The sequence below is a fragment of the Klebsiella sp. CSG-1 genome (assembly GCF_056521145.1).
Map to the genome: position 1 here is coordinate 115344 of NZ_JBWNLD010000007.1, position 56812 is coordinate 172155.

The 56812-nt window shown below is 55.5% G+C and carries 56 protein-coding genes, 4 tRNA genes and 1 pseudogene (2 of these 61 only partly in view); 18 read left to right on the plus strand and 43 right to left on the minus strand.

All coding sequences use genetic code 11. The features are described from left to right. The 6 genes from AC007G_RS17840 to AC007G_RS17865 all read right to left on the minus strand — a co-directional run. Positions 1-1012: the 5' portion of a carbon-phosphorus lyase complex subunit gene (locus AC007G_RS17840; RefSeq protein ID WP_131056520.1), read on the minus strand. The gene continues 53 nt to the left of window position 1, outside the view; the window shows 1012 of its 1065 coding nt (coding positions 1-1012); the start codon lies at positions 1010-1012; the stop codon falls past the left edge of the window. After that, on the minus strand, positions 1012-1596 hold the full coding sequence (phnH, locus tag AC007G_RS17845; protein ID WP_004856589.1) for a phosphonate C-P lyase system protein PhnH: 585 nt from the start codon (positions 1594-1596) through the stop codon (positions 1012-1014). Before phnH ends, AC007G_RS17840 begins: the two co-directional genes overlap by 1 nt. Beyond that, positions 1593-2045 carry a phosphonate C-P lyase system protein PhnG gene (phnG, locus tag AC007G_RS17850; protein WP_032689889.1) on the minus strand — a complete coding sequence of 151 codons (453 nt, stop codon included), beginning with the start codon at positions 2043-2045 and terminating at the stop codon, positions 1593-1595. Before phnG ends, phnH begins: the two co-directional genes overlap by 4 nt. Then, a complete protein-coding gene (gene phnF / locus AC007G_RS17855; RefSeq protein WP_032689888.1) occupies positions 2046-2771 on the minus strand; it encodes a phosphonate metabolism transcriptional regulator PhnF in 726 nt (241 codons plus the stop codon). It lies immediately after the preceding gene. 161 nt (positions 2772-2932) lie between these two features. Further along, positions 2933-3367 (minus strand): VOC family metalloprotein YjdN, encoded by a 435-nt coding sequence (gene yjdN, locus AC007G_RS17860; RefSeq protein WP_032697124.1) that lies wholly within the window; start codon positions 3365-3367, stop codon positions 2933-2935. A 195-nt stretch (positions 3368-3562) separates the two neighbouring features. Continuing rightward, positions 3563-3898, minus strand: a complete 336-nt coding sequence (locus AC007G_RS17865) for a zinc ribbon domain-containing protein YjdM (RefSeq protein ID WP_004097870.1) — start codon at positions 3896-3898, stop codon at positions 3563-3565. A 539-nt stretch (positions 3899-4437) separates the two neighbouring features. Here AC007G_RS17865 and proP point away from each other — a divergent pair. Further along, on the plus strand, positions 4438-5940 hold the full coding sequence (gene proP, locus AC007G_RS17870) for a glycine betaine/L-proline transporter ProP (protein WP_032689886.1): 1503 nt from the start codon (positions 4438-4440) through the stop codon (positions 5938-5940). 60 nt (positions 5941-6000) lie between these two features. On the opposite strand, the gene melR is transcribed toward proP, so the two are convergent. Continuing rightward, positions 6001-6939 (minus strand): transcriptional regulator MelR, encoded by a 939-nt coding sequence (gene melR, locus AC007G_RS17875; protein ID WP_032689885.1) that lies wholly within the window; start codon positions 6937-6939, stop codon positions 6001-6003. Between the two features lie 241 nt (positions 6940-7180). On the opposite strand from melR, the gene melA reads away from it, so the two are divergent. Next, positions 7181-8527 (plus strand): alpha-glucosidase/alpha-galactosidase, encoded by a 1347-nt coding sequence (gene melA / locus AC007G_RS17880; protein ID WP_032689884.1) that lies wholly within the window; start codon positions 7181-7183, stop codon positions 8525-8527. A gap of 150 nt (positions 8528-8677) precedes the next feature. Here melA and cbpM read toward each other — a convergent pair whose 3' ends face one another. The 3 genes from cbpM to AC007G_RS17895 form a co-directional block, all read right to left on the minus strand. Beyond that, positions 8678-8983: a chaperone modulator CbpM gene (cbpM, locus tag AC007G_RS17885; RefSeq protein WP_032689883.1), complete on the minus strand. Its 306-nt coding sequence runs from the start codon at positions 8981-8983 to the stop codon at positions 8678-8680. Beyond that, positions 8983-9900, minus strand: coding sequence for a curved DNA-binding protein (gene cbpA, locus AC007G_RS17890; RefSeq protein WP_032689882.1), 918 nt, complete (start codon positions 9898-9900; stop codon positions 8983-8985). The genes cbpM and cbpA overlap by 1 nt, the downstream gene beginning before the upstream one ends. A gap of 136 nt (positions 9901-10036) precedes the next feature. After that, entirely contained in the window at positions 10037-10720 is a 684-nt protein-coding gene (locus tag AC007G_RS17895) for a TerC family protein (RefSeq protein WP_032697125.1), read from the minus strand. A gap of 234 nt (positions 10721-10954) precedes the next feature. On the opposite strand from AC007G_RS17895, the gene AC007G_RS17900 reads away from it, so the two are divergent. After that, a complete protein-coding gene (locus AC007G_RS17900; RefSeq protein ID WP_142630567.1) occupies positions 10955-11746 on the plus strand; it encodes a DsbA family protein in 792 nt (263 codons plus the stop codon). A 239-nt stretch (positions 11747-11985) separates the two neighbouring features. Here the strand turns inward: AC007G_RS17900 and AC007G_RS17905 are convergent, their stop codons facing one another. The 9 genes from AC007G_RS17905 to AC007G_RS17945 all read right to left on the minus strand — a co-directional run bounded on the left by AC007G_RS17905 (position 11986) and on the right by AC007G_RS17945 (position 21094). Next, on the minus strand, positions 11986-12702 hold the full coding sequence (locus AC007G_RS17905; protein ID WP_064793410.1) for an EAL domain-containing protein: 717 nt from the start codon (positions 12700-12702) through the stop codon (positions 11986-11988). Then, positions 12686-14323: a PglL family O-oligosaccharyltransferase gene (locus tag AC007G_RS17910; RefSeq protein WP_312845620.1), complete on the minus strand. Its 1638-nt coding sequence runs from the start codon at positions 14321-14323 to the stop codon at positions 12686-12688. Before AC007G_RS17910 ends, AC007G_RS17905 begins: the two co-directional genes overlap by 17 nt. 43 nt (positions 14324-14366) lie before the next feature. Then, complete coding sequence (locus AC007G_RS17915; protein ID WP_142630563.1) at positions 14367-14909, minus strand: fimbrial protein; 543 nt, start codon at positions 14907-14909, stop codon at positions 14367-14369. A gap of 8 nt (positions 14910-14917) precedes the next feature. Beyond that, complete coding sequence (locus AC007G_RS17920; protein WP_032698351.1) at positions 14918-15982, minus strand: fimbrial protein; 1065 nt, start codon at positions 15980-15982, stop codon at positions 14918-14920. After that, a complete protein-coding gene (locus AC007G_RS17925) occupies positions 15979-16584 on the minus strand; it encodes a fimbrial protein (protein ID WP_032689875.1) in 606 nt (201 codons plus the stop codon). Before AC007G_RS17925 ends, AC007G_RS17920 begins: the two co-directional genes overlap by 4 nt. A 25-nt stretch (positions 16585-16609) precedes the next feature. Continuing rightward, positions 16610-17386 carry a fimbrial biogenesis chaperone gene (locus AC007G_RS17930; RefSeq protein WP_376768079.1) on the minus strand — a complete coding sequence of 259 codons (777 nt, stop codon included), beginning with the start codon at positions 17384-17386 and terminating at the stop codon, positions 16610-16612. Positions 17387-17406: 20 nt separating this feature from the next. Further along, entirely contained in the window at positions 17407-19887 is a 2481-nt protein-coding gene (locus tag AC007G_RS17935; RefSeq protein WP_142630559.1) for a fimbria/pilus outer membrane usher protein, read from the minus strand. A 40-nt stretch (positions 19888-19927) separates the two neighbouring features. After that, positions 19928-20476 carry a fimbrial protein gene (locus AC007G_RS17940; RefSeq protein WP_072000050.1) on the minus strand — a complete coding sequence of 183 codons (549 nt, stop codon included), beginning with the start codon at positions 20474-20476 and terminating at the stop codon, positions 19928-19930. A gap of 69 nt (positions 20477-20545) precedes the next feature. Beyond that, complete coding sequence (locus AC007G_RS17945) at positions 20546-21094, minus strand: fimbrial protein (RefSeq protein ID WP_032689872.1); 549 nt, start codon at positions 21092-21094, stop codon at positions 20546-20548. Positions 21095-21735: 641 nt separating this feature from the next. Between AC007G_RS17945 and AC007G_RS17950 the strand changes: the two genes are divergently transcribed. Continuing rightward, a complete protein-coding gene (locus AC007G_RS17950) occupies positions 21736-22542 on the plus strand; it encodes a winged helix-turn-helix domain-containing protein (protein WP_032697218.1) in 807 nt (268 codons plus the stop codon). After that, positions 22532-23050 carry a FidL-like protein gene (locus AC007G_RS17955; protein ID WP_032697131.1) on the plus strand — a complete coding sequence of 173 codons (519 nt, stop codon included), beginning with the start codon at positions 22532-22534 and terminating at the stop codon, positions 23048-23050. The genes AC007G_RS17950 and AC007G_RS17955 overlap by 11 nt, the downstream gene beginning before the upstream one ends. A gap of 499 nt (positions 23051-23549) precedes the next feature. Here the strand turns inward: AC007G_RS17955 and AC007G_RS17960 are convergent, their stop codons facing one another. The 12 genes and pseudogenes from AC007G_RS17960 to aspA all read right to left on the minus strand — a co-directional run bounded on the left by AC007G_RS17960 (position 23550) and on the right by aspA (position 35522). After that, positions 23550-24227, minus strand: coding sequence for an NAD-dependent epimerase/dehydratase family protein (locus AC007G_RS17960; protein ID WP_142630557.1), 678 nt, complete (start codon positions 24225-24227; stop codon positions 23550-23552). Between the two features lie 58 nt (positions 24228-24285). Next, positions 24286-25206 carry an SDR family NAD(P)-dependent oxidoreductase gene (locus AC007G_RS17965; protein ID WP_064384634.1) on the minus strand — a complete coding sequence of 307 codons (921 nt, stop codon included), beginning with the start codon at positions 25204-25206 and terminating at the stop codon, positions 24286-24288. A gap of 105 nt (positions 25207-25311) precedes the next feature. After that, positions 25312-25881 carry a TetR/AcrR family transcriptional regulator gene (locus AC007G_RS17970; RefSeq protein WP_046853227.1) on the minus strand — a complete coding sequence of 190 codons (570 nt, stop codon included), beginning with the start codon at positions 25879-25881 and terminating at the stop codon, positions 25312-25314. Between the two features lie 101 nt (positions 25882-25982). Beyond that, on the minus strand, positions 25983-26834 hold the full coding sequence (locus AC007G_RS17975) for an SDR family NAD(P)-dependent oxidoreductase (RefSeq protein WP_032697136.1): 852 nt from the start codon (positions 26832-26834) through the stop codon (positions 25983-25985). 243 nt (positions 26835-27077) lie between these two features. Continuing rightward, positions 27078-27200: pseudogene (locus AC007G_RS17980) on the minus strand (Arm DNA-binding domain-containing protein); the annotation flags it as partial. Positions 27201-27398: 198 nt separating this feature from the next. Beyond that, positions 27399-27474 (minus strand) — tRNA-Phe (locus AC007G_RS17985). A 115-nt stretch (positions 27475-27589) separates the two neighbouring features. After that, positions 27590-29677: a DUF1176 domain-containing protein gene (locus AC007G_RS17990; protein ID WP_049267380.1), complete on the minus strand. Its 2088-nt coding sequence runs from the start codon at positions 29675-29677 to the stop codon at positions 27590-27592. 183 nt (positions 29678-29860) lie between these two features. After that, complete coding sequence (locus tag AC007G_RS17995; protein ID WP_015585335.1) at positions 29861-30436, minus strand: transcriptional regulator; 576 nt, start codon at positions 30434-30436, stop codon at positions 29861-29863. Positions 30437-30471: 35 nt separating this feature from the next. Further along, a complete protein-coding gene (locus AC007G_RS18000) occupies positions 30472-32274 on the minus strand; it encodes a protein-disulfide reductase DsbD (RefSeq protein ID WP_142630555.1) in 1803 nt (600 codons plus the stop codon). After that, on the minus strand, positions 32250-32573 hold the full coding sequence (gene cutA, locus AC007G_RS18005) for a divalent cation tolerance protein CutA (RefSeq protein WP_004856939.1): 324 nt from the start codon (positions 32571-32573) through the stop codon (positions 32250-32252). Before cutA ends, AC007G_RS18000 begins: the two co-directional genes overlap by 25 nt. Before the next feature lie 93 nt (positions 32574-32666). Beyond that, a complete protein-coding gene (locus tag AC007G_RS18010; RefSeq protein ID WP_004856943.1) occupies positions 32667-33968 on the minus strand; it encodes an anaerobic C4-dicarboxylate transporter in 1302 nt (433 codons plus the stop codon). A 117-nt stretch (positions 33969-34085) separates the two neighbouring features. Continuing rightward, positions 34086-35522 (minus strand): aspartate ammonia-lyase, encoded by a 1437-nt coding sequence (gene aspA, locus AC007G_RS18015; RefSeq protein ID WP_032689857.1) that lies wholly within the window; start codon positions 35520-35522, stop codon positions 34086-34088. Positions 35523-35860: 338 nt separating this feature from the next. On the opposite strand from aspA, the gene AC007G_RS18020 reads away from it, so the two are divergent. Continuing rightward, positions 35861-36331, plus strand: a complete 471-nt coding sequence (locus tag AC007G_RS18020; protein ID WP_032689856.1) for an FxsA family protein — start codon at positions 35861-35863, stop codon at positions 36329-36331. A 96-nt stretch (positions 36332-36427) separates the two neighbouring features. On the opposite strand, the gene yjeH is transcribed toward AC007G_RS18020, so the two are convergent. Continuing rightward, positions 36428-37684 (minus strand): L-methionine/branched-chain amino acid transporter, encoded by a 1257-nt coding sequence (gene yjeH, locus AC007G_RS18025; protein ID WP_032697139.1) that lies wholly within the window; start codon positions 37682-37684, stop codon positions 36428-36430. A 230-nt stretch (positions 37685-37914) separates the two neighbouring features. Between yjeH and AC007G_RS18030 the strand changes: the two genes are divergently transcribed. From AC007G_RS18030 to AC007G_RS18040, 3 genes are all read left to right on the plus strand, one after another. Beyond that, a complete protein-coding gene (locus AC007G_RS18030; RefSeq protein WP_003855929.1) occupies positions 37915-38208 on the plus strand; it encodes a co-chaperone GroES in 294 nt (97 codons plus the stop codon). Between the two features lie 39 nt (positions 38209-38247). Then, the gene (gene groL / locus AC007G_RS18035) at positions 38248-39894 is read left to right on the plus strand and encodes a chaperonin GroEL (protein WP_004856960.1); all 1647 of its coding nucleotides are present in this window, start codon (positions 38248-38250) and stop codon (positions 39892-39894) included. 133 nt (positions 39895-40027) lie between these two features. Then, the gene (locus AC007G_RS18040; RefSeq protein WP_004856962.1) at positions 40028-40381 is read left to right on the plus strand and encodes a DUF4156 domain-containing protein; all 354 of its coding nucleotides are present in this window, start codon (positions 40028-40030) and stop codon (positions 40379-40381) included. Between the two features lie 107 nt (positions 40382-40488). Here AC007G_RS18040 and epmB read toward each other — a convergent pair whose 3' ends face one another. Further along, a complete protein-coding gene (gene epmB, locus AC007G_RS18045; protein ID WP_004856965.1) occupies positions 40489-41520 on the minus strand; it encodes an EF-P beta-lysylation protein EpmB in 1032 nt (343 codons plus the stop codon). A gap of 40 nt (positions 41521-41560) precedes the next feature. Between epmB and efp the strand changes: the two genes are divergently transcribed. The 4 genes from efp (at position 41561) to sugE (ending at position 43140) form a co-directional block, all read left to right on the plus strand. Further along, on the plus strand, positions 41561-42127 hold the full coding sequence (gene efp, locus AC007G_RS18050) for an elongation factor P (protein WP_004856970.1): 567 nt from the start codon (positions 41561-41563) through the stop codon (positions 42125-42127). 103 nt (positions 42128-42230) lie between these two features. Further along, positions 42231-42362 (plus strand): entericidin A/B family lipoprotein, encoded by a 132-nt coding sequence (locus AC007G_RS18055; protein WP_032689855.1) that lies wholly within the window; start codon positions 42231-42233, stop codon positions 42360-42362. Positions 42363-42535: 173 nt separating this feature from the next. Further along, entirely contained in the window at positions 42536-42682 is a 147-nt protein-coding gene (gene ecnB, locus AC007G_RS18060; RefSeq protein ID WP_004097935.1) for a lipoprotein toxin entericidin B, read from the plus strand. A gap of 140 nt (positions 42683-42822) precedes the next feature. Then, complete coding sequence (gene sugE, locus AC007G_RS18065) at positions 42823-43140, plus strand: quaternary ammonium compound efflux SMR transporter SugE (protein ID WP_032689854.1); 318 nt, start codon at positions 42823-42825, stop codon at positions 43138-43140. Here sugE and AC007G_RS18070 read toward each other — a convergent pair whose 3' ends face one another. The 5 genes from AC007G_RS18070 to frdA form a co-directional block, all read right to left on the minus strand. Then, positions 43141-43671, minus strand: coding sequence for a lipocalin family protein (locus AC007G_RS18070; RefSeq protein WP_032689853.1), 531 nt, complete (start codon positions 43669-43671; stop codon positions 43141-43143). A 112-nt stretch (positions 43672-43783) separates the two neighbouring features. Next, positions 43784-44143, minus strand: coding sequence for a fumarate reductase subunit FrdD (gene frdD, locus AC007G_RS18075; protein WP_032689851.1), 360 nt, complete (start codon positions 44141-44143; stop codon positions 43784-43786). Between the two features lie 10 nt (positions 44144-44153). Continuing rightward, a complete protein-coding gene (gene frdC, locus AC007G_RS18080) occupies positions 44154-44549 on the minus strand; it encodes a fumarate reductase subunit FrdC (RefSeq protein ID WP_032689850.1) in 396 nt (131 codons plus the stop codon). Between the two features lie 10 nt (positions 44550-44559). Further along, a complete protein-coding gene (gene frdB / locus AC007G_RS18085; protein WP_032689849.1) occupies positions 44560-45294 on the minus strand; it encodes a fumarate reductase iron-sulfur protein in 735 nt (244 codons plus the stop codon). Beyond that, a complete protein-coding gene (frdA, locus tag AC007G_RS18090; protein ID WP_032689848.1) occupies positions 45287-47077 on the minus strand; it encodes a fumarate reductase (quinol) flavoprotein subunit in 1791 nt (596 codons plus the stop codon). Before frdA ends, frdB begins: the two co-directional genes overlap by 8 nt. 276 nt (positions 47078-47353) lie before the next feature. Between frdA and epmA the strand changes: the two genes are divergently transcribed. Beyond that, positions 47354-48331: an elongation factor P--(R)-beta-lysine ligase gene (gene epmA, locus AC007G_RS18095; protein WP_032689847.1), complete on the plus strand. Its 978-nt coding sequence runs from the start codon at positions 47354-47356 to the stop codon at positions 48329-48331. Between the two features lie 84 nt (positions 48332-48415). Here epmA and mscM read toward each other — a convergent pair whose 3' ends face one another. The 3 genes from mscM to rsgA form a co-directional block, all read right to left on the minus strand. Then, positions 48416-51742 (minus strand): miniconductance mechanosensitive channel MscM, encoded by a 3327-nt coding sequence (gene mscM, locus AC007G_RS18100; protein ID WP_032689845.1) that lies wholly within the window; start codon positions 51740-51742, stop codon positions 48416-48418. Between the two features lie 24 nt (positions 51743-51766). Continuing rightward, on the minus strand, positions 51767-52693 hold the full coding sequence (asd, locus tag AC007G_RS18105; RefSeq protein ID WP_032689844.1) for an archaetidylserine decarboxylase: 927 nt from the start codon (positions 52691-52693) through the stop codon (positions 51767-51769). 94 nt (positions 52694-52787) lie between these two features. Next, positions 52788-53849, minus strand: coding sequence for a small ribosomal subunit biogenesis GTPase RsgA (gene rsgA / locus AC007G_RS18110; RefSeq protein ID WP_032697143.1), 1062 nt, complete (start codon positions 53847-53849; stop codon positions 52788-52790). A gap of 160 nt (positions 53850-54009) precedes the next feature. Here rsgA and orn point away from each other — a divergent pair, with 160 nt between their 5' ends. Continuing rightward, entirely contained in the window at positions 54010-54555 is a 546-nt protein-coding gene (gene orn, locus AC007G_RS18115; RefSeq protein WP_004857009.1) for an oligoribonuclease, read from the plus strand. Between the two features lie 38 nt (positions 54556-54593). Here orn and AC007G_RS18120 read toward each other — a convergent pair whose 3' ends face one another. Beyond that, a complete protein-coding gene (locus AC007G_RS18120; RefSeq protein ID WP_047663816.1) occupies positions 54594-55328 on the minus strand; it encodes an arginine ABC transporter substrate-binding protein in 735 nt (244 codons plus the stop codon). Positions 55329-55614: 286 nt separating this feature from the next. Between AC007G_RS18120 and AC007G_RS18125 the strand changes: the two genes are divergently transcribed. The 3 genes from AC007G_RS18125 to AC007G_RS18135 all read left to right on the plus strand — a co-directional run bounded on the left by AC007G_RS18125 (position 55615) and on the right by AC007G_RS18135 (position 55889). Further along, a tRNA-Gly gene (locus tag AC007G_RS18125) sits at positions 55615-55690 on the plus strand. Positions 55691-55713: 23 nt separating this feature from the next. After that, a tRNA-Gly gene (locus AC007G_RS18130) sits at positions 55714-55789 on the plus strand. 24 nt (positions 55790-55813) lie between these two features. Next, a tRNA-Gly gene (locus tag AC007G_RS18135) sits at positions 55814-55889 on the plus strand. Positions 55890-56160: 271 nt separating this feature from the next. On the opposite strand, the gene queG is transcribed toward AC007G_RS18135, so the two are convergent. Next, positions 56161-56812, minus strand: partial view of a tRNA epoxyqueuosine(34) reductase QueG gene (queG, locus tag AC007G_RS18140; RefSeq protein WP_142630551.1) — the 3' portion only. The gene runs 488 nt beyond the window's last position; 652 of the gene's 1140 nt are visible here — the last part of the coding sequence; its start codon lies beyond the right edge, outside the window — the gene reads right to left on this strand; the stop codon is at positions 56161-56163.

The following is a 56812-nucleotide window of genomic DNA, read 5'->3' on the forward strand; positions in this document are numbered from 1 at the left end:
GGAAATCGACATAGTGGGGCAGCTTGAGATGCGAGACGAAACCGGCCGCCTCGACGTTATCGGCGTGGGCGAGGACAAACTCTTCATCCTGCGCTGGCCCGGCTATCTCCTCGCCGTAGTCCGGCGCCTGTAGCGCCCGGTCGACCAGCGCCATCGCCATCGCTTTGCGCTCGCTCAGGCCGAATACCAGGCCATAGCCGCGCGTAAAGTGCGGCGGTTCGCTTTCCGGCGCCACGAAACCGTTGACCATCTCGCATTCCGTCATCAGCAGTTCGCCGATATTGACCGTAAAACCCAGCTCTTCGGGGACGATCTCAATGGCGACGTAGCCGCTGCGAATCTCACCGGCAAAAGGGTGGTTGCGGCCGTAGCCGCGCTGCGTGGAGTAGGCCAGCGCCAGCAGATAGCCTTCATCGCCGCGCACCAGCTGTTGCAGGCGTGACGAGCGAGAACAGGGATAGACCGGCGGATTGCGGGTGATGTCGTCGGGCCGGGCGTGGGACTCCTGTTCCGCTTTCGCCAGCCCCTGCTGCACCAGCAGGTTAAAAACGTGCGGTGTGGCTTCCGGCGGCCGTTCGGCGGTATTCAGCGGCGGCGTTTCGCCGTTGGCCAGCAGGGTGAAATCCAGCAGGCGGTGGGTGTAATCGTAGGTCGGGCCGAGCATCTGGCCGCCGGGAATATCCTTATAGACCGCCGAAATACGGCGTTCCAGGCGCATGCTGGCGGTATCGACAGGTTCGCTCACCGCCAGCCGCTGCAGGGTGGTGCGATACGCGCGCAGTAAAAAAATGGCTTCGACGTTGTCACCGCTGGCCTGTTTGAGCGCCAGCGCCGCCAGTTCACGATCGGCGATGCCGCCTTCGGTCATCACCCGATCGACCGCCAGGTGTAGCTGTTGGGTAATCTGTTCAATGCTCAGTTCGGGAAGCCGTCCATCGCCTCGTCGTTTATGTTCCTGTAAGGCGTGAGCGGCTTCGATCGCTCGCTCTCCGCCTTTGACGGCAACGTACATCAGCAAACCTCCACGTGGGTGGTGCGCGGGATAGCCAGCAGGCGCTCGCCGCAGGTGAGGATCAGGTCAATGCCCAGCGGGAACGGGTGCGGGCGTTCGGTCAGCTCATCAATGATGCAGTCCGGCAGCTGCGGGGCAATCATGCGCTCCTCAGCGATACCGGCCCCGGTCAGGCGCAGCATGCGTCCGCCGCTGAGGCTGGCGAGTTGGACAATCAGCGTGACGCCGGTTTCCGGCGCAGCGACGGTACCAGCGGACAGGACGTTAAGCTGTTCGCTGCTGATACGTTCATCGGTGACGGCGAAGACTGCCTGCTGCGGCAGTTCCACCAGCGGTGCGCCGGTATGAAAACGTAAGTTCTGGCCGACGAGGTCGTTATGCAGCGCCGATGAGAGCCAGACCGGCGTTTCGTGGTCCGCCAGTGTCAGCAGCAGGCTGGTGGAGGCGATATTCAACGGCTGCCAGCCGTGCTGGAGCTGCTGCAGGGCGACAATGACGCCCGGCTCGCTCATGGCTTTGAGCAGGCGACGAAAACTGTGCTGGGCATCCTGCACCGGTAGGGTAAAAGCGGTTTGTAAGGTCATGCGTTATCTCCGCGAACCAGAGTAAAGAAGTCCACCCGGCTGGCGTTGACTTCGGCGCGTCGGGCTTCAATGCGTGCGCTTCGTTGTGCTTCCAGCGGGGTAATCAGGGTTTCCATTAAGGTGTGAAAATGGTGGGGCGATTGCATCAGCGCGTCGATGGTGGCGCAGCGTTCGGCATGTGGTCGATCGCGACCGAGGATCCAGCTGTAGCCGATGGTGCCGTCGGCAAGGCGAATGGCGGCGCGGGTGAGGGTGGCGTCGCCGGCGAAGAAGCGATCGCCGATCCCGCCCATCCGTGCCTGCAGCTGCACCAGGCCGGTTTCCGGCGCGCGAATCAGTTCATAGTCCGGCGCCAGCTGCAGGGTCTGCATCCGTGCCAGCAGCTCCTCGGGTTCACTGTGGGCCAGCACGGACATCCAGCGCTGGCGGGTTGCGGTATCAAAGTGCATTCAGTGCTCCATGGTGAATTCAATCATGTCCGCCCGGGTCAGGCTGACGGAGTACTCCGTAGCCTGCGTTTCGCCCGCGCGGTGGTTCAGGGTTCTCACGCACAGCAGCGGCGCCATGTTGGGGATCCCGAGAATATTGCTCTCTTTAGCCTGGGCGCGACGGGCGCTGATTTTGGTGCGCGCGCGGGTCAGTTCGACATCCAGCCGTTGGCGCAGGAAATCGTGCAGTGAACCCTGGGTGAAAGTTTGCAGCGCTGGCCAGAAGCGCAGGTCGGTGAAGTAGTGGTCGATCAGGCACAGCGCGACGCCGTTGACGCGGCGCAGGGTCCGGAGATGAATGACGTTGTCGCCTTCATCAATGCCAAAGGCTTCGGCGACGTGGCTGCTGGCCGGGCGCAGTACCGACAGCAGCTTTTCGCTGGTCGGGTGGCTGCCCTGATCGAGCAGATTCTGGCTGAAGCGCGCCTGGGCATTGAGCGGATAGTCGATTGGGCGCATCAGCACCAGCACGCCAACCCCCTGACGACGCTGGACCCAGCCGCGTTCAACCAGCTGATCGATCGCCCGGCGCAGGGTATGGCGGTTGACTTCAAAACGCGTGGCCAGCTGTTGTTCAGCCGGAAGGTAGTCGCCGCAGCGGTAGTGATGGCGTAGCTCCTGCTCAAGTCTGGCGGCAATTTCCTGATACCGGGTCGGATAACTGGTCGGATGTCTGGATAAGTACATGTCAGTCAAGCCTCACTAAGCAGAAGAAGGGATTTCCCTCTGAGAGTGGCCCGATCCTGACGCGTTTTTGTTACATTCCGGTTAACACACAATGACCGGCGGATGAAGAGTTGGTGCCAGCTGAGTGACAGGGCGGGAGAACCCGCCCGGAGGGGGAAGTTTTACGCTTGTTTGACGACGTTCACCATCCACGGCACGCCAAAGCGGTCGATGGTTTTACCAAAGCCGTGGGCCCAGAAGGTTTCCTGCCAGTCCATCTCGACGCTCCCGCCGTCGGCGAGGCTATCGAACCAGCGCTTGCCCTCGGCCAGGTCCTGAGTATCGAGTACCAGGGTAAAGCCGGCGTAGCGATCGGTCTCGCCGCCCGGGCTGTCGCCGAGCATGAGCTCGCTACCCGCGACGCGCAGGCTGGCATGAGCGATACAGTCGGCGGATAAATGCTGGCCGGAAGGGCAGCCATCCTGGGCATCCTGGGCATTCTGCGGCATTTCGCCGTAGGTGATTTGGTGGACAAGTTCGGCGCCCAGCGTTTGCCGATAGAACGCTATCGCCGCTGCGCAGTTGCCGCTAAAGGTGATGTAAGGACTTAAGGGCATAACCATTACCTCAGGTAACGAAGACCCATTAAGTGTAGAAGGTGATGAGCCATCCAGACCAGGCGGTAGAGCCGGGTCTGGATGCTGCGACATGCGGGAAATAATCAGGCGACGCAGCGGAAATATATCCGTTCATTTATCCCGGCGGCCGTTTCAGGAGCGGGAAAATAAATCTCCGGTGCCGGGGAAATAGAATTAGTTCTTTTTGACGAACTCGGATTTCAACTTCATCGGACCAAAACCATCAATTTTACAGTCGATGTTATGATCGCCTTCCACCAGTCGGATATTCTTCACTTTGGTGCCGATTTTCAGCATTGAAGAGCTGCCTTTAACTTTGAGATCTTTTACTACGGTGACGCTGTCGCCGTCGGCGAGTAAATTACCGTTGGCATCTTTGACTACCAGCGCGTCGTTATCATCCGCAGGCTCGGCATTGTTCCATTCGTGGGCGCATTCCGGGCAGATAAACATGCCGCCGTCTTCATAAGTGTATTCAGAATGGCATTTTGGGCAGTGTGGCAGTTGCATGACGTTCCTCGCGATTACTGGGTAAAACAGGACGTTGGTCCATTAAATGGCGGCTGATAGCCGAAAGTGTAAGTGATTATAGCGCAATCCCGCACTTTTGTCGGGCCTTTTTTATGAGTTATCGCCGGGAAGAAAATGAATATATCACGTGAAGAGTGACGGGGTTATTTGCATAAAAACCGCCAGATATTTCCGGAAATGTATTGCTAAGCTCCAATATTCATTGAACTTATTGGTTTTAGCCGACTCTGTTTAAGGGTAGGTAAATTTTTGTGAAGTTGATCCCAAATTTAAACGCTGTTAGGGTAAAAAGGCGAGAACGCAAATTCACTACACTTATTAGCGGCACCGCATATTCATTATGGCCAGAGCAGGCGTCAACAGGTTCGGTTGTACGGACTGTCAGCAGACAGTGCAGGCAAACCTGCTACGCTTGAAATGTGGAGCACAGCAATTCGCCGCTCCCAACGCATGACGCGAATGACCTTGTCATTCGGCGGAGATTCGTGCGCTCAAGGCGAGAGCAAAAGAGGATAATTATGCTTAAAAGGAAAAAAGTAAAACCCATCACGCTTCGGGATGTGACCATCATTGATGACAGCAAACTGAAGAAAGCGATTACCGCAGCATCGCTGGGTAATGCGATGGAGTGGTTCGATTTTGGTGTGTATGGTTTTGTGGCGTATGCCTTAGGTAAAGTCTTCTTCCCCGATGCCGATCCCAGCGTGCAGATGATTGCCGCGTTAGGGACCTTCTCCGTTCCGTTCTTAATCCGTCCGCTAGGCGGCCTGTTCTTCGGCATGCTGGGCGATAAATATGGTCGACAAAAGATACTGGCCATCACCATTGTCATCATGTCGATCAGTACCTTCTGTATCGGTCTGATTCCGTCTTACGCCTCGATTGGTATCTGGGCGCCGATTCTGCTGCTGCTGTGTAAAATGGCGCAGGGCTTCTCGGTGGGCGGCGAGTATACCGGTGCATCCATCTTTGTTGCTGAATACTCTCCCGACCGCAAGCGCGGCTTTATGGGGAGCTGGCTGGACTTTGGTTCGATAGCCGGCTTTGTCCTGGGCGCCGGCGTGGTGGTGCTGATTTCTAGCGTGGTGGGTGAAGAGAACTTCCTCAGCTGGGGATGGCGTTTACCGTTCTTCCTGGCCCTGCCGTTAGGGCTGATTGGTCTCTATCTTCGTCATGCGCTGGAAGAGACTCCGGCGTTCCAGCAGCACGTTGATACCCTTGAGCAGGGCGATCGTGAAGGGTTACAGGAAGGGCCAAAAGTCTCCTTTAAAGAGATTGCGACCAAACACTGGCGCAGCCTGCTGACCTGTATCGGTCTGGTGATTTCCACCAACGTGACCTACTACATGTTGCTCACCTACATGCCGAGCTACCTGTCGCATAACCTGCACTACTCGGAAGATCACGGGGTGCTGATTATTATTGCGATCATGGTCGGTATGCTGTTCGTCCAGCCGATTATCGGTATGCTCAGTGACCGCTTCGGCCGTCGTCCGTTTATTCTGATCGGTAGCGTGGCGCTGTTTACCCTGTCGATTCCGGCCTTTATCATGATTAACAGCAACGTTATTGGCCTGATTTTCGCGGGTCTGCTGCTGCTGGCGGTGGTGCTCAACTGCTTCATCGGGGTGATGGCGTCCTCGCTGCCGGCGATGTTCCCGACCCATATTCGGTTTAGCGCCCTGGCCAGCGCCTTTAATATTTCGGTGCTGATTGCCGGTCTGACGCCGACTCTGGCGGCCTGGCTGGTGGAAACCTCGCAGAACCTGATGATGCCGGCTTACTATCTGATGGTCATTGCGGTTATCGGGCTGATGACCGGTCTGACGATGAAAGAGACGGCAAACCGCCCGCTGAAAGGGGCGACGCCTGCGGCTTCGGATATCCAGGAAGCGAAAGAAATTCTCGGCGAGCACTACGATAACATCGAACACAAAATCGAAGATCTCGATCAGGAGATTGCGGATTTGCAGGAAAAACGCTCCCGACTGGTGCAGCAGCACCCGCGTATTAACGAATAATCGGTTCTTGCGTTAAATCATGCCGCCGCGGGCTTCCCCGGCGGCATTTTTTATGCCCGTTTATGGCTGCGCGGGCGGCAGGCCCTGCCGGCGCTGCTGGCTGAGCTTACGATACTGCTGCGGCGGCATACCAACGTACTTGCTAAAGGTACTGTAGAAGCGGCTGCTGGAGCGAAAACCGGCGGTCAGGGCGATGTCGAGGATCGTCTTATCGGTGTCGCTGAGCAGGGCGCGCACGTGGTTGATGCGCATCGCGGTAATGTACTGCTTCATGGTTTGCTGCATCACCCGCTGGAAAATGCCCATTGCATAGTTGGGGTTCAGTTTGACATGCTCGGCAACGGCATCGACGGTCAGCGCCTGATCGTAGTGAGCGGCGATAAATTCCAGCATCTGGCTGACGTAAAACTGCGCATGCCGCGAGACGCTGTGTTTATGGGTGCGTGAGGTTTTATTGACCAGGATCGGCTGCCAGCCGGAAAGGCTAAAGCGCTTAAGCATCAGCGCGATTTCATCGATCGCCAGCTGGCGAATCTGTTCGTTGTCGTTGTTGAGCTCCTGCTGCCAGCGCTGGACTTCAAAGACGCTGAGCTGCTGGGCGGAGAGCGATTTAATCACCATGCCGTGGGTGACGTTATTGATCAGTTCGCGATCCAGCGGCCAGGATAAAAACAGATGCATCGGCAGATTAAAGATAGCCATTTGTCGGCAATTGCCGGGGCGAGTCAGCTGGTGCGGCGTACAGGCCCAGAACAGGGTGATATAGCCCTGTTTGATGAGCACCGCTTCATTGTTAATCAGATACTCCACATCGCCGTCGAACGGCACGTTGACCTCCACCTGGCCATGCCAGTGGCTGGTGGCCATCGCGTGGGGCGGGCGCAGCTCAATATCCATCCGCTGATATTCGGAATAGAGCGCCAGCGGGCTGCGGGTCTGTTTCTCGTCGCTGCTGCTCATATGCGGGTCGTGGCGCGAGGGCGGGCGGTTTTGTTCCATGACGGCGTGGGTTCCTGAATCATCACACTTGCTGGTTTTTTGCACCGGTATGCCGGTATCTTAGCGGATTAAACGGCCCGTTTTCTCTACTTTTTCGCCGATTTGTTCCCATAAACTTAGATTTCGTGTTGTCCCGCCGCCAATCTGAGTTTCCGGGAATGCTCTGTCGGGAAGAGGGCAGCGGGAAGCCGCGCGGACGTGCCACTCTGCAGGGGTTCAATGACCTGATGGAGAGAGCACTATGTCTGCCCCAAAAATTACGTTTATCGGCGCTGGCTCAACGGTTTTCGTCAAAAATATTCTCGGTGACGTTTTTCAGCGTCCGGCGTTGAAATCGGCGCACGTTGCGCTGATGGATATCGATGCGACCCGGCTGGAAGAGTCGCACATTGTGGTGCGTAAGCTGATGGATTCCGTCGGCGCCGACGGTGAAATTAGCTGCCATCGCGAGCAGAGAACTGCGCTGAAGGATGCGGATTTTGTGGTGGTGGCTTTTCAGATTGGCGGCTATCAGCCCTGTACCGTCACCGATTTTGAAGTCTGTAAGCTGCATGGCCTGGAACAAACCATTGCCGATACGCTCGGCCCGGGCGGGATTATGCGCGCATTACGCACCATTCCACACCTGTGGCGCATTTGCGAGGACATGACGGAAGTGTGCCCGCAGGCGACCATGCTGAACTACGTTAATCCGATGGCGATGAATACCTGGGCAATGTATGCGCGCTATCCGCATATTAAACAGGTGGGGTTGTGCCATTCGGTGCAGGGAACGGCGGAAGAACTGGCGCACGATCTCGATCTCGACCCGGCGGATTTGCGCTATCGCTGCGCGGGCATCAACCATATGGCGTTCTATCTGTCGCTGGAGAAAAAACGGGCCGACGGCAGCTACGTCAGCATTTATCCGGATATGCTGCAGGCCTTTGCCGACGGGCGGGCGCCGAAGCATCGGGAGAACTCGCGCTGCCAGAATATTGTTCGCTATGAGATGTTCAAAAAGCTGGGCTACTTCGTGACGGAGTCGTCAGAGCACTTCGCGGAATATACGCCGTGGTTTATCAAGCCGGGGCGTGAAGATCTGATTGAACGCTATCAGGTGCCGCTGGACGAATATCCAAAACGCTGCGTGGAGCAGGTGGCCAACTGGCACAAAGAGCTGGAGCAGTATAAAACCCGCGAGCGGATTGAGATTAAACCCTCCCGCGAGTATGCCAGCACCATCATCAACGCCCTCTGGACCGGTGAGCCGAGCGTCGTGTACGGTAACGTGCGCAACGAGGGGCTGATCGACAACCTGCCGCAAGGGTGCTGCGTGGAAGTGGCCTGTCTGGTGGATGCGAACGGCATTCAGCCCACCAAAGTCGGGAGGCTGCCTGCGCACCTGGCGGCGCTGATGCAGACCAATATTAACGTCCAGACTCTGCTGACCGAGGCCATTCTTACCGAGAACCGGGACTACATCTATTACGCCACGATGATGGATCCGCATACCTCTGCCGCGCTGGGCATCGAAGAGATTTATGCGCTGGTGGACGATTTGATTGCCAGCCACGGCGACTGGCTGCCGGAGTGGGTACATCGTTAGTCGGTTCTGTATGAGGCAGGGCGCCGCATTTCTGCCGGGCGGCGGCCAGCGCCTTGCCCGGCCTACCGGTTTTAGGCCATCAAAAGATGCCTGGTCTTTTGTTGACCCGCGCAGGCGGGCCATGGCAGAAGAGCCTGCTGTGCTACCGGCTTAACTATGCGCCAGAAAACGGGCCAGCTGCTGCTGCAGCAGCCGGTTTTCGCGGGTCAGCCGCGCATTCTCATCGAGCAGCGTTAACGCCACCGCGATACCCGGCCAGTCCAGCTCCAGCTCCCGACGCAGGCGCATCGCGCGGTGGACAATCATCACCGCGCTATCGTCGAACAACCAGACCTCCGTCAGCGGCTGGCGTGGTTCAATCACGCCCAGGCCGACGATCTCCCGCAGATCCTCTTCGGAAACGCCGGTATGCAGACAAAACTCCGTCATCGTAAAGGTCACTGCCATTTTAGCCATTATGCTTTCCCCCATGCTTGACGCGGCTCGAAGCCGGCCTCTGCATCGGCCAGCTGTTGCCAGAGCGCGCTGGCTTTCTCATTCGGTTTGGGCGGCATGACGATTTTAATCACGGCATATAAATCGCCGGTGGCCGTTTTGCTGGCCAGCCCTTTCCCTTTAATACGTAAACGCTGTCCCGCCTGGCTACCCGGCGGGATGGTCAGCAGGATGCTCTCTTTGAGCGTCGGGATGGTCACTTTGGCGCCAAGCGCCGCCTCCCACGGTGCGAGCGGCAGAACGATTTCCAGGTTATGGCCCACAATATCAAACAGCGGATGCGGCGCGATGTGGATAACCAGCCACAGATCGCCATTCGGTCCGCCGTTTTCTCCCGGCGTTCCCTGACCTTTCAGGCGAATACGCTGCCCGTCGCTGACCCCGGCGGGAATTTTCACATTCAGGGTTTTCGGCGTTTCGCTTTCAACCATTCCGAAGACGTTATAGACCGGCAGTTTGTAGCTGATGGTGCGCGTCTGCTCGGCCAGTGTCTCTTCAAGGAACACCGCGACTTCAATTTCTAAATCATGGCCGCGGGCGGCATGCTGGCGGCGGGACTGGTGCGCCTGCTGGCCAAACATCGACGAGAAGATGTCGTCAAAATCCTGCTGGCTGTAGCTTTGTTCGCGGGAGTGCTGCTGGCGGCCAAATTGCGGGTCGTTGCGGTGCTGCCAGAGCTGGTCATATTCGGCGCGGCGCTGTTCATCTTTCAGGACTTCCCAGGCTTCGGCGAGATCTTTAAATTGCGCTTCGGCATCGCTTTCTTTACTGACATCGGGGTGATATTTACGAGCCAGGCGGCGGTAGGCGGTCTTAATTGTTTTTAGATCGTCTGTTGGCTTAACCCCTAGAATGGCATAATAATCCTTTAATTCCATGGCGTTATCTCATTTGACTTGCTGCGGTGGTCACGACTTTCAGTCATAAGCTTAGGGCAAATGAGTGCCGGTGGGGAAGGAATCTGGCGGAAACTTGACGCCGTCGGGATTGACGGCGTCTGTCAGCGGCGGGCGCTTAGCTGGCCGGACGCGCCCGGCCGTTGCGACGAAGCCCTTCCAGCAGCACCAGCGCCGCGCCGAGGGCGCCGGCGATAAGCGGTAGCGCATCGGGTGCCTGCGGAAACAGGCGTACGATGGTGGGGTCGGTAACCCACATCGAGCCGGCTATCCAGCCGATAAGGGCGCCTCCCAGCAGGATAACAACCGGGAAGCGGTTAAGGATGGCCAGTACCAGCTTACTGCCTGCCACGATGATCGGAATGCTGATCAATACGCCCAACGCGACCAGCAGCAGGTGGCCTTTCCCGGCGGCGGCGACCGCCAGCACGTTATCCATCGACATAATAACATCGGCCACCGTGATGGTGACCGCGGTCCGCCACAGGCTGCCTGAGCTGCCGATCTCTTCATCTTCATCCTGATGGGCAACCAGCTTGATACCGATCCACAGCAGCAGGAGCGCCCCGACAATTTTCAGCCACGGCAGAGAGAGCAGGTAGACGGCAATGGCCAACAGCAGAACGCGGGCCAGAATGGCGCCGAAGGTGCCAATAATAATCGCTTTGGTACGCTGTTCGGGCGGCAGCTTGCGGCACGCCATGGCGATCACCACCGCATTGTCGCCGCCCAGCAGCAGATCGATTGCGATGATTTGTAGCAAAATAACAACAACATCCCACTGATTGAATAGCTCGTTCATGCCTGACTCATATCATGTTAAAAAAAGTATCCTCAAGGGAAAAACCGCAGCAAGCGTACCTCTGTTCTGGCGCATTGACCACTGCCCGGCAAAAGAGCGCTGGGGTTGCCCATGCGCGATATTGAAAAAAAAAGTTACGAATCAATGCATCGTGCCGGGATGATTCACCGGAAAAGGATGGTACTTTGTTTTGTCAGACCCACCTGCCGTTTACTCATCGCAAGGATTATCCTCATGGCTGGTACGAAAAAAATATTGATTGGCGCGTTGCTGGGCACCACGCTTCTTCCGGCTTTGGCCATTGCCGCGGAGGCGCCGGCAGCAACTTTTACCCCGGAGCAGGAAGCCCGCATTGGCAAAATTGCCGCGGATTACTTAGTCGCGCATCCGGAGGTGCTGCTGCAGGCGAGCCAGAAGCTTCAGCAGATTCAGCAGGAACAGCAGGCGAGCGCGGCAACTCAGGCCGTGATTAAAAACCAGGCTGCGCTGACCCAGGATAAAAATACCCCGACCTACGGACCGGCCAATGGCAAGGTGACCGTGATCGAATTCTTTGATTATCAGTGTATTTACTGTAGCCGTCTGGCGCCGGTGATGGAGCAGGTGATTAAAGAAAATCCGCAGACCCGGTTTGCGTTTAAAGAGTGGCCCATTTTCGGCAGTCGCTGGGAGACCTCGTTGACGGCGGCGAAGACTGGCCTGCAAATTTACCAGCAGAAGGGCGCGGAAGCTTACCTGACCTACCATAACGGGATTTACGCCACCGGGCATAACGAAGGGAAGCTGACGGCCGCGGATGTGCAGCAGCAGGCGAAGAAAGTGAATTTCGACGCGAAGAAAGCGACGGATGTTGCGGCTGCCCTCGAGAGCACCAACCAGCTGGCGCAGGAGATTGGCTTAAGCGGAACGCCGGGCGTAATCGTGATGCCGACCACCGGCGCGACCGAAGCCACGATTACCGTCTTCCCGGGTCTGGCTGATAAAGACTCGCTGGATGCGGCGATTAAGAAGGCTGGCGGCAACTGAGTATTTATAGTCGGATTCATCGCCGCAAGAACCCACCTGGCGGTGGGTTTTTCACATCATGCTCAGCAGGGCGCACCGCATCGGCATAATCATCTGGCAGAGCCTATCCTTAGTCTGCGCTTATGACGCGGCAGTCTGGAAGAGAGCGCTGACGGGAATATGGTGGGGAAGTCAGGGCAGCGGCGGGATTATCTTGTTGCATTCAGGCAATGTTTGCGTGCCTGTATTCGCGCCATCGCTTAACTGAGATGATGTGCGATTGGCAGGGGATCGCGCAGTAAAAATCCCTGTACGGCATCGGCTCCGCTGTCACGGCTGAGCGCGTAATCTTGTCCGGTTTCAACTCCCTCAATGACGACTCGTTCGCCCATCTCGCGATAGCGTGCAATCAGCGCGGCCAGCTGTGGTTCTGCTGTTCTGAGCTGGTGAAATAGCTCGCTGGAGATTTTTATCGCGTCAAAACGCATCCCCGTGCGCTGCCAGATCGGTACCTGATGCGGATACAAATCATCGAGCCAGACTTTAAACCCCGCCCGATAGAGAGTACGTATCGCTGCCAGTACGATTTGTCGTTCGTCCCTGGCAAGGTGCTGCATATTACCAGGGTCCTGTATTTCAATAATAATCCGCGTTGGACGCCCCTGCGCAACCAGCGCCTGGATAAACGCTGGCTGAGTCATCATGTTGAGTGACATGTTGAGAGAGAAACGGCCTGGTAATGCGATAACTTGTTGGATTTGCCACAAAAATAACTGTTGTTTCGCCTGAACAGAGAGATGGCGAAAGAATGCATCTGGCGAGAGTTTCGTCTGAATCTGACTTAGCACTTCAGTGACGTTAGAGACAGAATCTGCAAAAAAGTGGATCATTTCGAGCCGGATCCCGCAAACCGGGCTCAGTTCCCGGTGATGGCTCATCTCTGACGGGAATCGGACATTCTCAATCTTTCTGCTCATGTTCATTGTTTCTGTGATTGAAGGGGCGCCGTGTGTCCTGTAGCCAGGGGATGCGGCGGTCTTTTGGGTACTCGAGATAAAAGCGGTGCGCCAGGTGGCGGGCTAGCGCAAAATCGTGCTGATGCTGGGCAATCAAAATGCGTGTGAATGAGACATTCGGATCGGGATGGACACGCACGTAGCGGGAGGCCCAGTGCCGAAAGGCGTTCAGCCACCGTTCGTCCTTCGTCTGTTGATAACGTTGCAGGTAGCCCATGTGGATATCGAACTGATACCGGGACCTCAGAAGCCAGCCGCCGGGAGGAACCTGGGCCTGAAGCCGCCACTGCTCTCCCTGTCGTTCAATGGCGGTCAGCTGCTGCTGAATATGCAGCGTTTTTCCCAGCAGTGGGATCACTATCAGGGTCAGCAGCGCGAGCGAGGTGCGGATCGTCATTGTGGTCACCCCGGTGAGCTGTGTTCCTTTTATCGGGCGATCCGCACAACGCATCAGCAGGATCAACAACAACCAGTGTGGCGTCGATTGCCAGACGGGGTACTCCGTCAACATATGGATCAAGACGGGAACCGCGCAGAGTAAGCAGGCGCGACGCCAGACATTGCCAGCCAGCCAGAGCCTGAATCCGGCAGAGATAAAACAGGCGGTGCCGGCCAGCCCGGCCATGCCGCCTTCAACCAGCCATAGCGCCAGTTCATTATGCGGGTGAGCAATCCGGCTCAGCCCCGTGTGGCCAAAATGCATCAGAAAGAGGGCGGGAAAGCTGCCGACTCCGGAGCCCATCCAGGGATGATGAGTAAACAGTGTCCAGCAGTCGCGGAGGACTTCCCAGCGGGTGCGGGTGGAGGTCTGATGATCGATGATCGCGACGGATAGCAGGCGCCGTACGCACTCCCCCAGCGCCATGCCCAGAATCAGGAGCAGCAATAATCCTGCCAGCCGCCGCCGCGCAGGAAAGCAACACAGCAGCAGAAACCAGCCGATAAACAGTGACAGATATCCGGTCTGGGACTGGCTTTCATGCAGCACAAACCCCATTAACAGCATGCCTGCGCCGATGGCAATACGGCATCGGGCGCCGGTGCGTAAGGCGAGGGTCGCGGACAGCAGAGTTCCGCTTGCCGTGAAGCTGGCCATCAGGTTGACCTGTTGAAAAATGCCATATGGGCGAGCGTCTCGCCACCAGGGAAATTCCCAGAACTGCGCCAGAGGCAGATGCAGGTACTGCAGGGTGAATATGCCGCATTCGAGCAGACTTGCGCCCCACAGGATTGTGAGTAACTGAGTGAAGACCTTGCCTGTCAGCGGAATTTGCAGCAGAACCAGATAAAACAATGCGCCGCCGGTTATCGCACCGGCAACGAGGATGGCTTCCGAACGCCAGATCGCAGGCGTCAACAGGCAAAGCAGCGTCAGGAGGAAGGTGCCAGCGATAATGAACAACGATGGCGTCGTGATGCGCCATCTTCGGCGGGATAACAAACAGGATGCACCGCCCATTATCAGCCCGGCGTAGAGCCAGGCCATGATATTCATCGGCAGTGACAACCCGCTTCCGCCGTTATTGGGCCAGTAAAGGTGGAGAGTGATACCCCAGAACGCCGTGCTGAGGCCGATTATCAAACGCTGTCCCGAGCGGTGAGGCGATAAAGAGGAGGTCTTCATGCTATTGATAATTTAGCGTCCAGGTTCCGCTGGCGCTGAACGGGCCAAACTCGATGGATTGATTTTTCAGGGCATCAGGCTCCACCTCGACCCAGCTCAGAAAGTGTAGCGCCATGGGGCCTTCGGTAATGGCCTGTCGGGAGGTGCTTTGGCCCAGATGAATGGCGGCGCCGTCCTCCTCACTCAACCCTATCGCCACGCCAGAGGCACTTCCGGGACCGCCGCTGTTCAAGGCCAGATGATCGGGTAAATTTGCATCTTCAGTGCCGTTAAAGGTGACGGAAATCGTGGCGAAAACGTCGGGATTACAATCACGTAAGGGGATCGTGAATGCCTGCGGCTGACTGCGTCCGCTCAGGTAAAGGTCTTTCGCGGCGATCTGTCCAAAATCGACTTCAATCTTGTCTGCGTTGGGCGGAAGGCTGCAGGCCAGTGCCATGACGGTGCCATGAAAATGCATATCGCCGCCGACAAGTTTGGTTTCCGCAGTGACGGCGCCGCTCAGGAATAAAGAGAGCAGCACCGGGAGTATCCGGTAGGTCATCGGGCGCCTCACTGAAACTGTGCCACAACGGTTGCGGAGGCTTCGAATTCCCCCTCTTTCACACTTCCTGCGCCAGGATTCGCGATGGGAGCGGCGGTGAGATTCCAGTCGCCCTGATTTTGATAAAATCCTTTCACATTATAAAACTGGTTGGGTACCACGGTACGGCCACCCTCGTCTTTGAGGATGATGCCAAGATCGTCGCGTTTCTGCCCGTTACTCAGGGTGCCGAGAAACTGGTTATTAAATCCGGCGGTTCCGGAGGCTGTGCTCGTCTGGACGGCCAGATTGATATTCAGCGCGCCCTGATCAAAGCTTCCGCCTTCGCATTGGACGTGGATGGGGATCGATTTACTAAAGTTGACCCCATTAAGCTTCTCGTTCGACCCGGGTAAATTGCCGAATTCAACCGTGATTTTATCGCCACGATTAAATGTGCATTTATCAGGAACGGTAATAATCCCGGATTTAATCACCACCCGTGAAATAGAGGTCGTTGGCGTCGGACCGGCGGTTCCCATTCGTCCCGCGACGTCGAGAAGCGACTGCGAAGCGATGTTGATCCCGTTAATGATCGGTTTGGTGACGATAAATACCACTTTCCCTTTGGAGCCGCTTTCGACGTTTCTGACCGTAGAGACGCCGTTGCGTTTCGAACATGAATTGTTGGTCAGGCGATTTGACACATTGGTAAAGGGAGCGGGTACGTAGCCGCGATAGTTTCCGGCAATCCACACCGAAACCTCGACATCCAGATATTCATTCAGACGATAGCGATTGGGGCCGTTTGATGAGAGCGGCATGGTTGAAAGCGTTGAGTAATGGATAGCCCCGCGACTGATATTTTCAACAGGGCAATGAAAATTAACCACATATTGCCCGTTCAGATTCCAGTTGAAAGGACTGGTACGTCCGCCAATATGGTTTTTATCCATATCTAACGATTTCAGCTCGATATCATACTGATGCGGCATCCCCCCTTGCGGCTCGCCTTCTCCCTGCGTGAATGCCGATGCAGCCAGGGTCATGGACGAGAGCGTGGCGCCAAGCAGGGCTTTGAACAATAGGGTCATAGATACTCCAGCTTCAATCTGAGCAGTCCTTGAAAGGCACCGGCGCTGACCTCGGGTCCGGTGGATTCCAGCGCGGCGAGAAAGTGAAGCGCATTATTTCCAGGTTTAATCATCCACATGCGCTGTGGCTGATTGAGATGGATAAGCTGCTGGTGTTCGGTCATGACGCGGATCCCCGCTCCCTGAACATCGCCGTGGATGCGTGCAAGATCGCTATTTTCCCACGCGCCTTCCGCCATCAGCGTGAGGGAAATGCCTTGCTCCCGCGTGCTACGTGCGAGCGGTGGGGTAGCGGAGGTTTGTCCCGGGAGATCCCGTATGGTGTGGCTCGAACCTTTCAGGCAGTCATTGAGAAACAATGTGACGAGAACCGGGCGGCTACGATCGCCTGCCTGGTGAAAAGCGCTCGCCGGAATATCTCCGAGGTTAATACTTTGATCGCGGGACGCCATGTCCAGTACGCAGGGTGAAACATAAACGCGCCCGTGAAAGCGGACGTCGCCATATTCACCTGAGACATGGCTCATGTCGTGGTGCCCGTTATCGGCCTGAATGGAGCAGGAGCACCCTGCCAGCAGCAGGATGCAAAGTCGCTTCTTCATTAACGAATCTCCCTGATGAATCCTGTTACCGGGGTTGTTGATCGGCTGGCAATGCCCGGCAAATATCACCTGTGCAGCGATATCTCAGTTCCGGATGGCCGCCAAAATCATTCACATACATCATGACGAACTGACCGATCCCGGCGTCGGTAACCTTAAACTTCTGCGATGATTTAGGGGCAACCATCATCCCCGGGAAGTTTGTTAGCCTGCCGCTGCCTTCCGCTTCGGTTTTGCGGCTCAGACCGATGACCGTGATGAAGTAGGGGGTCGGATTGTCTACCGACCACTGGCTGCCGTTTTTATGGAAGACCAACTGGTTTTGCCAGACTGTCCCCGGTTCTGGCGGCACAATCGCCGAAGGGCGATAAAACAGCTTGATGCGCGACTGCATCGCCAGCTGCAAAACGTTGGGTTTATCCGGTTTCGGCGGAATTTCGCGCACGTTGAGATAGAACAAACTTTCACGATCCTGCGGAAGGGAGGTAATCCCGCTGGTTTTGGTGACCCGGGCGATTCCTTTTTGCCCACCGTTAATGCGCTGTAAGGGGGGGAGAACCATGAGGGGAGAGGTCACTTTGGCGCCGCTGGCATCTTCCACCCAGGATTGCGCCAGGAAGGGCGTTGAGGGACTGGTGTTGGTTAAACTGGCGCTCACTGAGCGATCGTTCCCGGTGATGATCAAACGGGTACGATCCAGGGCGACGCCGGCCCAGGCCGAATGGACTACCGCAGCCAGTAGCAGGCCGCAAGTGGCTGACATCAGCCCCCGACGTATAGGAAAAGAGGATTGGTTTTTCATCGCAGTATTCATTTTTCTGGTTAAGAGGAGTGGCAAGGCAGCAAGACATTGCCTTGTGGGTTAATGTGTCGGGGAACGTTCAGGTGGCATTGCGTCTGGCCTCCCCACACAACGGAGAGCGTTTCATCGGGTTTGACCCCCGCGATCCAGCTTTCCCCGTTGTCCATGACCATGGCGACGCTGACGCCGTTAGCATTAAAAATTTCTGCGCCAAAAGGCGGGGCTGAGCCATCGGCAAGACGCAGCAACCCCATCATTTTTTCACCCTGAGCTACCGCAAAGCGTTGATACCCAATGGCTCCTTCCGTTAACGTACTGGTGACAATGGCTTTAGTGGCGGCGATGTCCTCAGCCATCGCGTCGACGTCAATGCGGGTATCAAAGCTGTTGTAGCTGACAATGTCGGGCACGACAGCAATCCCAAAGCGGTTTGAGTGGGCCTGTTGACCATTGAGGGGAACGTTGGCAACTCCGTCGGTATCGACCATCACGCGGGCCGTGTTCATTGAGGCCTGGCTATTGTGGAAGGCGGCTCCGTGCCGCGTGGCGGTAAAACCACCGCGCACCGTCCCTCCAACCGAGATATAGCGGTCCTGTTGCCAACTGAGGTTAGACTCTAGTTCCGCCATCATGCTGCGGTGCTGGTAGTAACCATCAAAGGCCGTTCGCCCGTCTTCTGACAGACCCGCACGTACTCGCCATGGATTATTGCGATCGCGGTTATCGGAATAAGAAACCATCTGGCTGGAGCGGCCACCGCTGTTTTGCAACTGATATTCTGTCGAGCGTCCGTCTCGCCACGGGATCGACAGGGAAAGTGACAGACTGTCATCGCGCTTTCCCTGATACTCAGAACGATAGGCCGCAAGGTTAGCGCTGATCCCTTCCATACCGGCAAACGAGAACGTGTGCCCGACCGACAGACCATAACGATCCTGCGAACGTCGATCCCAATAGTTCTGATGGGCATAAGTCAGATACAACGTGGTGGCAAGACGAGGATCGTCGGCAAAAAAGGTGGTATTCCCGGTGAGGGTATACATCTCTTTTTCACGCCCGGTGCTGTCGTTATTTTCGTACTGCTCATCCAGAAATTGCGAGAAAGAGCGAAAGTTCCGCTGGGAAAAACGATAGCCGGCAAAGGTAATGGCACTGTTGTATTCATCAAAGGTTTTGGCGTAGCTGAGCTTGAAGGACAATCCTTTTTGCTGGTTTTGATTTTTTATCCGGCTGATCGATTGGGTGACATCCGCCGAGAGGGCGCCCAGCAGACTCAGGTCGCGCCCTATGCCCAGGGACCCCGCGTTATAGCGATTGCCGGTCAGCAGCGCACCGCCATACAGCGACCACGCGTTGCTCATTCCCCATGAAAAGTCGCCGCTATAAAACGCCGGCCCCTGAAGGTGATGGTCGTAACGCGAGGGCTTCCCCACGGCGGCGTTGTAACGGATATAACCCGGACGCGTCAGGTAGGGAATATCAGCCGTATTGACCTGAAAGGTTTGAACCGTGCCATCTTGTTCTTCCACCCGAACATCCAACGTGCCGCGCACCGAGCTGCGCAGATCTTCGATATTGAACGGCCCTGCCGGGACGGTGGTCTGATAGATTACATGCTGCTGCTGGCTCACCGTGACTTTGGCGTTGCTTTTGGCAATGCCGTGGACCTGCGGGGCATAACCTTGCAAATTCGGCGGCAGCATACGCTCGTCGCTGGCGAGGTTGGCTCCGGTAAAACGAACAGAATTAAATATCTGTGAGTTTAAATAGATCTCGCCAAGCGTCAGCTTCGCCGCCAGCATAGGCAGGGGACGATAGGCGTAAAATTGATCCCAGTCGAAGCGTGTGCCTTGTGTGTCAGAGGTATAATTCGCCTGATACTGGCTGCGTACACGCCAGGCGCCGAGGTTAAATCCTGTCTGCCCGTAACCTGAAAGGGACTGGTAACTGCCGCCATCCTGTTGATAGCGCGTTGCCTGCCCGGAAAGGTTGTAGTCAAAAATGAGCCCGGTTATGCCGTTGTCCCAACGTTCGGGTGGCGTCCAGTTTGGGTCGGTATATTTCATCCACGCCTGGGGGACGGTAATATCGAGGACGCCGGCGCTATTGTTCAGCGCTATGCCGGGTAGGCGTGAGATATCGAGACAGTTCTCTGCAAGTGGGCGGGTGTATTTCAGTGCATCCTCTTTCAGCGCCAGTAGTTCGAGCTGCTGCGGGCTGAGACAGACCAGGGTCTTATGCGGATGGTCAACATCGGAGATATATCGGACCTGTTGCTGAGCGATCTCCTGGCCGTTGATGTGCACGTCCAGCAGATAATCTCCGGGAGCCACAAAGTTACCTTCGGAAAAACGCTGTAAATCTACATTTTGTCGGTCACTGGCATCCAGCACGGCGGTATTGAATTCAATGGTTTCGTCTGCAGCAGCGGGAAAAAAAGAGGTGCAGGCCAGGGCAATGAAAAGTGCCAGAAGCGTTTTGGATGTATTCAGCGTAGTCATCTTCGTTTGCTAACCTTCAGGACCTTATTACCAGAACGGCTTACAGATAATTCACAACAAAATGCATGCTGGCGTTAAACTCACCGGAACGGATATATCCGTTTGGGGAAACTAAATGTGCTGTAAATCGGAGCGTGTTTTTACCTGGATTCAGTACATAATCTGGGGAGGGGATCCCCATATGAATGGGATTTCCATATTTATCAAAGATTGTAATTGATAAATCTCCGGAATCAGATTTCACACTTAAATCATCTTTATCATTGCTCTGTGATGCATTGTAAAAAGTGATGCTGGCACTATGAAATATACTGCCTGGATGTTGTGAATCTCCTAATGAACAGCCAAGTAAATGAATACTAAAATCATGCGCTGAAATATTTTCAGGGGCATTGCTAATATCTCTCGCAGAAATATTATGAAATTCAACTAACAATTGCTGGTCATCATGATCGACATAGCAAGCGGCTTCTATTATTTTCCCCTGTAAATGCATTTTACCTGGCGTTTTAGCTAGTTTACTGGTGCTCGCCAGGGTCCATGTTGATGGCAGGAGAATCAAAAGCAGTAGAGTCCGCCATCCAGGCATCGCTGCGCTCCCTTTATCTATTGGATATAAAGTTCTAAGCAGGCGCAGCGATGCACCTGCCCGATATCGTTACTGGTAGTCGATCTGGAAGTTTACGGTAGACTCGAAGTCACCCGGAGTGACTGCTGCAGAGGCGTTATTGGCCTGTAAATAAGCCACGAAATCGATATCGGTTTCACCGTCAGTAATATTGACCTGAGATGCCGCCTGGCCCCATTTCACATCCTGGTTGCCGCTATCAACCATGCCGATACCTGCGCCTTGAGCGGTGCCGGAGGTGAAAGCGGCCAGAGCTGCGTTGTCCGGATCGATTGTTGCCGGGGTGTAAGTCACGGTGGCAGTTTTAGCCACGGTGGTATCGCATCCCTGCAGGACGATCTTCGCGTGTCTGGTTCCTGCGCGCTGGTTATCTTTTAACTGAGACGTTGGAATCTCACCAAAATTAACTTGTACCGGGCTGGATTCTGGCGCCAGGCCACAGGCTGAATTGACCAGCGTACCGGAGAACTGAATTTTCCCGTTGGTCGGGTCGACGCTTTTCGCCGCGTAAGAAGAAGTTGCCGTCAATGTCATACCGGCCATCAGCGCACAGGCGACAGCTACATTTTTCATTTTCATGTTTATTCTAGACCTTGTTTCTGTTTGGGTTATTACAACAATGTGTTGAGGCAAAGGAATGTCCTGCCTGAAATACCTTTGTCGACTGAAGGCAATAGCGTGATACCGCTCCTGGCCATCAATATCCCCTGCGAGTGAGCTAAGTAATAATCAACGCGGAATTATCAAAAGCAACCATCAACACTGTTTCGGCGACCTATATTAAGTCGGTGGAAAAATGAGGCAACGCAAAATGTGGGATTGAATCAAACTCAGCTGATCCTGTTGTTGTGGCTTCTTCTTATCAACTGTTTATGTTGTTTTGCTTGTTTTTTTGATCTTTGTAGTGGTTTTATATTTTGTATTTAACGTTATTTATGGTGTTTTTATCTGTTGTTTGTATTTTTATTTAGTCAGAAGTGGTTACCGCAGAACATTTATAAATTTTTTGTGAAAAAAGAAAAGAGGGGCAAAGTGTAGAGATGACAACAGGATAGCCATTTTTTGTCTGTGAAGTATTCGGCTATATGTATAATATTAAATAGATGTTATGAAATAGCTAATAAAGCGATCTCTGATAAATTCTAAAATGATAAATGAATTGTGATATGCTAGCGCCTCAGACATTTATTCAAGGATATTCCTGTATCAAGGAGACATCATTGGTTTCTCATATCCCAATAGATAAGATTAAATCCGTAATTATTGGCGATGGTATCGTATTCAGACCGCATAAAAACTCCTTAAAAGACGTTGCGTCCGGTAAGGCTGGTACTCTCAATAATGTCGCATCGCAATTGCTTCTTTATTTGTTGCAAAATGGTAACGACATTTCTACCCGCGACGAGATTCTTCTTAATGTTTTTCAGCGTAATGGCGCCAGAGCAACCGATGCAAACCTGAATCAGCATGTTTCCTTTATACGTAAAGTTATTACTTCTATCGGACACCCGGCTGAGGTTGTGGTAACGGTTCCTCGAATGGGGTTCAGAATCGGTGAGTTTGTTATTCATTTTCAACTGCTGGAGGAGCCGCAAAAAGCGGGGGAGCCTGTAGCGGCTGTTTCTGATGCCAGAAAAGGCCGAAAGAGAGCGAGTCGCTGGACGATCGGTCTGACGGGGTTAATTACCAGTATTGCCGTGCTGGCGACATATTGGTGGACATGGATACCCGATGAAATTCCGATGGTTGATGTTTCAGTCCTCAGGACCGTCAGCTGGCAGCAATGTCAAATTCATATTCTGGGAAATGCCAGCACCGATAATATTACCGAGAAGAGAGCTCAGGATATTTTTCAGGAAGCCGGTATTACTCCTGATTGTTCAGTGAAAAAAGACCTTTATCTCAATACCTGGGCCAGTAACTATGACTTGATCAACTGGACATTTGCTGCGGAGTGTGGATACAACAATGGTTATTACCATTGCCATAGTCAGTATCATCATCGTGAGGAGTGGTATGAAGACTGAGAGGGATCTATCCCCTTATTTATGGGCATTGGTGATCATCATTATTGGGGGGGCGCTGATAGCTTATTTACTGGTGAACAGAGATGCCAAAAAGAACGAAATTAGCTTTTCTTGTTCATCTGAATTCAGTTCGTCCCTTGATATACATAAGTCAAAAATGGATCTTGAGGGGATTTTGTTGATTACCAGCTATCACTCTGGCTATTTTTCCTTGTCAGTGCAGGGATCGTTGAAAGCTGAAAGTGGTCAGTATGTTGTTGACCGTAAGCTTTTCTTTCGTTATTCCCGGCCCCTGGGACATGCGGCGGGGGTGTATGCGATTAATCCGTCAGGGCGTGAAAAGTCGCCAGATGATAATGCGCCAGATGCTATCGATTATCTTTTTTTTGACGCCTATGAGCGTGCGGACAAGCTGTACATGGTCAAACGTATTGATAGTGAGACGGTCGTTATCGGCGATCAGTTTTCGCCGCGCTATGCTTGTGTGATGAACCACTTTACTCGCTAGTGTACAGAGTCTTTCCTCGTGCAGGGACGCGCTGATGGGAGGAGAAGAGCAAGAAGGGATTGCGGTTTACGCGCTGGCTTCGAAGGGGTGAGCGGCGTGCCGCGAATAATCGAACGGAGCTCGATGAAGAGTCCGTATGGCAGCAAGCAAAAAAACCAGCCCTTAGGTTGGTTTTTTTAAATAAGAGGTCGGGCTCGGAATGGCCTTTTGACGCTGATATACGCTGCTCCCTCCTGAAAGTATTTAGCCACAAACTTCTCATCCTCATACCGGGGCCATGCCTGTTTGCATCAAAATGATCGCCGGGACGACGAGTGACATCAGCGCGGTTGGCAGGAACAGGACTGCCGTCAAGGATCATCAGCATTCGCTCAAGGCCAGCGAACCGATCGCGCTGCCCACCCCAGTTACCTGTTTTTAGCGCAGCATGACCGGTCAAACGCCGGGCATGCCGGCGACCAAACAGGCTAACATCGGCTAATCACCTGTGTTACCCGGTTCAGCGATGACGATCTGCACAGGCCACAATATCCGACTTTGTCATAACAGTTTTTTCCACGCCAAAACGCGTGATGTTCAGCATCGCGTTGCCAATGTCGATAATAGATAAAAATCGCTTTCCGGTAGTGGCGCTGATAAGGCGCATGACGGGGGCAACCACGGTATATAAAAGCCGGTAAGCCGGGGTTCGGGACTGCACTTCTGGCGTAGGCAAAATAAACGCTGGTCGGAAAATCGCAGCATGGCCGGGAAACAGCATCAGCAGTTTGTTTTCTACTTCGCCACGCACACGCGCCCACATCTGCGAACTCTTTCCGCTACTGTCTGCGCCTGCGCCGGAGACATAAACAAACTTCATCTGCGGGCTGCGGGCTTTGAGCTGCCCGGCAACCCGCAGCGTCATGTCGTAAGTGACGCGTCGATACACTTCCTCACTGACTCCGGATGAACTCATCCCGGCGCAGAAGAAACACGCATCAACATCGTCGAACAGCGGGTCCGCCGCGTCAAAGTCCAGCAGGTCGCCGTTCACCACATAACGAATTCGGGGGTCATGCTCGCCTTCAGGCTGTTTTCTGACGAGCAGAATAATATCGCTCACGTCTTTTGCCGCCAGGCTTGTCAGCAACACACCCTGCCCAACCATGCCGCCGGAACCTACAATCACAATTTTCATGCGCTATCTCTTGCCGAAGCTCTGTTTGCCGGCCTCCTGTCAGGAGGCCCGTCTGGTATCAATTTAGTAGATCTTCCGTCAGATCCCACAGGCGCGACGCGTTGGCTTTATCCAGCGCCCAACCCGCAACCACTGAAAACTCGGTCATGCGGTCTCCGCTGGTACGCGTAATCAGCTCTGCCTCGTTACAATCGGCGAAATAGCGCCCGCCAACGCCCTCCAGTTCAGGTAGCGTTGCGACCGCAATTGACGTGGCGGCTCCCTGCTGGGCGCTTTTCCACAAGTGCTCCGGTACCGGTAACTCTCCCGAGTACCGCTGCAGGTTTGATTTAATCGCGCCGGGCATTACCGCGTTAACGAAAATGCCCTCCTCCTTCCAGCGACGGGAAGCTTCCACGGCGAACAGCACCATCGCCGTTTTCGACTGACCATAAGCCGTCCACGGATCGTAAGGACGAATATGGTAGTGAATATCGTCGAACACCACTGGACTAAAGTGATGGCCGCTGGAGCTCACGACGACGACCCTTGCGCCGCCCGCTTTTTTCAGCGCCCCATATAGCCCTTTGGTTAAAGCAAAATGGCCAAGGTAGTTGGTAGCAAATTGCGCTTCCCAACCTTCCCGGGTTCGGGTTTCCGGCATGGCCATTACGCCCGCGTTATTAATTAGAATATGCAGAGCACCGGACCACGAAGAAGTAAATTCGGCAATAGAATTTCTGTCAGTGAGATCCAAATAAGCAACATGGATATTTTTATTGCCGGTGCTGCGAATAATATCTTCAGCGGCCTGCCTGCCTGCCTCTATATTCCTTACCGCCAGCGTAACCTCAGCGCCTGCGCCAGCCAGCGCCCTTGCTGTTTCCAGACCGATGCCTGATGCCGCACCGGTCACCACGGCACGCTTATCGCTGAGATCCTGACCTTTAATAACTTCATTGGCAGTACTATTAAAATTAAACTGTGTTTGAATCTTCATATTTAATGACTCTGAAATTTTAAAAAAAAGTGCAGTAAAGAGCAGGTAGTAAATAAACTACCGACTCTTTAAGTTATATTCAGGGAACGAGCGGACTATTTACGTTTAAACCGTAATAGCGCGCCACATCATAGTAAAACCAAGCTGCAGCAATTTATCTTTCTCTTCCGGATGCCGAACAATTTGCTCGCTGGTGGCATCAGCGATATTTTGAATAATGGCATAGATAAACGTTTTGCAATCGGTGGCGAAGAGTGACTGCTTGATTGCCTCATCAAACATCTTATCCACCTGATTCAGCGCCTCCGGCGTCCTGGCGAGCGTCTCCGGCGTAAGTAGATCTGACACCGTCAGCAGCCTGAGCACCTGCTTTCCATCCGGATTTTTCAGCGACCATTCCGTGTAGGCTCGCCAGATATGCATTATCTGCGTGCGAAAATCGGCGTCTTTCGGGTAGCCGGTCACCAGCAGGTCAGACATATCCTGCTTCAGCATTAAATAGACTTCGTTCAGCAGCTGCTCTTTGGTGGGGAAGTAGGTAAACAACGTGCCTACCGCTACTTCCGCGCGTTTAGCAATGCTGGCCGTTGTAGCCGACAAACCGCTCTGCGCAACAATCGCCACCGCGGCCTCCAGAAGTGCCGCCTGTTTTTGCGGACTTAGGGGTCTTGCCATTCCAGCGTCTCCGGGGTTAGTACCATCTCCGCCTAGTGTAATGGATTTAGCCGATGGATTTTCGGCTTTGCTCCCGCGCAGACAAACAACGGGGAAAAATATTACTCGGGAATAAACCCGGTTTTACCTTCGATGACCACGGAGACGGACACCGCTTTTTGCTCCTCCAGCGACTGCAGGCTCTTCTCATAGCTGCCTTTAAGGATTTGGAAAGCATCGGCACCCAGCACGGTTCTCAGCGGTGGCTCTGCCTGCTGACTCAAGGTATAGATGGCATCAGCCATTTTTTGCGGGTCACCTGCGTTACTCTCTTCGCCGTGTTCGGCAATCCAGCGACGCAGTTGGCCCACGGTACCGTTTTTGTAGGCGTCGGATTCTTCAGTCCAGCGCACATTCGCCTGGAAGTTCGTTTTAATGGAGCCGGGCTCAATGATTTGCACCTTGATATTGAACTCCGCCACTTCCTGCGCCGTGCTTTCAGCAAACCCTTCAAGTCCATATTTCGCGGCATGATAGAACGCACCACCAGGGAAAGCGACGCGGCCGCCCATGCTGGTGATATAGATCAGCCGTCCTTGTTTTTTAGCGCGCAATGCTGGCAGGAATGCGCGGGTAATATGTACCGGGGAGAGCAGGTTCAGGGCAAACTGGTGCTCAATTTCCTGTTCGGTGAACTCTTCCATCGCCCCGATTATCGCCCCGCCGGCGTTGTTAACGATGACATCGCTATCGGCGTGCTTTTTCGCGATAGCAGGCAGGCGGGCATAATCGGTCACATCCAGTTTCTCGGTGATAAGCTGTCCGGCAAACTGCTGCTGCAGTTCGGCCAGCGCGGCGGGGTTACGCACCGCGGCCACGACGGTATTCCCCGCCTCCAGCACACGACGGGTCAGCGCCAGACCCAGGCCACCGGATGCTCCGGTAATAAACCACTTTTCAGTTTTAGACGTCATCTTTGTATCCTCGGTTGATAAGCTCGGCGCATGGCCTGGCGGTGAGTTGCTGCGTTTGTCATGGCCATTAATTAAATGACTGACTACTCACTCAATTATATGGCTGGCGATTTAATTTGCAATACGCAGAGATAAAATTTATTAAAGTGTGAAGAGGGGATGAGAAGAAAAATTATATTTATCAAATAAATGAATCAATATAAAACCCAGGGTGAGCGTTTTCGCTGGGCCCGGAAAGCGCTAGCGCAATCGCCAGTGGCGGGAGCCATTAGGGCGAACGAGCAAAAATATGTTGCCACTGTCGGCCAGTTGATAAGCTTTTTCATCCGATTTAGCTGCACGGATTTTAGCGCCATCGAGCGCCAAGGGTGGGGGGGCTCCTGAGAGTAAAAGGGGGATAAATTTTATCGAATCAGACGATACCCGCAGTTGTACCCTCGTAAGGGATTTGCTGTGGGGTGAAGTTGATTGAGTTGGGTGGAGTTAAGATATTGTAGAAGTGTTGATTTCTGCGGGCTTAGAATGCAAAAACGGACCTCCGTAGAGGTCCGTTAATATGAATTTTGGTGCCCGGACTCGGAATCGAACCAAGGACACGGGGATTTTCAATCCCCTGCTCTACCGACTGAGCTATCCGGGCAACGGGGCGCATTAAACCGTAATCCATCCTGTGCGTCAACCAAATTTCTTGATTTCCCTGCTGATTGCTTAACTTTGCGGCAGTTTTGCCGCGAAAGGGACCTTTTACGGGTTCATCACATCATCCCGTTGTCACCTTCGCGGATTTTCCAGCCGCTGACGGCAGAGATAACGCGGCGCAACCCGGATACGGAGTAGCCGCCAATGAGGTCTTCGTCTTCTCGCGGCGAGCCGATCATAATTTCCGCATCGACGCCGTGGCGGTAGGCGCCATGATGGCTGATAACGGTGCCAATGAAGCATTTTCCACCGAGCCAGACGGGGATATAGGCCACCGTTTCATAGACGTAGTAAGAGGCGACGCCGCTGTAGTAATTATCCGCTTCCTCTGATGAGGTACCGGGTGGGATAGGGCAGATGGGGCCATCTTCCGCGTGATCTTTTTTATCTTTCAGCAGGTTGCTTTGCATCAGGTCCAGCGATTTGAGTAAATCGTCGCGCTCCTGTGCCGTCAGTGCCGGCGTCAGCGGCTGGCCTTTTTCCGGTGAACTTAGCGTCTCCAGCCTGTAGCGATAGCGGATCGTCACGGCAGGGCTTCTGTCCGTCGGGCTGAAGGGGCGCAGCAGATACAGGTTGTCTTCGCCGAACTGGCCGTTGTACCACAGCGCATACACCTGGCCGTTGATTCTGACCCACTGGTTCCACTGATTGGCGCCGCGGCCGTTGAGGGAAAACAGCGCCCCGGGTACGCCAGCGTCAAAATCATCGTCGTCATCGGTATCGCTATTATCGACGGTATCAAACGTATTATCCCCCCGCCTCAGCACGCCGGTGTAGCTGAAGAGCCCGGTCCCGCCGATATAGCTGTCGATGATTAAATCGCGCTTACCGTCGTTATCAAGATCGACCAGCGTGAAGCTGACCTTGCCGTTTTCTGAGTCAGCGCTGATATCGGAGTGCAGAAAAGCCTGCCACTCATCGTCGCTGATATCGACCGCGGGTTTGTTGGTCGATACCAGAGAGTCGTCCGCGTAGGTCAGGGTAAAGTTCGTGACGTGCCCGGTGAGCGGGAACTGCGCGGCAACCTTTTTCAACGCCAGTTCCGGGTCGCTCTTTTGCTCTTTCAGCACGGCGTTATACAGCGCCTTGAGCGCCAGATTATCGGCGTCCTTCTGCTGTTTTGGCCGCACCTGACTGACGAACGTGGGCAGCATCCAGGTGCCGCCAGGGGTGATTTCACGACACATACCGGTCGTGTATTTCAGACTCTGCACGAAGGTTCTGCCGTCCCAGACCCGCTCCTCGCCGTTGACGCAGTCGGCGATGCCGCGCCCTTTCATGAAAAAGGTGATTACGCCATCGGCATAGCTGGATGCATCGGTGGCGATCAGCTGTGGTTTGGCGAGAGGGGTATTCTCCACCACCCACATGGCGTAGCCGTCGTTATATGCGGCACGCCAGCACAGGGCCTCGATTAGCGAATGGGTTTTATCGAGAGGGGTTGCGGTGATCTGCCGCTCCTGCGACGGAATATCTTTATTTTGCCAGTCATCACAGCGGCTGTTCAGCAACGGGGTCAGCGCTGGCAGCAGCTTCTGCCGCTGCTTTGCCGTCAGCGGTTCGCTCTGGGCGTTGCGGATCGTCGGGGCGGCGATAATTTCCGGAGCCGGAACGGCGCTGAGCGTGTTGTCATCGTCGGCATCGCCTTTTCGCACCAGCGCATCTGCGCTGCCCAGGCGCTGCTGAAACTCATCAATCTTCAGAAACACCGCACTGCTGCCCGCGCTGGAGAGCGGTTTACGCTGGCCGTTAAGGGCAATCTCGATGTGATTGTCATGCTCCAGCGCCTGAATCAGGGCGGCGGTCTGGCTGCTATCGAAGCGAAAATGGCTGTCGTCTTTGGCCTCAAGCGTACCGCGATCCTGATTGTCGATCAGCAGGTTAACCGTGGCGTCCTGGGGAATATCATGATCGGTCTGGGCGAAGGTCACCTGAGCGCTTACGCGCTGTCCGGCGCCCGCATTACGGGTCAACAGGACGCTGATTTCTCCCATGTTGACACCATAACCTGCGGCCCGACAGGTGCCGGTGTTATCGCAGGCGACTTCCCAGTCTTTATGCGCGAAAGAAAAACCCTGAACAGGCGCGGCCAGGAGCGATGCAGGGCATAGCCCCATGATGGCAGCCCATAGGAGAGGACGCATATAAATCCCTGTAGACATATCGATGTAGGGGGAATTATACCCTTCGCACTCCAAGTTGCATCTCTGTTGACAACCCGTACGGCACTCAATTACCTACGGCCGGTCAGAGGGCGGGGACGCGGTTGCCCTGACGCGTCCTCTTGTGGGGGAGAGATATGCGGATTCGCATCGGGAAAGGCACAATCAGGTTAATGCGCCACCCGCACGACATTGGGCAAAACGCAGAATATCTTCCGCCAGACGCTGGGCGGTATCGACATCCGCCTGGCTGCGTTTTATCAGCAGACGGCTCAGGCAGCCTTCGACAATCAGCTCCATCTGTTTGGCCACCATCGCCGGGTCGTCCACTTCCAGCTGGGTCAGCAGTTCGTGGGTATTGGCCAGAGACGCCTGCTTTTGTTGTTCCGCCAGCTGATGGATAGGGTGCTGGGCGTCCGGATAAAAGGTGCAGGCGGCGATAAACAGGCAGCCGGGATAGCGATGGTTGCTCACGCATTGGGTTAATGCGCCGTAGCGCGCCAGCAGCTTTTGCTCCGGCGTGAGCGTGTCATCGAGCAGCAGCTGACGGCGCCAGGCATCAACCTGATGACTGAGGTAACGCAGCGCATCGTACAGCAGCGCTTCACGATCGGGCCAGAAACGTTTGAGGTCAGCGAGCGGGTAAGAGACGCGTTCGGCGACCATTTCCAGCGTGGTGTTGGCAATACCTTCAATTTCGAGAATTTGTATGGCTTCACCCAGGACATCTTCACGTTGCACGGTCTTCTCCTCCATTTTTCCTCCTAAAGTGTCGTTCACGGTTGCCAATCGTGCAAATGGGCGCTGAATGTCGCCGCATCCATAAAGCCGGTGACGCGCTGCGCGGGCTGCTCTTCGCCCTGCGCATTAAAGAACAGAATGGTCGGCAAGCCGAGCACCTTCAGGTGTTTCAGCAGTGCCACATCCTCGGCGCTGTTCTTGGTCACGTCTATCTGCAACAGAACGGTCTCTTTCAGGGCCTGTTGTACTTCGGTCGAGCTAAAGGTGTATTTTTCAAACTCTTTGCAGGCGACGCACCAGTCGGCGTACAGGTCGAGCATAACCGGTTTACCCTTTGCCTGCGCCAGCGCCTGGTCGAGCTCTGCGATGTTAGCGACCCGCGTAAAGGCCAGATGTGACTGCTGCCGGGCTACCGGCTCGCCAAAAGCCCAGTCCTGCAGCGGACGCGCGCTGACCAGCGCCGCACCGAGCAGAATGATTTGCACGAGGCGCAGCCAGGGGCGGGATGCGCCGAGCGCGGTAATAAAAGCCCAGCTAAAGAAGGCCACGCCCAGCAGAGACCACAGGCGCAGGCCCCAGGGTTCGCCGACGATACGCTCCAGCAAAAAAACCGGCAGCGCCAGGATCACAAACCCGAACGCGGTCTTCACATGGCTCATCCACGGGCCGCTCTTCGGCAGCAGACGGTTGCCAAATACGGTGACGAGGATCAACGGCAGCCCCATGCCCAGCGCATACAAATACAGCGTACCGCCGCCGAGCCACAGGTTGCCGCTCTGGGCAATATACAGCAGGATGGCGCTCAGCGGCGCGGTGGTGCAGGGCGAACAGATCAGCCCGGCAATGGCTCCCATCGCAAAGACGCCGCCGGGTGAACCACCCTGGCGTTTGTTGCTCATCAGCGTCAGGCGGGTTTGCAGCGATGAGGGCAGCTGCAGCGTGAACAGACCAAACATCGACAGCGCCAGCAGGATAAAGACCGCAGACAGGGCAATCAGTACGTACGGATGCTGCAACGCCGCCTGAAACTGCAAACCGGCGGCGGCGACCACCAGCCCCAGCGCGGTATAGGTCAGCGCCATCCCCTGCACGTAGATAAACGCCAGCAGCAGCGCTCGTCCGGTAGAGAGCCGCTGTTTGCCGCCGAGGACAATACCCGAGATCAGCGGATACATCGGCAGCACGCACGGCGTGAAGGCGATACCGATACCTATCAGCAGCGCCCATAGCGCGGAGAAGGGCAGGCTGGCTGGCGCATTATCGCCGGCGTCGCTCTTCTCTTGTTGGACAGGCTGCTCGGGTTGCGAGGCCAGCTCAGGACGCTTTTCCACCGGCAGCGGCGGATTAAATTTGGGTTGTCCGGACGCGGGGAGCGCCGGATGGGCGGGGACCGACTCGCTGCCGGAGGCGGCCAGTACCGTGCGAAGCGGCACCACTTTCGTCTCCGGCGGATAGCAAAAGCCCGCGTCGGCGCAGCCCTGATATGTCACGGTGAGCGTTGCCCCTTTTTCCGCCTGGCTCAGCGTCACCGGGATGGTCAGCCGCTGGCGGTAAATCTCACTTTTGCCGTAAAACTCATCTTCATGCCAGGTGCCGGGCGGTAGCGTCGGCGCGGCGAGGGTGGCATTCGCCGGCGTCAGTTTGATCTGCTGGCGGTAGAGATAGTAACCCTCTTTGATTTGCCAGGTCAGGTTGAGGTCCCGCTGACTCTGCTGGAAATCAAAGGCAAAAGCCTGGTCTGCGGGAACAAAGTCAGAACGCCCGGGGGCGTCAAATAAGCCGGCGAAAGCGGATGTGCTGCAGAGCAGCAGAATCAGCGTAATGATGCGTTGAGCCATGAGAGGTAATCAGTGTCTCCGTGAGTGACGGGTAAAACCAGTAATTCGGGGGTTTGATACGGGTGATGGGACTTCAGGCAATCCAGTAACGCCTGCTGGTGAGCCCGGTCGGTTTTCAGCAGCATTTGCACTTCATACTCCTGCTCCAGCTTGCCTTCCCAGTAGTAGAGCGATGTCGCTCCAGGCAGGAGCGTGGCACAGGCGGCGAGCTTTTCGGCCAGCACTTTGGCCGCCAGATCCTGGGCAGTGGCTTCATCCGGCGCGGTACAGAGAACAACAACAGCATCAGGCGTAGTCATCGTGAACCTCGTATCAGCGAAAAGAGGCACTATAGCACGCACGATGAGGGGAATAATGAAACGGGCCAGAAACTGGCCCGAATTTAAGCAGATTTACAGCATGATGCCGCCAATGATGAACCCCAGAATGACGCACAGGGTGATGGCAATCACCCCTGGGATCAAGAACGCATGGTTAAAGACATACTTGCCGATACGCGTTGACCCGGTGTCGTCCATTTCGACCGCCGCCAGCAGCGTAGGATAGGTCGGCAGCACGAACAGCGCGGAGACGGCAGCAAACGAGGCGATGGCGGTCAGCGGGGTGACGCCAAGCAGCAGCGCAGCCGGCATCAGCGCTTTGGTGGTCGCGGCCTGGGAGTAGAGCAGGGTCGCGGCGAAGAACAGCACCACCGCCAGCAGCCACGGATAGTTGTGCAGCAGGTCGCCGGCTACGGTCTGGATGTCGGTGATATGCGCTTTGACGAAGGTATCGCCCAGCCAGGCGACGCCCAGGACACAGACGCAGGCGCTCATCCCGGATTTAAAGGTGCTGGCGTTGAGCACTTCGCTGGTGTCGATTTTGCAGGTGACGCTAATCAGCGTGGCGATGGTCAGCATGAACACTACGATCGCTTCGTTACGCGGCAGCACCGGGTTCTGAATCAGCCCGACGGTATCGCTGATGGCGGTGGCGTAGAACATGACCGCCACGATGCCGATCAGAAACAGCAGCACCGAACGTTTTGCATGCGGCTTCAGCTCGAAAACCTGGCTCCCGCGCAGCTTCACTTCACCTTTTGCCAGACGCTCCTGATAAATCGGGTCGTCTTTCAGTTCGCAGCCGAGGAAGTTACAGACAACCGCCGTGATCATTACCGCAATCAGCGTCACCGGAATACAGATGGCCAGCAGCGTCAGATAGCTCACGCCCAGAGGTTCGAGGATCCCGGCAAAAAAGACCACCGCAGCGGAAATCGGCGAGGCGGTAATGGCAATCTGCGAGGCGACGACGGCGATAGACAGCGGGCGGGACGGGCGAATGCCCTGCTCCTTCGCAACCTCGGTAATCACCGGCAGGGTAGAGAACGCGGTATGACCCGTTCCCGCCAGGACGGTCATAAACCAGGTGACCAACGGAGCAAGGAAGGTAATGTATTTCGGATGGCGTCTGAGCATACGCTCGGCAAGACTGACCAGATAATCCATGCCTCCGGCCACCTGCATGGCGGCAATAGCGGCGATAACCGCCATGATGATTTCAATGACGTCGAAGGGGATCGCGCCAGGTTTGATTTGAAAGAGGAGCGTCAGGACGAGGACGCCCAGACCACCGGCAAAGCCGATGCCGATACCGCCGAGCCTGGCCCCCAGGTAAATCGCCAGCAGGACAATCACGAGTTCTGCACCAAACATATACGCCTTCCTTGTTTTTTAACAAGTTGATATTGAATTGTTGTGATTTAGTAAACCTAAAAAAGCAAAAAAGGCATGTCATTGCTGACATGCCTTTGGCTAGTTTAACCTGAAAGCTTACTGTTCGCTTTCATCGGTATAACGCTTCGCTTTATAGGCCGGATGCATCAGGTTTTGTGGAGAGAAAATATCGTCCAGCTCCGCTTCGGTCAGTAATCCACGCTCCAGGACAACCTCCCTTACGCTCTTGCCGGTTTCGGCGCAAATCTTGCCGACAATATCGCCATTGTGGTGGCCGATAAACGGGTTGAGGTAGGTGACGATACCGATGGAGTTATATACATAGCCTTCGCACACCGCTTTATTGGCGGTGATGCCGTTAATGCATTTTTCCAGCAGGTTGTAGCAGGCGTTAGTCAGGATGTGGATAGATTCAAACATCGCCTGGCCAATAACCGGCTCCATCACGTTCAGCTGCAGCTGACCGGCTTCCGAGGCCATGGTCACCGTGGTGTCGTTGCCAATCACCTTGAAGCAGACCTGGTTGACCACTTCCGGGACGACCGGGTTAACTTTCGCCGGCATGATCGAGGAACCCGCCTGCAGCTCCGGCAGGTTGATTTCGTTCAGACCCGCGCGCGGGCCGGAAGAGAGCAGGCGCAGGTCGTTACAGATTTTGGACAGTTTCACCGCCAGACGCTTCAGCGAGCTGTGTACCATCACGTAGGCACCGCAGTCGGAGGTGGCTTCAATCAGATCTTCCGCCGGAATCACCGGCAGGCCGCTGACTTCCGCCAGTTTTTGTACCGCCAGCTGCTGGTAGCCATCCGGCGTATTCAGGCGCGTACCGATGGCGGTGGCGCCGAGGTTAACTTCGAGCAGCAGCTCTCCGGTGCGCAGAATGCTTTTGATTTCTTCATTCAGCAGAACATTAAACGCGTGAAACTCCTGGCCGAGCGTCATCGGCACGGCGTCCTGCAGCTGGGTACGACCCATTTTCAGGACATCCTGGAATTCGACGGCTTTATTCTGGAAACCGTCACCCAGCTGGTTGATGGCGTCGGTTAATTTCAGCAGGGACGCATAAACCGCGATACGGAAACCGGTCGGGTAGGCATCGTTGGTGGACTGGCATTTGTTAACGTGGTCGTTCGGGTTCAGATACTGGTATTCACCTTTCTGATGGCCCATCAGCTCAAGGCCAATATTGGCCAGCACTTCATTGGTGTTCATGTTGACGGACGTCCCTGCGCCGCCCTGGAACACATCAACCGGGAACTGGTCCATGCATTTACCGTTATTCAGAACTTCATCGCATGCGGCGATAATGGTATTCGCGACGCTTTTAGGAATGGTTTGCAGTTCCTTGTTGGCCATCGCGGCGGCCTTTTTGACCATCACCATGCCGCGCACGAACTCGGGGATATCGCTGATTTTGCTATTGCTGATGTAGAAGTTTTCAATCGCTCTCAGAGTATGAACACCATAGTAGGCGTCAGCTGGAACTTCCCTGGTACCCAACAGGTCTTCTTCGATACGAATGTTGTTTAACATGTGAACCTTCTTTTTCAAGCTGCCAATGAATTCACCAAATACGCAGAATTTATGGGATTTTGCGCATTTTCTTGCCGAAGATTATTTCCTTAATCGGCCCGGTGCCCACGATCATATGCTGATGATAGCGAATGTCAGCAACCTTGATCACTTATTATGTCGAGAAGGGTATAAGAATTATTAATCTGTGAAATGAGTCACCGCTTTGCCGTTCCTGGAAAAAATAAGCGCTTCTGCCGATTGAAATGTGCTGTTTGAGCCCAATATTGATGTGATGCGAAAAGCACACCGATGACTGCGGGGGCCGATAGTGAACCCCGCTAATGAAGGAGACGCCAGTGCGTTGGATTCCGTTTATTGCCATTTTTTTATACGTTTATATTGAGATATCGATCTTTATCCAGGTGGCTCACGTGCTTGGCGTTCTGTTGACGCTGATTCTGGTGATCTTTAGCTCGGTGGTCGGTATGTCGCTGGTGCGCAACCAGGGCTTTAAAAACTTTATGCTGATGCAGCAGAAAATGGCGGCTGGTGAAAGCCCGGCGGCAGAAATGATTAAAAGCGTCTCGCTGATTATCGCCGGTCTGCTGCTCTTGCTGCCGGGGTTCTTTACCGATTTCCTCGGCCTGCTGCTTCTGCTGCCGCCGGTACAGAAACACCTGACCCTGAAGCTGATGCCGCACTTACGCTTTAGCCGGATGCCCGGCGGTGGTTTTAGCGCGGGAACCGGAGGCGGTGAGACCTTTGACGGGGAGTTCCAGCGCAAAGATGAAGAGCGCGACCGTCTGGATCATAAAGACGACCGCTAACCCCTCAGGCCCGGCAAGGCCGGGTTGATACGGTGATATAGCTGATGAGCCGGATATGCGTTGCGCTATCCGGCTTTTTTATGGGCTGTTTCATTCTCAATGATGGTGGGGAAGCGCCGCCGGACGGCGCTTTGGTAGCCACAGCCACAGCGCCGCCATCACCAGCAGAGCGTACAGGCTTTTCCAGCCGACCATCGCCAGTAACAACAGGCAGAGCAGGCTCCCGATGAACGCCAGAACCCGATAGCGCCCCCGCAGTAACCGGCAGCCCGCCAGCATGCACAGCAGATAAATCATAATAAAGATGCCGTTGGCATAGACGATCAGCGCATCGAGGTTGATATCCAGCCAGTAGATGGCGAGCGTGCTGATGACACAGCAGCCCAGCACCACGTTGAGCGCATTGCGTGGGATTTGCTGCGGCGAGAGGCGGGCGAGATAGCTTTCTGGCTTGTACTGCGCCTGCGACCAGACCAGACGGGCAAAACTCTGGATATAGATATTGAGGCTGGCGAAGCAGGCGAGATAGCCAATGACGCAGGCGATCCACAGTGCCTGCACGCCAAACAGGCGCACCACGATATTGGGCAGCGATGCGGCGGCGGCCATATCGCTGCCGAAGGCGTGAAAATGCAGGACCAGTACGGTACAGGCCCAGTAAACGGAGCCCGCCAGCAGCAGGCCGATCATGAGTGCACGGGGGAAATCGCGCTCCGGGCGTTTAAATTCCGATGCCAGATGGGCGAAGGCTTCAAGGCCGACGAAACACCAGAACATCACCGACAGGGCGGCAAAAAGGCGGGAGCGATCGATATCCGCCGGCGCCGGAAAGGGGATTTGCGCCGGGCTAATCCCGCCGCGCCACCAGATAGCGACGATCAGCGCGACGATCAGAACCGCTACCAGCGTTTGTAGATTCGCGCTGGAGCTTGCGCCCCGCGACCCGACCCACCAGATGATAGCCAGCGTACCCAGCTCCGCGAGCAGCAGCTGGCTGTCGTGCCAGCCAAACAGCGCCTGGCCGAAGCCGGTGGCGATATGCAGCGCCGCCGGTAGCCCAACCGGAATGACCGACAGGAACAGCCAGCCGGTGACGCGTTCCATATGGGAACCAAATGCCATATTGACGAAGTGTGCCACGCCGCCCGCGCTGGGGAAGTGACGGCCAAGGACGGCAAAGACGATAGCGATCGGGAAGACCAGTAAAATGAGCGCGGGCCAGGCCCACAGGCTGTTATCTCCAGCCACCAGTGCGGCAAGAGCGGGAACGGCAAAGACGCCGGTGCCGAGTAGCGACGTAGAAAGCAGCCCCACTCCCTGAGCCAGACCTAACTCCTGTTTTAAACCACTCATGATGCCATCCTGCCCTGACAAAAGATCGATGGTATCACAATCGTTTTTGCTTATGACGATGGTAAACCGGCATCTGTTTCTGTGCGTCAGCGCACGAGGAAAAATTTTTTTTTAACTTTCCCCCTTGAAGCGCGAAAACCCACCCCCATCTCTCAGGCACTAGCCGGAAAACCGTATACGGGCCGGTGTCACCCATAACTGATAATGACTTTCTCAAAGGAGAGCTATCAATGAGTATTCGTCCGTTACATGATCGTGTGATCGTCAAACGTAAAGAAGTTGAAACCAAATCTGCAGGCGGCATCGTTCTGACCGGTTCTGCGGCAGCCAAATCAACTCGTGGCGAAATCATCGCTGTCGGTAAGGGCCGCATCCTGGAAAACGGAACTGTGCAGCCGCTGGACGTTAAAGTTGGCGACATCGTTATTTTCAACGACGGCTACGGTGTGAAATCTGAAAAAATCGACAATGAAGAAGTGCTGATCATGTCTGAAAGCGACATTCTGGCAATTGTTGAAGCGTAATTCGCGCGCGAAACTGAACGAATTTGAGGAATAGAAAAAATGGCAGCTAAAGACGTAAAATTCGGTAACGACGCTCGTGTAAAAATGCTGCGCGGCGTGAACGTACTGGCAGATGCAGTGAAAGTGACCCTGGGCCCGAAAGGCCGTAACGTGGTTCTGGATAAATCTTTCGGTGCACCGACCATCACCAAAGATGGTGTTTCCGTAGCGCGTGAAATCGAGCTGGAAGACAAGTTCGAAAACATGGGCGCGCAGATGGTGAAAGAAGTTGCCTCTAAAGCGAACGACGCTGCAGGTGACGGTACCACCACCGCAACCGTACTGGCTCAGGCTATCATCGCAGAAGGCCTGAAAGCCGTTGCTGCTGGCATGAACCCGATGGATCTGAAACGCGGTATCGACAAAGCTGTCGTGGCTGCCGTTGAAGAACTGAAAACGCTCTCCGTACCGTGCTCCGACTCTAAAGCTATCGCTCAGGTTGGTACCATCTCCGCTAACTCCGATGAAACCGTAGGTAAACTGATCGCGGAAGCGATGGACAAAGTCGGTAAAGAAGGCGTTATCACCGTTGAAGACGGTACCGGTCTGGAAGACGAACTGGACGTTGTTGAAGGTATGCAGTTCGACCGTGGCTACCTCTCCCCGTACTTCATCAACAAGCCGGAAACTGGCGCTGTTGAACTGGAAAGCCCGTTCATCCTGCTGGCTGACAAAAAAGTCTCCAACATCCGCGAAATGCTGCCGGTTCTGGAAGCCGTTGCGAAAGCAGGCAAACCGCTGGTTATCATCGCTGAAGACGTTGAAGGCGAAGCGCTGGCCACTCTGGTGGTCAACACCATGCGCGGTATCGTGAAAGTCGCTGCTGTTAAAGCACCGGGCTTCGGCGACCGTCGTAAAGCTATGCTGCAGGACATCGCTACCCTGACTGGCGGTACCGTCATCTCTGAAGAGATTGGTATGGAGCTGGAAAAAGCGACGCTGGAAGACCTGGGTCAGGCGAAACGCGTTGTGATCAACAAAGACACCACCACCATCATCGATGGCGTGGGTGAAGAAGGCGCAATTCAGGGCCGCGTTGCTCAGATCCGTAAGCAGATCGAAGAAGCGACCTCTGACTACGACCGTGAAAAACTGCAGGAGCGCGTAGCGAAACTGGCTGGCGGCGTTGCGGTAATCAAAGTCGGTGCAGCGACCGAAGTTGAAATGAAAGAGAAAAAAGCGCGCGTTGACGATGCTCTGCACGCAACCCGTGCTGCGGTAGAAGAAGGTGTTGTTGCCGGTGGTGGCGTTGCGCTGGTGCGCGTTGCCGCTAAACTGGCTGGCCTGACCGCTCAGAACGAAGATCAGAACGTCGGTATCAAAGTTGCGCTGCGCGCAATGGAAGCTCCGCTGCGTCAGATCGTGTCTAACGCCGGCGAAGAGCCGTCTGTTGTTGCTAACAACGTGAAAGCGGGTGAAGGCAACTACGGTTATAACGCGGCAACTGAAGAATACGGCAACATGATCGACTTCGGTATCCTGGACCCGACTAAAGTGACGCGTTCTGCTCTGCAGTACGCTGCATCCGTTGCTGGTCTGATGATCACCACCGAGTGCATGGTGACCGACCTGCCGAAAAGCGACGCAGCCGATTTAGGCGCTGCTGGCGGCATGGGTGGCATGGGCGGTATGGGCGGCATGATGTAATCGTGCGCTATACCCCTTAGAAACAAAGAAACCCCCGGGCAGAAATGCTCGGGGGTTTTTCTTTTTCTCATCTTTTTAGTATAAGGTGTACATCCGGGCCAGCGCGTCCAGCTCATTGATCATGGGGAATAACATGCAGGTAAGATATTTAGCAGGGATTGTCGGCGCAGCATTATTGTTAGCGGGTTGCAGTTCCAGCAACGAACTGAGCTCAGGCGGACAGAGCGTACGCTTTGTTGAAGATAAGCCGGGTGCGGATTGCCAGCTGTTGGGGACCGCGACGGGCAAGCAGAGCAACTGGCTGTCCGGGCAGAACGGTGATGAAGGCGGCTCCATGCGTGGCGCAGCTAACGCGCTGCGCAACCAGGCTGCGGCGATGGGCGGCAACGTGATTTATGGCGTGAGCAGCCCGACGCAGAATCTGCTGTCGAGCTTTGTGCCAACCGATAGCGAAATGAACGGCCAGGTCTATAAGTGCCCGAACTGATTTGATTCCGGGCCTCTGCCGTCGATGGTCAGAGGGCCCGGGCGATCTCCACGCGTTCAGTCAGTCTGTGAATCGGCGGTCTGCCAGCTTTTCCCCGGCAGACCTTTTCACGAATGTTGTTTTAAGCCCAAATCCAGCGGTGTCTTACTTGGCTCACCGCCGATTTCCCGCGCCAGTCTTGGCACCATATACCCTGAAACCAGCGTCAGCAGCTCACGCATGATGGCGCGGGCCTCTTCATCTTCGACCATAAAATGGGCCGCGCCCTGGACTTTATCCAGCACGTGCAGGTAATAAGGCATGACGCCGGCATCGAACAGGGCATTGCTCAGAGCGGCCAGCGTGTGCGCATTGTCGTTGACGCCGCGCAGCAGAACGCTTTGATTCAGCAGCGTGACACCGGCTTGACGCAAGCGCGCCATCGCAGCGCGGAAATCGGCATCAATCTCATTGGCGTGGTTGATATGATTGACCAGCAGCACCTGCAGCGATGAGCTGGCAAAGCGTGCGGCCAGCGCATCGGTAATCCGCGCCGGGATGACGACGGGCAGGCGGCTGTGAATGCGCAGACGCTTAATGTGCGGGATCGCTTCCAGCTGAGTGAGCAGCCAGTCCAGCTCATGATCTTTCGCCATCAGCGGGTCGCCGCCGGAAAAAATAATCTCATCGAGCTGCGGGTGCGCGGCAATGTACTCCAGCGCCGCCTGCCAGTTACGCTTATTGCCTTGATTTTCGGCATAAGGGAAGTGTCTGCGGAAACAATAGCGGCAATTTACCGCGCAGCCGCCCTTGACCAGCAGCAGCGCCCGGTTGCGGTATTTATGCAGCAGACCGGGTACCACGCTGTGCTGTTCCTCCAGCGGATCGGTGGAAAAACCCGGCGCTGAAATAAACTCATCTTGTGAGGTAAGTACCTGACGAAGCAGGGGATCGTTGGGATTTCCCGGCTCCATACGGGCGATAAATGCCCGCGGCACGCGCAGGGCGAAGAGGCGTTTTGCCTCGCGTCCCGCCAGCAGGTTCGCATCAGCGTCTACATTTAAAAGATGCAGCAGTTCATCGGGACTGGTCACAACATCTGCAAGTTGCGTTAACCAATCTTCTCTGGATGGGGTATTTAGGGTTACAATATGCGCCATTTTGTGGCTTAGCTACCAATTAACAAATTTAGAGGGCCTTATGGCGACTTACTATAGCAACGATTTTCGTGCCGGTCTTAAAATCATGATGGACGGCGAACCTTATGCCGTTGAAGCCAGTGAATTCGTAAAACCAGGCAAAGGCCAGGCTTTTGCCCGCGTTAAGCTGCGCCGTCTGCTGACCGGGACTCGCGTAGAGAAAACCTTCAAATCTACCGATTCCGCCGAAGGCGCAGACGTTGTTGATATGAACCTGACTTACCTGTACAACGACGGTGAGTTCTATCACTTCATGAACAACTCCACTTTCGAGCAGCTGGCTGCCGATGCGAAAGCCGTAGGCGATAACGCAAAATGGCTGCTGGATCAGGCTGAGTGCATCGTGACCCTGTGGAACGGTCAGCCTATCTCCGTCACCCCGCCGAACTTCGTTGAGCTGGAAATCGTGGAAACCGATCCAGGCCTGAAAGGTGATACCGCAGGTACCGGCGGTAAACCGGCGACGCTGTCTACTGGCGCAGTGGTTAAAGTACCGCTGTTCGTTCAGATTGGCGAAGTCATCAAAGTGGATACTCGCTCTGGCGAATACGTATCCCGCGTGAAGTAATTCATGCCATAGAGGGTTGGCGCAGCAGCGTGCTGCGCCTGCTATAGCCGTCAAGGAAATAGCCATTAAGGAAACAGCAGGTCATTAACCGCAGGCAGGGAAGATGAACAACGCGATAAAACTTCTGCTGGTGCTCTCTCTGAGCGCAATATTGCTTACCGGATGCAATACCGCCCGCGGCGTTGGCGAAGACATCCAGGGGCTGGGGCATGCGATTTCGCGTGCGGTCAGCTAAGCGCCTTTTTGCCCGACCTTTTGCTTTGATCACCGCTTCGCTGTACCGTTTCGCTTACACCTTCCGCTAATTCACTCCTTTTCTCTTAAAAAACGCTGAGATTCCGCCATCCTGGGTCAGGTTGTCTATGCTTATAGGGCACGATAACTAAAACTGGTAATAAGGATGATATTATGGTGAAAAAAGCAATTGCAGCGTTCTTTACGGTTTTGGCCCTCTCTTCTGTGCTGACCGCATGTAATACAACACGTGGTGTGGGTCAGGATATTTCAGAAGGCGGCAGTGCCATTTCTGGGGCTGCGACAAAAGCTCAGCAATAGACCCTGACGGTACGGTGACTGGCCGTACCGTTCTTTCCATCGTACGTTCTGCCGGTTATAATCTCTGTGCTTTCATCCACACCTTACGGGACGACCTGTAAGCGTATCGCATTCGGGGACGGCCCCATCAAGGGGGTTCTGTGTCCTGGTTCGTTTTATTTATCGCCGGTCTGCTGGAAGTGGTCTGGGCGGTTGGTCTGAAATACACCCACGGTTTTAGTCGCCTGCTGCCAAGCGTGATCACGATTGTGGCTATGGTGCTCAGCATGGCGCTACTGTCATGGGCGATGAAAACGCTGCCCGTCGGCACCGCCTATGCGGTCTGGACGGGAATTGGCGCAGTAGGCGCGGCGATCACCGGGATCGTCCTGCTGGGCGAGTCCGCCAGCGCCATGCGTATTGCCAGCCTGGCGTGTATTGTTGTCGGTATTATCGGGCTGAAAATCAGCGCACACTGACTAATAGCGCTGGTTAACCCAGATAAGTTTGCTGACGTCGAAGCCCTGTCGGGTGGCGATGTCCAGCATCTGTTGTTTCACTTCCGGTGAGACCTTTGGCGAGCGGGCCAGTAGCCACAGATAATCGCGGTCTGGCCCGCAGACCAGCGCGTAGCGATAATCTTTATCCAGGGCGATCACGTTGTAGCCGCCGTAGAAAGGGCCGAAAAAGGAGACTTTCAGCGCGGCACGGGTCGGCTGGCCGGTGAAGTAGGCCACGCCATCGGTTTTCTGCCACATGCCCCGATCGGGGTTATAGCCTTTGTTCACCACATCCAGTCCGCCATCATCGCGCAGGCTGTAGGTGGCGGTCACTTTTTCAAGGCCACTTTCAAACTGATGGTCAAAGCGGGCTATTTCATACCAGGTGCCGAGATAGCGCTGGGTATCAAATGGACTGACCACCGTTACGCCTTGTGGCGGCGTTGGCGTGCTACAGGCAACAACCAGAAACGAGGCGGCAACAACCGCAATAATGGGCAGCACACGCATAGCATTTTCCTTGCTGGCTTTTTAGCTAAGTGTAGATTCTATCTGGAGAAAAGCGGGGATATTTTCTGCAAAAGAGAGCCCGATAACAGAATGCTACCGGGCTGCAGGGAGGTTAAATGAATAACACGCCAATCAGCGTCACAACGCTCAGGATCGCGGCCAGGCCGTAGAAGACCCACTTACCATTCGGAACGTGAATTTTCAGGTCGTGCATGGCGTGATGGATACGGTGTAGCCCGCACCACAGCGGCAGGACGATCATCAGGAAGATAAAGGCGCGGCCCACAAAGCTCTGGGCAAAGCCCAGTACGCGCTCGTAGCTGAATGCATCGCCCGGCGCCAGGCCTAACGGCAGCAGAATACCGACCAGCAGCACCATGACCGGCGCGACAATCGCGCCCCACATACCGCCTGCGCCAAACAGCCCCCAGAATACCGGTTCATCGGAACGTTTCGGGTTGGGATTGATCATTTCAGCCTCCTTACCAGAACAGGGCAACAAACAGGATCACCACGGTCACCAGCGCGGTCACCACCCAAAGCCCTTTAATCACCGGCTCTGGCCCCATTTTTTCACCCTTAATAATGATATTGGCGGCTTTCGGCGCCAGCTCAAACCAGGTTTTTGTGTGCAGCAGCGCGGCGCCCAGGGTGATCAGGTTCAGGACCACCACCACCGGATTTTGCAGGAAGCCGACATAGCCAGCCCAGCTTTCTGCGCCATGCTTCAGGGCAAACAGACCGTAAATCAGCACGATACTGAACCATACCGTTGGCACTGCGGTTCCTTCACGCACCATATAGAAGCGATAAAACGGCAGTTTTTTCCACCAGGTGGACGTCATCGGCCGCACGTAGGGTTTGCGTTTAGTCGTCATCATGCACTCCTTAGCGTGGTTTCAGGGTCGCGATAAGAAAGTCTTTCGAGCTTTCTACCTTGCCCTGCTGAATGGCGGCTGCCGGATCGACATGCTTCGGACAGACTTCCGAGCAATAGCCCACGAAGGTACAGGTCCAGACGCCGTTCTGACCGTTAAGCTGCGCCATGCGCTCCTTCTTGCCGTGGTCGCGACTGTCTTCGTTGTAGCGATGGGCGAGGGTGATGGCCGCCGGGCCGATAAACTCCGGATTAAGACCAAACTGCGGGCAGGCGGCGTAGCACAGGCCGCAGTTGATACAGCCGGAGAACTGATGGTATTTGGCCATCTGCGCCGGGGTTTGCTTGTTTGGCCCCTGATCCGGTGTGCGCGGATTGCCAATGATATAGGGCTTAATGGCCTCCAGACTCTCGATAAAGTGGGTCATATCGACCACCAGATCGCGTTCAATCGGGAAGTTGGCCAGCGCCTCAACCTTAATGCCCTTGGTGTATTCGCGCAGGAAGGTTTTACAGGCCAGTTTCGGCACTTTGTTGACCATCATCCCACAGGAACCGCAGATCGCCATGCGGCAGGACCAGCGATAGCTGAGGTCTGGCGCAAGGTTATCTTTGATATAACCCAGCGCGTCGAGCAGCGAGGTTTGTTCATCATAAGGCACTTCATAGAACGCGCTGTGCGGGGCGGTGTCCACTTCCGGGTTGTAGCGCACCACTTCAATTTTGAGGTTTTTCATCTCAGCCATTTGCCGTCTCCTTCTTCTCGGCTGCTTCCGCTTCTGCGCCATATACGCGTTTCGCCGGCGGCAGAGAGGTGATTTTCACCTCGCCATACTCCAGGCGCGTGGTGCCATCCGCATCGCGGAAAGCCAGCGTATGTTTGAGGAAATTGACATCATCTCGTTCGGTGCAGCCTTCATCCAGACGCTGGTGCGCGCCGCGTGACTCTTTACGTGCAATAGCGGAGTGCGCCATACATTCGGCAACGTTCAGGCCATGGCCCAGTTCGATGGTGTAGAGCAGGTCGGTGTTGAAGACGCTGGAGTTGTCGGTAATGCGCACGCGCTTAAAGCGCTCCTGCAGCTCCGCCAGCTTATCGATGGTTTTCTGCATCAGCTCCGGCGTGCGATAGATACCGCAGCCTTCTTCCATCGACAGCCCCATTTCATCGCGAATTTTCGCCCAGTTCTCGTTACCTTCCTGATTGACGAGATCTTTCAGACGTTTTTCTACATCGGCAGCCTGCGCGTCCAGCGCCGCAACGTTCATTTCACCGGCTTGTGCAGCGCGCGTCATCGCTTGTTCACCGGCGAGGCGGCCAAATACCACCAGTTCTGCCAGCGAGTTGGAGCCGAGGCGGTTGGCGCCATGCAGACCGACGGAAGAACATTCGCCAACCGCGAACAGGCCTTTAATCCGCGTTTCACACTGCTGGTCGGTTTCAATGCCGCCCATGGTGTAGTGTGCGGTCGGACGCACCGGAATCGGCTCTTTCACCGGGTCAACGCCGACATAGGCTTTGGCCAGCTCGCAGATAAACGGCAGGCGTTCGAGCAGCTTTTTCTCACCGAGATGACGCAGGTCGAGATAGACCACGTCGCCACGCGGCGTCGGGATGGTGTTGCCTTTACGCCATTCGTGCCAGAAGGCCTGGGAGACTTTGTCGCGCGGACCGAGCTCCATATATTTGTTTTTAGGCTCACCCAGCGGGGTTTCCGGACCCATGCCGTAATCCTGCAGGTAGCGGTAGCCATTTTTGTTGACCAGAATACCGCCTTCGCCGCGACAGCCTTCGGTCATCAGAATGCCGGAGCCGGGCAGACCGGTTGGGTGATACTGGACAAACTCCATATCGCGCAGCGGTACGCCATGGCTCAGCGCCATGCCCATACCATCACCGGTGACGATGCCGCCGTTGGTGTTATAGCGATAGACACGTCCCGCGCCGCCGGTCGCCATGACCACCGCATTTGCGCGGATTTGCACCAGCGAACCTTCCATCATATTCATCGCCACCAGGCCACGGGCCTGACCATCGTCGACCAGAATGTCGAGGACGAAATGTTCATCGAAGCGTTGGATTTGGGGGAACTGGAGGGAGGTCTGGAACAGGGTATGCAACATATGGAAGCCGGTCTTATCGGCGGCAAACCACGTGCGTTCGATTTTCATCCCCCCGAAGCGGCGCACGTTGACGCTACCGTCCGGACGGCGGCTCCACGGACATCCCCACTGCTCAAGCTGGGTCATCTCCTCCGGGCAATGGTGGACAAAGTAATCGACGACATCCTGTTCACAGAGCCAGTCGCCACCGGCGACAGTGTCGTGAAAATGGTACTCAAAGCTGTCATGATCCTGTGCAACGGCAGCAGAACCTCCCTCGGCCGCAACGGTATGGCTGCGCATGGGATAGACTTTTGAAATCAGTGCGATTTTGGCATGTGGATTTGCCTGCGCCGCGGCAATAGCGGCGCGAAGACCAGCTCCGCCAGCGCCAATAACAGCAAGATCGGCTTGAAAAGTTTGCACGACATTCCTCCAGTTTTTGTGTATTTCGCCGCCGGACTGGCGAAAAAGTATCACTGCTCCTTTATAGGTAAAGGAGTATAGCCGTAGGGTTGATGGGGAAAATTGATGTGTTCGATTTTTTTGTCAATATGTGCGCCGGTTTATCAGCTCTGGTGATGAATTCTCTTCGGCAGTACCTTTTCCGTAGGTCACCGGAGGGCCGGTTCGCACAAAATTTGTTTCACCCGACGGTTACGAGTAGACTTCGTGCCCTTGTATGAAATCGGAGAAAGTAACATGAGCGAGACGGCAACCTGGCAGCCGAGCGCGTCCATTCCAAACCTGTTGAAACGCGCGGCGATAATGGCGGAAATTCGCCGTTTCTTTAGCGATCGCGGCGTGCTGGAGGTGGAGACGCCTTGCATGAGTCAGGCAACGGTGACGGATATTCACATGTTTCCGTTCCAGACCCGTTTCGTCGGCCCTGGTTATTCGCAGGGGATGGATCTCTATCTGATGACCAGCCCGGAATACCATATGAAGCGCCTGCTGGCCGCGGGCTGTGGCCCGGTGTTCCAGCTGTGTCGTAGCTTCCGCAATGAAGAGATGGGGCGTCACCACAATCCGGAATTCACCATGCTGGAGTGGTATCGTCCGTGCTATGACATGTATCGGCTGATTAACGAAGTCGATGACTTGCTTCAGCAGGTGCTGGAGTGCCAGCCGGCGGAAAGCCTCTCTTATCAGCAGGCGTTCCTGCGTCATCTTGAGCTTGATCCGCTGTCGGCCGATAAGACGCAGCTGCGTGAAGCGGCGGCGAAGCTCGATCTGAGCAATATTGCCGATACGGAAGAAGACCGGGATACCTTGCTGCAGCTGCTGTTTACCATGGGCGTCGAGCCGCATATTGGTAAAGATCGCCCGACCTTTGTCTATCACTTCCCGGCCAGTCAGGCGTCTCTGGCGCAAATCAGCACCGAAGATCACCGCGTGGCGGAGCGCTTTGAGGTCTATTACAAAGGCATTGAGCTGGCGAATGGTTTCCACGAACTGACCGACGCGCGTGAACAGCAGCAGCGTTTCGAGCAGGATAACCGCAAACGTGCGGCCCGCGGTCTGCCGCAGCAGCCTATCGATCGGAATCTGCTTGATGCGCTGGCCGCCGGACTGCCGGACTGTTCCGGCGTGGCGCTGGGGGTCGATCGCGTGGTGATGCTGGCGCTGGGCGCCGAAAGCATCAGTGAAGTGATTGCCTTTACCGTCGATCGCGCCTGATGCCCAGCCGCTTCCCTTACCGAACGGGCTAAGGGAAGCGCGGGACAGGCTAACGGATATCGCGCCGCATAGGCGCGATGGGTGTTACAGGCTCCCCGCCGTGCGGCTGGATTTCCCGGCTGACGTCAGCGCCCGGCTGCTTTTTCTGCCATCAATACTTTCCAGACGCATCTGGAACGGCGGGAACGGCATATCGATACCGTGTTCACGATAGCCGGCCAGAATCAGCTGGTGGAGCTCGTGACGCAGCGGCATACGATGCCCCATCTCGGCGGCGTAGATACGCAGCTCGAAAATCTGAATCCCCTGCTGCAGGTCGACGAGGAACGCTTCCGGCGCCGGCGTATCGATCACCAGCGAACAGCGGTGGGCGGCGGCGATCAGGATCTGCGTGACCTCTTCGGTGTTGGCATCCGCCGGCGCCGGGATGGTTAACACCACGCGGGTGACCGAGTCAGAGAGCGACCAGTTGATAAACTGCTCGGTGATGAAGGCCTTGTTAGGCACGATAATCTCTTTACGGTCCCAGTCGCTGATGGTGGTGGCGCGGGTATTGATGCGGGTGACGCTGCCGGTCAGATCGCGGATCGTGACCGTATCGCCAATACGTATCGGTTTTTCAAACAGGATGATCAGGCCGGAGATAAAGTTGGCGAAGATCTCCTGGAGACCAAAGCCCAGCCCTACGCCGAGGGCGGCGACCAGCCACTGCAGCTTGGCCCATTCAATCCCAATCATCGAGAAGCCCATCAGGCCGCCAATCAGCATCAGCAGATATTTGGTGATGGTGGTGATGGCATACCCGGTTCCCGGGGTGAGATCGAGGTGTTGCAGAATCGCCAGCTCCAGCAGCGCCGGTAAGTTTCGCACCAGCTGGGTGGTGATAATCAGCACCAGAATGGCAATCAGCACGGCGCCGAGGGTAATCGGCTCCAGACTTTCAACGCCCTGCACCGTCGAGGTGACATCCCACAACGAGATATTTTCGAGGAAGCCGAAGGCGGAGTGAATTTCTGACCACAGAACGATCACCGAGACCAGCGCGATCAACATCAGCAGCGAACGGACCAGACGCAGGGACTGCGTACTGATCGCATCGAGATCGATTTCACTCACTTCGTTCTCCGCGGAACCCTCAGGACTGCTGGAATGGGCGACGTCATCTTCCCCGCGAGCACGCTGAGCGAGAATTTCCGCCCGTCGATGTTTCGCGCGATCGAAGGCCAGCCGGCGGCGCTGAATCAGCATCCAGCGGCGAATGATGTGGTAGACCACCAGCAGCAGGAACCAGATAGCAACGGAGGTTTCCAGCCTTGCCAGCAGCGCCTGGGCGGTGGCCAGATAACCGATCGCCGCCGCCAGCATGGCGATTAACGGCGCGCCGAGCAGCAGGTTCCACAGCATGCGGTTAACCATGTTATCGCCGTTCCCGGCTTTATCGAGATAAAGCGGGATCCCGGCATGCTTCAGGCTCAGGGTGACCAGCGCCAGCGCCCCGCAAATCAGCAGGAAGCAGAGGCGGCCGAGCGAAGCGGAAAACTCCCGGTCGTTAAGATTATCAAACATGATCAGCGCGATAATCAGCGGCACGATCAGGCCGATGCTCATCAGGTAGTAGCGCATGGCTTTGCTGACGCGACTGCGCGGCCAGCCGAAGTGCGCGATAAACAGGCCGTTCGGACGCGCAAAGGTGGCGCAAATCATCACCACCCACAGCAGCGGCACCGTGGCGGTGACGCTTTCGCCGATCGCCACCGCCAGCGGATAGGGCCATGCCGATTGCAGGCCGTAGCCCAGCGTCATCCACAGCACGGGGAGGGGAGAGGCCACCAGAATCGACCAGAACACCGTACGCAGCGTGAGCCAGAAATGATCCTGCGTGACTTTGCCGACGCGGGCGCTGGAGCGTTCGAGGAAGCGGGTAAAGTGGCGGCGCGAACTGATGCTGAAGCCGACCAGGATCAGCGCGCCAAACAGCGGCAGCAGCGTCTCCTTGCTGGTTAACATCATGGCGCTGGCTTTGCCAAGCTGGCTGACGGTATCGAGAGAGACCAGGCGGCGCAGGTCGTGGACGATTTCCAGCGGCCACGAAAAACCGATTGGGCTGACGTCCGACGTCCAGAACAGATAGCGGTGCGTTGCTTCGTTGATCTCTTTCAGCGCATCTTCCAGCTGACCGTTGGAGACCTTCAGCTTGGTCAGCTCCAGTATCAGCGTATCGCCGCCCTGGAGCAGCGAATTGAGCAACTCGGTTTGCGTGCGCAGCTGCGCTTCCAGAATGCGGCTTTGTTCACTGGTGAGCGGCTCGCCGTCCGCCTGGCGAATCAAACGCAGCTGCGGCTGGCTGCCGAGCAGATCCTCATAATGCAGACGCTGCACCCGGAGCTGCGCCATCTCGGTATCCAGCTGCTGCGGCTTCGGCGTTTCCGGCAGGCGGGCTACCTGGGCGCGCAGGGCTTCGCCCAGCAGGTTGGAGGAGCCCAGCCACTGCGACTGTTCGCGCAGGGTATTCAGCGCCTGGCGCACCTGCAGCGTCTGGTTGGCCGCCTGACGCTGCTGCGAGGCCACCAGATCCATACGCTGGGCCTGCTGGTTCAGCGCCTGTGACAGCTCACGGTTGACTTTAAACTGGGCCACGAGCTCCGGCGGCAGGTTTTCACTGTTCTCTGCCAGCAGCTCGGTGCTTTCCAGCGCTTTTTCCGCTTCACGTTGACGCTGGCTATTGAGCTGATTGCGCAGCGCCTGCAGATAGCCGTCGAGCAGCTTGCCCTGCTTCTGCGCCAGATCGCCGCGCATCCGCGACAGCTCCTGACGATTGTTCGCCGAGAGCTGTGCCAGATCCAGTTCGTTCACCAGCGCTTTCAGGCGCGCAGATTCCGCCTGCAGACCAAGATTCTGCGCCTGTGCCAGCGGCGTATTGCTGGTTTGCGTGCCGACGCGGCGCTCAACTTCATTGAGCTGGCGACGCGCGTCGCTCTGCTGCTGCGGAAGCTGGTTAAGCGAATCGGCGATATCGCGGGCGCGTTCCTGCTCCTGCTGGGCCTGGCGGCTGGCTTCGAGCAGCTGACTGCTGACCTGCAGGATTTCCTGGTTCAGCGCATCCGTGGAGAGGTTGGTTGAGACCTGGCGCGGCTCATCGGGCAGATTGCCGATCTGCGAACGCAGCGTCTGGAAAAGTTTGGGGAAATTATCGATAACCTGCTGGTACTGGCGCGCGCGCTCAAGGGAGGCGCTGCGTTCCTCGAGCGCGTTCAGTGCAGATTGTAAGGCTTCAACGGTACCAGGCTGAGCGGGTTTTGCCGCCTTCGCCTGTTCCAGTTCCTGAGCGATCTGTTTCGCATCGGGGGCTGTCGCTGCGTACGCCCCCAGACTGAGGCTCCAGGCCAGCAGGAAAATATATATCAGGCGCACGGCATAACCCTTTTTTGTCAGGAATTAACCTTCGTCTTGCGTCGCGTCGCTCAGTGGGCTGACGCCATCTGCGGTCGCGGACATGGTCTCTACGGCAGTTGCCAGCGGCTGGCCGAGTTGGGTGGCGGAGAGGCTTTTCAGCTGTTCAACCAGCTTCACTTTGCCCGGGGCAAACAGGTTGATTACCGTCGAACCGAGCTTAAAGCGACCCATCTCCTGGCCTTTCAGCAGCGCGACGGAACCTTCGCTGTCGCCCGCCGGCCAGGTCCAGCGTTTGATAACGCCTTCACGCGGCGGGGTCACGGTACCGGACCACACGGTTTCAATACTGCCAACAATCGTCGCCCCCACCAGAATTTGCGCCATCGGGCCAAATTCAGTATCAAACAGGCAGATAACGCGCTCGTTACGGGCAAACAGATTCGGAACGTTCTGTGCGGTCAGGTGGTTAACGGAGAACAGATCCCCCGGGACGTAGATCATTTCACGCAGGATACCGTTGCACGGCATGTGGACGCGGTGATAGTCACGCGGCGACAGGTAGGTGGTGGCGAAGGTGCCGTTGCGGAACAGATCGGCCATCTGGTAGTTCCCTGCCAGCAGCGCTTCCAGGGTGTAGTTGTGGCCTTTGGCCTGCAAAATTTTGTCATCTTCGATGGCGCCCAGCTGGCTGATGACGCCATCGGCAGGCATGACCAGCACGTTAGGATCGGTGTTCAGCGGACGGGCGTCTTCGCGCAGCGGGCGCACGAAGAAATCGTTAAAGGTGCGGTAGCTGGCGGTATCAGGCTTTTGCGCCTCTTTCATATCGACCTTGTAGCATTTCACGAACAGATCGATGACCAGCTTTGTCAGCCAACCCGCTCGTTTGCTCGCACCCCAGCCTGCGAGGCGGGTGAGCCACAGTTTAGGCAGAATGTATTGCAGTGAAAGTTTAAGATCGTTTAACAAGGTAGCCTCCAGGCCATGATTTGTCGTTCCTGACCCCGTCAACGTGCGGGGTCCTGAAAAAAGGGGACGATTCTAACGATGCTCAGCTTAAATGTCAGTCATCGGATGATGAAAAGCTTTTACGCGTTTTTACCTGTACCTGAGTCATACTTTCCAGAATGCGGTGATAGTTTTCAAAACGGCTCCCGGCGATGTGGCCATTTTCTACCGCTTCACGAATGGCGCAGCCCGGATCGGTATCGTGCTTGCAGTCGCGATATTTACAACGGCCTAAATAATCATGGAATTCGACAAAACCGTGGGTAATTTGTTCCGCCTCCAGGTGCCACAGGCCGAATTCGCGAACGCCGGGGGAGTCAATGACATCGCCGCCGTGCGGGAAGTGATAGAGGCGCGCGGCGGTGGTGGTGTGCTGGCCAAGTCCTGAGTTGTCAGAGACGTCATTGGTCAGGATCTGATCTTCATGCAGACCCAGCAGCGCATTCAGCAGGCTGGATTTGCCTACCCCGGACTGCCCGGCAAAGATACTGATGCGGTCTGTGAGCGCTTCCTCAAGCGGCTTGAGGCCATCCTGAGTACGACTGGAAACCATCAGCACGCGATAGCCGATGCCGCGGTAGATATCCATCTGCTCGTTAACGAAGGCCATGCCGTCGGCATCCAGCAGATCGGTCTTATTGAGCACAATCAGCGGTTCAACGTCCAGCGTCTCGCAGGCGACCAGATAGCGGTCGATAATGTTCAGGGACAGCTCGGGCAGGATCGCGGAAACAATGACGATTTGATCGATATTGGCGGCGATGGGTTTGACGCCATCGTAAAAGTCCGGACGGGTCAGGACGGAGGTTCGGTCGTGTACCGCCTCCACAATCCCTTTCACATTGACGCCGTCGGCGGCATCTTTACCTGGTCTCCAGACGACGCGATCGCCGGTCACCAGCGAACGGATTGTGCGGCGAATATTGCAGCGGTGAACGCTACCGTCGGCGGATTCGACATCGGCATGCATGCCAAAGCGGCTGATGACGATCCCTTCGGAGGTTTCACCAAACAGGTTGTCATCGTAATCGGCCTTCTCCGAAGTCGTTTTCAGGCGGCGCTGGTGGTTGGCCTTCACGCGGCGCTGTTGGCCTTTGGAGAGTTTATTTTTACTCAATCGGACTGGCTCCTGGTCGCCCTAAGTGGGCAAAACCTCTATGATACACGCTATCTAAGATGAATATCGACCCGTCATCTTGCAAGATGCTGGTACGTTGCTTTGCCTGCATCCTGAAGTTTTACGGGCCAGAATTGTAAAATTATGGGTGGAAAATAGCATGAGTGCAGATGAAAACAACCTGATTTGGATCGATCTCGAAATGACCGGGCTGGATCCTGAGCGCGATCGCATTATTGAAATCGCCACTCTGGTGACCGATGCGCACCTGAATATTCTGGCGGAAGGGCCGACGATTGCGGTTCACCAGTCCGACGCGCAGCTGGCGCTGATGGATGAGTGGAACGTGCGTACGCATACCGGGAGCGGGCTGGTCGAACGCGTTAAGGCCAGCACCCTGGGCGATCGCGAAGCGGAACTGGCGACCCTCGAATTTCTTAAACAGTGGGTGCCGGCGGGCAAATCGCCTATCTGCGGCAACAGCATTGGTCAGGATCGCCGCTTCCTGTTCAAATATATGCCTGAGCTGGAAGCTTATTTCCACTACCGCTACCTCGACGTCAGCACGCTGAAAGAGCTGGCGCGCCGCTGGAAGCCGGAAATCCTTGATGGTTTTAAAAAGCAGGGCACCCATCAGGCGATGGATGATATCCGCGAGTCGGTAGCGGAACTGGCTTACTATCGCGAAAACTTTATCAAGCTGTAATGCCAGCGCCGGGGTCAGATGGCCCCGGCGTTGCTCTCTTATTTAAACCACTTCTGTTCCATCGCCTGGAAGTCAGGCGACGCCTTAACCACCTCCAGCGCAGCATTCATGGCATTGAGCAGCTCCGGATCGTCTTTACGTAGCGCAATGGCATATTGCTTGCCGTAATATTTCGGGTCGGTCGCTCGTTCATCCATCATGGCGTAGTCAGGATTCTCCTGCAGCCACGGGTCGAGGGTGGTCTGGTCACCCATTACCGCATTCACGCTCCCCTCTTTCAGCGCGGCCAGTGCACTGGCCTCATTGTCATACTCGATGACGTCGACCCCTTTTTGTTTATCGTGCAGATAGTGCTGATGGACGGTGCCTTTAACGACGCCGAGCTTCTTGCCCTTCAGATCGGCGAAGCGGTGGGCGGCCCCTTTTTCCGTCACGACCACGCCGGAGAGCGTCTGACGATAGGGCTGGGTAAAGGCGACCTGCTTTTCGCGCATGGGGATGACTTCAATGCCGGCAATGATGGCATCGAATTTTTTAAAGCGCAGCGCGGGAATCAGCGTATTGAAGTCCTGCGGGGTAAATTTGCATTCGGCCTGCATCTGTTTACACAGCGCTTTGGCCAGATCGATATCAAACCCTGAGGGCTGGTTTTTCGCATTCACGGTTTCAAAGGGCGGATTGGCCGTCGTGGTGCCGAAATGCAGCGTCGTCGCAGATGCTGTCCCTGCAGCAAGCAGCGTGGTCAGCAGCAGGACGGAAAGCGCTCTTGTCATCTGAATTTCCCTGTTTGTCATGGTTGTTGACCGTTAGCGGGTATCGCGACCCGGAAATCTGAGCGATTTTGCGCCTTTAGCACGGCTGGAAAAAGTTATTTTGCCTTGTCCGATGCTTATTTGTACAATTTGGCGGCGTGTCTGGCGATAAAATGTCCATTCAGACAAAAAACGCAAAAAAGTGTTCGCAGGGGGGTTGCAGGTAAATCGAATTCTCGTATAATGCGCCTCCCGTGACGAAGCAGAAATGCACATCACGGCGCCGTAGAAATATGGCAAGAAGTATGCGGGAATAGCTCAGTTGGTAGAGCACGACCTTGCCAAGGTCGGGGTCGCGAGTTCGAGTCTCGTTTCCCGCTCCAAAATTTGAAAGCACCATACCCAAGCGGGAATAGCTCAGTTGGTAGAGCACGACCTTGCCAAGGTCGGGGTCGCGAGTTCGAGTCTCGTTTCCCGCTCCAAAATTTGAAAGTCACCATACCCAAGCGGGAATAGCTCAGTTGGTAGAGCACGACCTTGCCAAGGTCGGGGTCGCGAGTTCGAGTCTCGTTTCCCGCTCCAAAATTTCTTCTCATCTCCAGTTTATCCACAGTGCAAAATCGCACCGGGGATGCTTTCCGCTGTCGTAAGAAAAATACTGTAAACAGAGTTATCCACAGGTTAAACTCTTTCCGCCTGACGTTGAAAAACTTCACTTGTTGAATGATATCAATCTATCTCTTTGATATTTAACAAATAAATTTCATTTCAAAGTGTTAATTCGATCACTTGACGAACGTCTGCGTGTTGAAACGCAATGTATTTTTGTTTTTATTCACAGCCTGTGAATGAATCAGGCATCCCTCGGCAACCCTTTCTCAATCACCCGGACCAGACGCTGTTTCTTCGGCAACTGCACTTCAACCACGTTGGCATTGCGCTTGTCGATTTGCTGCGCCACCGCCCACTCAATGTGTTCATCGAGTAGTGGGTGCTCACCTCGGCGACTTTCCAGCGCCGTCATATGCGCTTCATCCCAGGGCGCATTGCCCAATGCAACGGCAATATTCCGTAGCCAGCGCAGATGACCGATGCGGCGAATGGCAGAACCCTCCGTCACCTTGAGAAAATGGGCTTCGCTCCACGCAAACAGCTCTACCAGCGGCGGCGCATGCAGCGCTTTACGCGGGCTGAAATCCGCTTCGTCCGTTAACTGCGAGAAGCGGTTCCACGGGCAAATCAACTGGCAGTCATCGCAGCCGTAAATGCGGTTGCCGATCAGCGGGCGAAACTCCTCGGGAATGGCGCCTTCCAGCTCAATGGTCAGATAGGAGATACAGCGGCGGGCATCCACGGTATAGGGTTCGACAATCGCGCCGGTGGGGCAGATAGTCATGCAGGCCACGCAACGGCCGCACTCTTCCGTCACCGGACTGTCGATGGGGAGCGGAATATCAACGAGCAGTTCGCCGAGGAAAAAGAACGATCCGGCATCGCGGTTGAGA

Coding starts and splice junctions, on each gene's coding strand:
- phnH (WP_004856589.1), bottom strand. CDS start 1,596: ATGACCTTACAAACCGCTTTTACCCTACCGGTGCAGGATGCCCAGCAC.
- phnG (WP_032689889.1), bottom strand. CDS start 2,045: ATGCACTTTGATACCGCAACCCGCCAGCGCTGGATGTCCGTGCTGGCC.
- phnF (WP_032689888.1), bottom strand. CDS start 2,771: ATGTACTTATCCAGACATCCGACCAGTTATCCGACCCGGTATCAGGAA.
- yjdN (WP_032697124.1), bottom strand. CDS start 3,367: ATGCCCTTAAGTCCTTACATCACCTTTAGCGGCAACTGCGCAGCGGCG.
- AC007G_RS17865 (WP_004097870.1), bottom strand. CDS start 3,898: ATGCAACTGCCACACTGCCCAAAATGCCATTCTGAATACACTTATGAA.
- proP (WP_032689886.1), top strand. CDS start 4,438: ATGCTTAAAAGGAAAAAAGTAAAACCCATCACGCTTCGGGATGTGACC.
- melR (WP_032689885.1), bottom strand. CDS start 6,939: ATGGAACAAAACCGCCCGCCCTCGCGCCACGACCCGCATATGAGCAGC.
- melA (WP_032689884.1), top strand. CDS start 7,181: ATGTCTGCCCCAAAAATTACGTTTATCGGCGCTGGCTCAACGGTTTTC.
- cbpM (WP_032689883.1), bottom strand. CDS start 8,983: ATGGCTAAAATGGCAGTGACCTTTACGATGACGGAGTTTTGTCTGCAT.
- cbpA (WP_032689882.1), bottom strand. CDS start 9,900: ATGGAATTAAAGGATTATTATGCCATTCTAGGGGTTAAGCCAACAGAC.
- AC007G_RS17895 (WP_032697125.1), bottom strand. CDS start 10,720: ATGAACGAGCTATTCAATCAGTGGGATGTTGTTGTTATTTTGCTACAA.
- AC007G_RS17900 (WP_142630567.1), top strand. CDS start 10,955: ATGGCTGGTACGAAAAAAATATTGATTGGCGCGTTGCTGGGCACCACG.
- AC007G_RS17905 (WP_064793410.1), bottom strand. CDS start 12,702: ATGAGCAGAAAGATTGAGAATGTCCGATTCCCGTCAGAGATGAGCCAT.
- AC007G_RS17915 (WP_142630563.1), bottom strand. CDS start 14,909: ATGACCTACCGGATACTCCCGGTGCTGCTCTCTTTATTCCTGAGCGGC.
- AC007G_RS17920 (WP_032698351.1), bottom strand. CDS start 15,982: ATGACCCTATTGTTCAAAGCCCTGCTTGGCGCCACGCTCTCGTCCATG.
- AC007G_RS17925 (WP_032689875.1), bottom strand. CDS start 16,584: ATGAAGAAGCGACTTTGCATCCTGCTGCTGGCAGGGTGCTCCTGCTCC.
- AC007G_RS17930 (WP_376768079.1), bottom strand. CDS start 17,386: ATGAAAAACCAATCCTCTTTTCCTATACGTCGGGGGCTGATGTCAGCC.
- AC007G_RS17935 (WP_142630559.1), bottom strand. CDS start 19,887: ATGACTACGCTGAATACATCCAAAACGCTTCTGGCACTTTTCATTGCC.
- AC007G_RS17940 (WP_072000050.1), bottom strand. CDS start 20,476: ATGCCTGGATGGCGGACTCTACTGCTTTTGATTCTCCTGCCATCAACA.
- AC007G_RS17945 (WP_032689872.1), bottom strand. CDS start 21,094: ATGAAAATGAAAAATGTAGCTGTCGCCTGTGCGCTGATGGCCGGTATG.
- AC007G_RS17955 (WP_032697131.1), top strand. CDS start 22,532: ATGAAGACTGAGAGGGATCTATCCCCTTATTTATGGGCATTGGTGATC.
- AC007G_RS17960 (WP_142630557.1), bottom strand. CDS start 24,227: ATGAAAATTGTGATTGTAGGTTCCGGCGGCATGGTTGGGCAGGGTGTG.
- AC007G_RS17965 (WP_064384634.1), bottom strand. CDS start 25,206: ATGAAGATTCAAACACAGTTTAATTTTAATAGTACTGCCAATGAAGTT.
- AC007G_RS17970 (WP_046853227.1), bottom strand. CDS start 25,881: ATGGCAAGACCCCTAAGTCCGCAAAAACAGGCGGCACTTCTGGAGGCC.
- AC007G_RS17975 (WP_032697136.1), bottom strand. CDS start 26,834: ATGACGTCTAAAACTGAAAAGTGGTTTATTACCGGAGCATCCGGTGGC.
- AC007G_RS17990 (WP_049267380.1), bottom strand. CDS start 29,677: ATGCGTCCTCTCCTATGGGCTGCCATCATGGGGCTATGCCCTGCATCG.
- AC007G_RS18000 (WP_142630555.1), bottom strand. CDS start 32,274: ATGGCTCAACGCATCATTACGCTGATTCTGCTGCTCTGCAGCACATCC.
- cutA (WP_004856939.1), bottom strand. CDS start 32,573: ATGACTACGCCTGATGCTGTTGTTGTTCTCTGTACCGCGCCGGATGAA.
- AC007G_RS18010 (WP_004856943.1), bottom strand. CDS start 33,968: ATGTTTGGTGCAGAACTCGTGATTGTCCTGCTGGCGATTTACCTGGGG.
- aspA (WP_032689857.1), bottom strand. CDS start 35,522: ATGTTAAACAACATTCGTATCGAAGAAGACCTGTTGGGTACCAGGGAA.
- yjeH (WP_032697139.1), bottom strand. CDS start 37,684: ATGAGTGGTTTAAAACAGGAGTTAGGTCTGGCTCAGGGAGTGGGGCTG.
- AC007G_RS18030 (WP_003855929.1), top strand. CDS start 37,915: ATGAGTATTCGTCCGTTACATGATCGTGTGATCGTCAAACGTAAAGAA.
- groL (WP_004856960.1), top strand. CDS start 38,248: ATGGCAGCTAAAGACGTAAAATTCGGTAACGACGCTCGTGTAAAAATG.
- AC007G_RS18040 (WP_004856962.1), top strand. CDS start 40,028: ATGCAGGTAAGATATTTAGCAGGGATTGTCGGCGCAGCATTATTGTTA.
- epmB (WP_004856965.1), bottom strand. CDS start 41,520: ATGGCGCATATTGTAACCCTAAATACCCCATCCAGAGAAGATTGGTTA.
- efp (WP_004856970.1), top strand. CDS start 41,561: ATGGCGACTTACTATAGCAACGATTTTCGTGCCGGTCTTAAAATCATG.
- AC007G_RS18055 (WP_032689855.1), top strand. CDS start 42,231: ATGAACAACGCGATAAAACTTCTGCTGGTGCTCTCTCTGAGCGCAATA.
- ecnB (WP_004097935.1), top strand. CDS start 42,536: ATGGTGAAAAAAGCAATTGCAGCGTTCTTTACGGTTTTGGCCCTCTCT.
- AC007G_RS18070 (WP_032689853.1), bottom strand. CDS start 43,671: ATGCGTGTGCTGCCCATTATTGCGGTTGTTGCCGCCTCGTTTCTGGTT.
- frdD (WP_032689851.1), bottom strand. CDS start 44,143: ATGATCAATCCCAACCCGAAACGTTCCGATGAACCGGTATTCTGGGGG.
- frdC (WP_032689850.1), bottom strand. CDS start 44,549: ATGACGACTAAACGCAAACCCTACGTGCGGCCGATGACGTCCACCTGG.
- frdB (WP_032689849.1), bottom strand. CDS start 45,294: ATGGCTGAGATGAAAAACCTCAAAATTGAAGTGGTGCGCTACAACCCG.
- epmA (WP_032689847.1), top strand. CDS start 47,354: ATGAGCGAGACGGCAACCTGGCAGCCGAGCGCGTCCATTCCAAACCTG.
- orn (WP_004857009.1), top strand. CDS start 54,010: ATGAGTGCAGATGAAAACAACCTGATTTGGATCGATCTCGAAATGACC.
- AC007G_RS18120 (WP_047663816.1), bottom strand. CDS start 55,328: ATGACAAGAGCGCTTTCCGTCCTGCTGCTGACCACGCTGCTTGCTGCA.